We start from the raw sequence: 57,671 nt of genomic DNA on the forward strand, positions 1-57,671 counted from the left end.
ATACACGGCGGTTGATTCTGTCATATAGTGTAGGACGCGGCATATTAAGCCCTATAATATATGTATCGTATTTAGAACTTAATGTATGAAGCTTCTTCTGGTCAGTGATAGATTTATGGTGCATTTCATAATATGTCAGAGCACGTAACACTCGCTGTCTATTATTAATATGAATTTGAGACGCAGCCTTCATATCCTTCTCAGTTAACAGACGATAAAGCGTCTCCTTATCCAGACTTTCATAGTGATCCATCAGTTCTTTCTTCAGCGCTTGATCCTCTTCTACAAATTCATATTCATATAGTACGCTTTGTATATATAATCCCGTTCCGCCGACGATCATCGGTGTTTTTCCCCTGCTATATATGTCTTCAATCAGCTTTTCAGCATGGACTTTAAACTGTGCTGCTGAATATGCCTCATCTGGGTTTAAAATATCAATCAGATGATGCGGTATGCCTTCCATCTCTTCCTGTGTAATCTTTGCACTACCGATATCCATACCTCGGTAGACTTGAATCGCATCCCCACTAATAATTTCACCATTAACAGCTTTCGCTACTTCAATACTTAATGCTGTTTTACCTACAGCTGTAGGTCCCACAATAACGATTAACGGAATTTTATTCATTCTTCAACCACTTTCTAATATTTTGTAATACTTCATTTTGATTCTTTTCAAATAATACCTCATGTCTTGAATTTTCATAGAGCTGGATAAAGACATGTTTAATTCCACATTTTTTATATAATCGACCTGTCTTTTCCACCCCTTTCCCGAAATTAGAAAACGGATCGTCCTGACCAGCAATAAGCAGAATCTTTAACGATTTGTTCATGCGTTTAACATTCTTTTTACTGCTAGTAAACTTTAATGATTCATTAATTGAATTTAAAGCACCTATCGACATATTAAATCCTGCATCAGGATCTGAGACAAAAGCATCGACATTATCCTCATTCAAACTGATCCAGTCACTCTCTGTTCGTAAAGGTCTGAACTTACGATTAAAATCGTTCAGAGTCAATTTATTGACGAAATCTAGCTTTTTATAGGGTGGATGTATCTTTAATAGTGGTTTAAGCAATAGCGCAGCTGCCTCATATTTCTTACTATAGAAACTAGTACCTGACAATATGAGTCTATCGAATAAACCAGGGTAACGGATAACATATTTTCTAGCGACGATACTTCCCATAGAATGTCCGAACAAAATAAATTCTCCTTTAAAATCAAATGTTTCAAATATTTCATATGCATCCTCTACCAAAGTATCAATCGATGGGAAATGTCCTTGTTCTGAACTTCCAATATCCTTGCCATGCCCTCTGTGATCATGTATCAGCACATCATACCCCATATCACAGAAATATCTGCACACTGCATCATAACGTTCTTTGTGTTCGGCCATACCATGAAGCATCTGAATGACACCCTTGCTTTCCTCTTGTCTATAAAGTTTAAATGCAATACGTGTGTTATCCTTCAATGTAATAAACTTATTTGTAATTTCCATCATTCTTCACCTCATCTTTATTATAGCGAAACAATTTATTTTCGTCATAGCCTTATCATCATCTGAAAATATAGGAAAACCATCCAAATATTATTTGGATGGTTTGAATCACAATTGCTATTCTCCGTAATTTATTCTACCGAAACTTGAACAGATGGTGATTTTGCTTCATTAATCTTTTGTTCAAGCTCACGTGTATATTCTGTGCGTTGCGCATTATCATAGTTAAGCAAATTAGCCATCGTATCAATAACCGCTTCCTTATATTGTTCAACTTTTTTAATATCGAAATATAGATCACCTGTTCTACGTGTCAAGAAATCAGTAGGTTTAATCACCATTTCTTCCTGGATTGAATATACAAGTTGTGCGTAATAAGCTAAAGGCAGGCCATTGACTTCAGCAGTATGTTTCGTATGTGCAATGTTAAATAATTTCTCTACATTTGAACCATATTTTTTAATCAGAAATCTTTGTTCATCTTCCGGCAGATAACTATAGAGTTCAGGTTTCAATGACTTTTCAATAAAGTGCTCAAAATTAGTACTGCCTCCTACATCTCCACCAGAAATTGTTGCATGTTTCGTGTTGCTTTCTTTAAAGCTAAGCTTATATTCTTCTTTTAAACGTTTTGCAACTAAGTCAACGATCTCCTGTGCCATATGGCGATACCCTGTTAATTTACCACCAGCAATCGTCAGAAGACCTGATTTACCTTCCCAAATTTCATCCTTACGCGAAATTTCAGATGGGTCTTTCCCTTTTTCTAAGATTAGAGGACGAATACCAGCCCAAGTTGATTCAATATCTTCGTCTTTAACTTTTACAGTCGGGAACATATAGTTGATTGCATCAATGATATAATCACGATCTTCCTGTGTTACTTTAGGACTTGTCTTATCATTATTATAGAATGTATCTGTAGTACCGACATACGTTTTACCATCACGAGGAATGGCAAAAATCATACGTTTGTCACTTTCAGTATCAAAGTAAACTGCCTGTTTGAGCGGAAAAACACTTTCGTCAAAGACAAGGTGGATTCCTTTTGTCAGACGGAGTTGTTTATTATTTTTCGAATAATCTTTTCCACGCACTTCATCAACCCATGGTCCAGATGCATTGACAACTTTGCGCCCTTGAATTTTAAACTTCGTATTTGAGATTGTATCAATTGCTTCAATACCACTCACTTTGTTTTTCTTGTTATAAGTAAAACCGGTTGCTTTTGTGTAGTTTAAAATATCAGCACCAAATTCTGCCGCACGTTTCATCACTTCAATCGTCATACGCGCATCATCTGTTTTATATTCAACATAATAGCCCCCACCCTTAAGGCCATTTTCTTTTACGAGAGGCTCTTTCGCTAATGTTTCTTTTGCAGATAGCATTGTTCTTCTTTCCGATTTCTTTACACCTGCTAAGAAGTCATAAACTTTTAATGCAAGAGACGTTGTTGCTGGTCCAAACGTACCCCCTTTATGCATCGGTAAGAGCATCCATTCTGGTGTCGTTACATGAGGTCCATTTTCATAAACAATCGCTCTTTCTTTCCCAGTCTCACTTACAACGCCAATTTGCAGCTGTTTTAAGTAACGTAATCCACCATGAACAAGCTTTGTTGAACGTGAAGAAGTTCCGCTTGCAAAGTCCTGCATTTCAACGAGTGCGACTTTCATACCGCGCTGCGCTGCATCAAATGCGATACCTGCACCAGTGATACCACCACCAACCACTACGATATCATAATATTCTTCCTTCATTTTGTTCAATGTTTGATTTCTATTCAGACTTGAAAGTTGCATTATTATTCCTCCATTAAATCTTATTTTTTAAATACTTGTGTAGCTTTAACCGCTGTCTGCCAGCCTTTATATAAATCATCTCTCTTTGTTTCATCCATTTTAGGATCAAACTGCTTTTCAAGGTTCCAGCGATCACGAATTTCATCTTTTGATTTCCAGTAACCCACTGCAAGTCCAGCCAGGTATGCTGCACCTAAGGCAGTTGTCTCGTTAATTTCCGGTCGCTCTACTGGTACATCTAAAATATCAGACTGGAACTGCATCAAGAAATCATTCTTGACAGCACCACCATCAACTCTTAATGTTTTAACTTCAATCTTCGAATCTTTTTCCATCGCATCAAGAACATCACGGGTCTGATATGCAAGTGACTCAAGTGTTGCACGAATAAAATGTTCTTTTTGTGTACCACGCGTTAGACCGAAAACTGCACCGCGTGCTTCAGAATCCCAGTAAGGTGTACCTAGTCCGACAAATGCAGGCACGACATACACACCATCAGCATCTGTAACATTTGTAGCATACTCTTCACTTTGCGGAGCACTTTGAATCATACGCATACCATCACGTAACCATTGAATTGCACTTCCCGCAACAAAGATGGATCCTTCAAGCGCATAGTTGACTTTGCCATCAATACCATAAGCTAAAGTCGTTAATAAGCCATTTTCACTCTTAACTGCTTTTTCGCCTGTGTTCATTAACATAAAGCAACCTGTACCGTATGTGTTCTTAGCTTCTCCTGACTCAAAGCATGCTTGTCCAAATAGCGCTGCCTGCTGGTCTCCAGCAATACCTGCAATCGGAATCTGATGACCAAAGAAATGATGATTTGCTGTTTTACCGTATACTTCACTTGATGGGCGTACTTCAGGTAGCATTGAAGCAGGTACAGTTAAATATTCAAGGAGCTCTTCATCCCATTTCAATTCATGAATGTTATACATCAATGTACGACTTGCATTTGAGTAGTCAGTTACATGTACTTTACATCCAGAAAGTTTCCATACAAGCCACGAATCAATCGTACCGAATAATAGATCACCATTCTCAGCTTTTTCTCTAGCACCTTCTACATTATCAAGAATCCATTTGACTTTCGTACCAGAAAAATAAGGATCGAGTAGAAGGCCTGTCTTTTCTCTAAATTCATCTTCCAGTCCTTTATCTTTAAGTTCATTACAGATTTCCTGCGTCTGACGAGACTGCCATACGATTGCATTATAAATTGGACGCTCTGTATTTTTATCCCATACGACTGCTGTTTCACGTTGATTTGTGATACCAATACCCTCAATCTGTTCAGGTCTTATATTCGATTCTGTAAGGACGGATGCAAAACATGATAATACAGTTGACCAGATTTCATTGGCATCATGTTCAACCCAACCTGCTTTTGGGAAATGCTGCGTAAATTCTCTTTGAGATACCCCTTTAATCTCTCCATCTTTATTAAAAACAATTACACGTGTACTTGTTGTCCCTTGATCAATTGATAAAATGTATTTTTCCATAATCATCACCCTTTGTTTTATATTAAGTCTGTTTTTTCATTTTTTAATACTGCTTTATTCAAGAATACACCAAGCACTAATGTAGCGACAATTAATACGATTGATAGACCAAATAACATATATTGATCTTCTTTGAATAAAACATGGAATAATGTAGCGCCGAAGACACCACCTACCATCGGACCTACCATTGGAACCACTGCATATTTCCAGTTGGAAGACCCTTTACCTGGTATCGGCAGAATCGTATGAGCGATACGCGGACCCCAGTCACGTGCCGGATTGATTGCATACCCAGTTGTTCCACCTAAACTTACTCCGATGGCTATAATCAATAACCCTACTACAAGAGGGTTCAAACCTTCAGAAAATTTATTTCCGCCAATGAATAACAGTGCCATAACTAAGATTGATGTCCCTATGATTTCTGATACAAAATTAGAAACATAGTTAGGATAAGCTGGTCCTGTAGCAAATACGCCAAGTTTAGTACCTGCATCATCTTCTTCTTTAAAATGCGGCATAAACTGGAACCATACTAATGCTGCTCCCAGTACCCCTCCAATCATCTGCCCCGCAAAATACGGAAGGACTTGATTCCACGGAAGGCTGCCATCAACTGCCATTCCTATTGTAACTGCTGGATTTAAATGCGCACCAGTAATTGATCCGACTGCATACACACCCATAACCACAGCAAGACCCCAACCTACTGCGATAACAATCCAGTCACTGCCTTTTGCGTACGTCCCCTTTAAATTAACGTTCGCATTTACACCACAACCAAATAAGATTAAGATTGCAGTCCCGATTAATTCTCCCACAAAAGCATTCATAGACCCACTCCTCATTGTTTAGTTAAGTTAAAAAAAGACAAAGAGACCCCTAATACTTCAAATTAGAGGTCTCTTCTACTCGTCCCAAATATTAACTTAACACAATCATATCTAATAATGTAAACGTTGTCAATTATTTTATTTCACAATGTTTCCAAAGGTCCTTATTACTTGTCGTCACATACGTAGCACCTGCTGATAATGCCATCTCCACTTCCTCTGGATATTCAATAAGGCCCCCTGCAATAATTTTTTTGCCGGTTACTTTGTGAATATTTTCAATTGCCTTATAAAGCAGGCCAGGCAGTACTTCGACAAAATCAGGATCAGCACTTTGTATAAGCTCATAACTTTTTTTCAGTGCACTTGAGTCTATGATAAACGTTCTGAGAATCGTTTTAACACCGAGCTGGTTCGCCCTCTTTATAATCTTTGGTTTTGTGGATACGATACCATCAACTTTATACTTCTGTATAACATACTCTGTCGCATATTCATCAGATGACATCCCTTTAATTAAGTCGATATGTATAAATGCTGACTTCTGGTGCTGATTTAGAAATTGAATATAGTTACTGATATGGCCAATATGCATATCTAATATGACACAGGTGGAATACTGAGTCGTCACAAACTTCTCAAGATCTTTCATAGAACGGATTGCCGGTAAAATCATTACATCACCCTCTTAAATAGTTTCTCAAGTTCATAAGTTGTAAATTGAATGATGATAGGTCTGCCATGCGGACATGTGTATGGTTCTACAGTATGTGCAAGTTCTTCTAGTAAATAGTTCATATCTGTAATCCTTAAATAATGATTCGCTTTTATCGATTTTTTACAGCTCATCATAATCGCAGTCTCTTCACGGAATTTATTCAAATCTATCTGTCGATGTTGCAGAGCATAATCTATCAATTCCTGTACCGTTTCTTCATAGTTGTCCGGGAACCATACAGGGATATCATTTACTATATAATCATTGCCTCCAAAATGTTCAAGATGAATCCCAATACCTTTAAGCAGCATATTGATTTTATTTAAGTTTATTGCTTCATCTTTACTTAAAGTTACTGTAATCGGAATGAGTAACGACTGCATTTCCAATCCTACATTACCAATTTGTTTTTTGAAGTACTCATATTTAATTCTTTCTTGTGCTGCATGCTGATCAATCATAAACATACCATCCTCATTTTGAGCAATGATGTAAGTCCCATGAACTTGACCGACAATTTCCATGTAAGGGATCTTTCTTTTAGCATGGGATGTATTAGTACTTGTATTTTCAATTACGTCAGATGATTCATTTGTTTCTGGTAAGACTTCTGCAGTTGTATTTAATTCTGCTTCTGAATCACTAATAAATCCTGATGTTTCTTTAGTGCCTTCACCGTCCTGAATTCTTTGTTTATCCAGTCGTGCTGCTTTATGCTGTTCTTTAAAGTTTTCATCGATTTGATTCACTGGTGTATGTTCACTATGGTCGGATTGTTTTATCTTATCATGATGTTCTCTTAATAGATCATATTCAAACTTTTGCTGCTGAAATGTTTCAATCACCTTTTTCTTTTCTACTTTTGGAATTAAATTCTGTTTCCAGATCTTTTCCTTTATCAATCGCTCGATAAGCTCCATCAACTGAGATTCTTTAGATAATCTTACTTCTTGCTTTGTCGGGTGAACATTCACATCTACTAATGCAGGATCCATAACGATATTAATTGCAAGAATAGGATACCTTCCAACAGGTAATAACGTATGATAGCCTGATAATATTGCTTTTGTGAGCATAAAGTTCTTGATATAACGCCCGTTGATAAAAAGAGACATATAATGCCTGTTGCTTCTTGTATGTTCCGGCTTGGCAATAAAACCATGCACTTCATAATCACCTGTTCGGCCGTTGACCTCAACTAGGTCCTGTGCGATTTTCATCCCGTAGACCACAGCCATCGCTTCCTGCATCTTACCATTGCCATTTGAGGCTATAAGTACTCTGCCATCTGCTACTAAAGTAAATTTAATATGGGGGAAGCTGATAACAAATCGATTGATGATATCTGTAATTTTCCCGAGCTCTGTATGAAGACTTTTTACATATTTTAATCGAGCAGGCGTATTATAGAAAAGACCTTCGACAGTTGTTTCTGTTCCTTGACGTGCCTGTGCCAAAGTTCTATCTACTATTTCTCCGTCAATTACATCAATTTGACGGCCTATCGTCCCGTCATGACATGTAGTGACGCGCACTTTGCTAACAGAAGCAATAGATGCTAATGCTTCTCCTCTAAATCCTAGTGAACGAATATGAAATAGATCGTGCTCATTTTCTATTTTGCTTGTTGCATGTCTTCTGAACATTAATTCAAGATCTTCTTCTAAAATTCCAGATCCGTTATCCGTTACTTTGATTTTTGATAAACCCGCTTCTTCAACTTCAATCGTGATACTTGTACTCTTTGCATCAATGGCGTTTTCAACGAGTTCTTTAACGACAGATTGCGGGCGTTCTATCACTTCACCTGCTGCGATTTTATTGCTTATCGTACTATCTAAAGCTTTAATGATTCCCAAGTGATCCACCTACTTTATTCGGGATTTGATTTCCTGTAATTTCAATAACGCATCAATCGGCGTTAATTCGTCAATCGATATATCTTTAATTTGCTGAATAATTAATTCATGCTCATGATTCGAATTATTATTATTAATATCCTCGTTTTCTATTTCAAACAAATTAAATGATGGTTGAATTATCTTATTTGAATCTCCTTTTCTAACCTTTTCATTGTGTTCAAATTCATCTAATAATTCACTGGAACGTGCAATGATCTCAGCTGGTAACTGTGCAAGTTTAGCAACATGAATACCATAACTATGTGCGACAGCACCCGGCATCACTTTGTGCAGAAATATTAGTTCGCCATTATATTCTTTTGCTGCAACATGGATATTGTTCAGACCATCAAGTGTTTGTTCAAGGTCGACAAGTTCATGATAATGGGTTGAAAACAATGTTTTTGCACCAATCTTATTGTGAACGTATTCAATCATCGATTGCGCTAATGACAGACCATCATATGTACTTGTGCCTCTTCCAATTTCATCAAATATAATCAGACTATTTTCTGTCGCATTCTGTAATGCATTTTTTGCTTCTAACATTTCTACCATAAAGGTACTTTGTCCTGATACAAGATCATCTGCTGCGCCAATTCTCGTAAAAATCTGATCAAAAATCGGAACTTCAGCATAAGAAGCTGGTACAAATGCTCCCATCTGCGCCATGATACTAATTAATGCGACTTGTCGCATATATGTACTTTTTCCGCTCATGTTAGGGCCTGTAATTAAATAAATAAACGTATGGTCATCTAATTTGCAGTCATTTGCAACATACTGATCACGTTCCATCACTGTTTCAACAACTGGATGTCTTGCATTTTTTAAGTTCAATACCTTAGTGCTAGATATAATCGGTTTGGTATATTGATGTTTTGTAGCAATTTCACTGAAATTTTGAAGACAATCAAGCACTGCGATATTTTTTGCCTGCTGCTTTAAATTTAATATAAATGTTTTCACAAAATCACGTAGTTGAATAAACAGTTCATATTCAAGATTCATCAGCTTCTCTTCTGCACCGAGAATTAAAGATTCTTTTTCTTTAAGTTCCTCTGTTATAAAGCGTTCTGCATTACTTAACGTCTGCTTTCTCGTGTATCCGAACGCATCAACATCTAAATTAACAAGATTCGCTTTAGATATTTCAATATAATAACCAAAAACTTTGTTATAACCAATCTTTAGTGACTTCACACCTGTGCGTTCACGTTCTTTTGCCTGAAGTTCATTTAGCCACTGCTTACCATTTTTAGAGGCATATCTGAGTTCGTCAACATCATCATTAAATCCATCTTTGAAGATACTACCTTCTTTAATAGAAGTCGGTGCTTCGTCCAATAAACTTGCTTCTAACATATCGTATAATGGTTGTAATGCATCGATATTATCTAATGTACGAATCACTTCATCGTGTTCTTTTAGAAGTGATTGTATCATAGGCAATTGTTCTAATGAGTATTTTAACTGCACAAGATCTTTAGCCGAGACATTACCAAACTGTACACGTCCTGCTAAACGCTCAATATCATATACATGCGTTAGCGCCTCTCTCAGTTGATGTCTTAAAATGAAATGCTCATTAAATAATTCGACACCGTTATGTCTCTCTTCAATCTCCTGATGGTTCAGTAATGGTCGTTCGATCCATTCTTTAACAAGGCGATTCCCCATCGGTGTTTTACATTGATTAAATATAGACAGTAAGGTGCCCTTCTTATTTTTATGACGTATACTTTCAGTAAGTTCTAGATTACGTTTCGCATACATATCAAGACGCATATAATGCACTGGTTCATAGTATACAGCTTCGTCGATATGGGCAAGCGCACGCATTTGTGTATACTGGATATAAGATAATAATAAGTTAACTGCTGGTTGCAGCGATTGATCAACACTGTCAGCCTGTTTAAATGTATCATTTACTTCAAATCTTGAAATGACATCCGTAATCATTTTTATTTTATTGATTAGTACTTCGTTCAAATCGATATTTGTAATGATTTCTTTCGGATTTACGGATGATAACTCATTTAACATTTCATCCTCATTTAATCGGGTCACTTTTAGCTCACCTGTAGATACATCACTATAAGCAAGTGTAAACACCTCTTCATAATGAATACTTGCAATGTAGTTGCTTTCGTTTTCACTGATCATATCATCCATAACCGTTCCAGGCGTTATGATTTTAACAACTTCTCGTTTTACCATTCCTTTAACTTGTTTTGGATCTTCCATCTGTTCAGCAATGGCAACTTTATAACCTTTTTCAATTAAACGTTCGATATAAACTTTTGCTGAATGATGCGGTACCCCACACATTGGAATATTGTTTTTTTTATCACGGCGCGTCAATGTAATCTCTAGTTCTTTCGCTGTTAATTCGGCATCTTCATAGAACATTTCATAGAAATCACCCAGCCTGAAGAACAAGATACAATCTTTATATTGCGCTTTCATCTGTAAATATTGTGTCATCATCGGTGTAGGTTTAGACATATTCTCAATCCTTTATTCATAATTTCCATTTAGGGATTCGTTTAAAAAAGAGGTTCAGACAAGAATCGTCTCAACCCCTTTAATTGTTATTAATTTCCACATCCAGGTGCTGCATTTTTCTTTTCTGCACCCGTTTCACCTGTTAATAAGTCGCCACCTGTTGAAACGATAATCTCATCCGTTACGGTCTGGCTGATTGCATGAGAAACCATCTGTAATATGCTATTCACTTCAAATTGCGCTTCTTTGAACTGATCAACAATTGGCATTTCATCAAGTTCAGCTTCAACTTTTGCAATTTTTTCTTCGACCATCTGTAATGCTTTTTCTTTGCCGTATTGTTCGAAGTTGACGGCTTGCTTTTGTAATGATTTTAAAGACGCCATTTTCTCTCTGACAACCTGCGTTTCATGAATCTGTGCCTCTGCACGTTTAAAGAACTCAACTGCTTCTGTTTCTGCCATCATCTTACCTAATTCTTTTGCTTTTTCCAAAATTTCATCATTTGTATACATCTCTACACCTCAACTGGTTTAATAATTTCTATTAGTTCGCCGTTCATTGAATATTGTTTTGTTTCTGTAATTCTTACTTTAACAAGCTGTCCAATTGCTTCTTTCGGTCCTTTAAAGTTCACTAATTTATTCTTTTCAGTGTATCCTGCGAGAATTTCATCATTTTTCTTAGAAGGTCCTTCACATAGTACGATTACTTCCTGATCAAGATAATGGGACAATGCACGTTCAGTATAGTCACCAACAAGTTTATTTAATCGTTGCAGACGATCCTTTTTCTCACACATCGGTACATTATCTTTCATCTTTGCAGCCGGCGTGCCTTCACGCGGAGAATACAAGTAAGTATAAGCATGGTCAAAAGCAACTTCCTCATAGAGAGATAATGTTTCCTGGAACTGTTCTTCTGTTTCATTCGGATAACCTACGATAATATCTGTCGTCAGTGCAACTTCTGGCATCGCTGCTTTAATTTTACCAATCAGCTCCAAATAACTTTCACGTGAATACTTACGCCCCATAATCTTCAGCACTTCATTGTTACCGCTTTGAACAGGAAGATGGATATGCGGTACAATGTTACCTCCTGCAGCAATCACTTCAATAAGGCGGTCATCAAAGTCCCATGGATGACTTGTAGTGAAACGTACACGTGGAATATCAATCTTCTGAATATCTGCAAGTAAATCGCCTAATCCGTAGTTCAGTCCATCGATATCTTTACCATAAGCATTTACGTTTTGTCCAAGTAAACAAATTTCTTTGTACCCACGTCGCGCAAGATCACGTACTTCAGCAATAATCTCCTCTGGCATACGACTACGTTCTTTACCACGCGTGAATGGCACAATACAATATGTACAGAATTTATCACAGCCGTACATAATGTTGACCCATGCTTTCGTATCACCGAGTCGTGACTTTGGTAAGTTTTCAATAACATCGCCTTCTTTAGACCAGACTTCTACAACCATCGCTTTAGACATATAGGCTTCATCTAATATTGCTGGCAGTCGATGTATATTATGGGTACCGAAGATCATATCCACATTTTGATAAGATTTTAAGATCTTATTCACTACAGATTCTTCTTGTGACATACATCCACATACACCGATGAGTACATCTGGTTTCGCTTGTTTGATATGTTTTAGATTCCCAATTTCACCGAAAACTTTATTCTCTGCATTTTCACGAATGGCACACGTATTGAGTAAAATAACATCTGCATCATTGACATCACTTGTCGCTTCATATTCTAGAGCCTCAAAGATCCCTGCCATTACTTCTGTATCATGTTCATTCATCTGGCAACCATAAGTTCTAATATAAAATTTACGACCGCGACCTAACCCACGATACTGTTCATCAATTTTAAAATCGCTATGGTAATTCACATCTTCTTTGCCACGACGCTTCGCTTCTTTTAGATTTGGTCCTTGGTAAACATGCTCAAAATATTTGCTATAATCTTTCTCAGGTACTGCTTTGCCTTTTGCACCTGAAGATTGTATTCTACCTTCTTCGTTCATTTAAATAACCCCATTTTATTCATAATATCATTACTATAGTATAGCTTTTATATCAAATATTTTCAAAGTATTTTTACTGTAGATACATCTCACATAAAAACATAAATTTAATCCGTCATTTATATAATAATGACGGATTAAATTTATTCTAATAATGCTTCATCTCCACTTTTTAACATTTCCGCATAAATACCATCTCTTGTAATTAAATCTTTTTGATAGCCTTGTTCTAATATTTCACCTTTTTCAAGTACAACAATTTTATCAGCTTTTTTAACCGTATTTAAGCGATGCGCAATGATGATGCTCGTTCTATTTTTCATTAGACGTTCAATCGCCTGCTGAAGTTTCATTTCTGTAACGGTATCAATGTTACTCGTCGCTTCATCCAGCAACAAAATCTTTGGATCTAATATCAGCGCACGCGCGATATTGACTAACTGTTTTTCACCTTGGGAAAGATGTGTTGATTCAAAACTAATTTCTGTGTCGAAACCATTTTCTAATCTCATAATAAAATCATAAGCATTTGCATCTTTTGCTGCCTGAATCATGACTTCATCAGAGACGTGCTGATTTCTGTACTTTATATTTTCTCGAATCGTACCGTCAAAGATAAATGGATCCTGCAGCACATAAGCCATCTGATTGCGTAACGTTTGTTTTGGAATATCTTTTATATCGATACCATCAATCATTATTTTACCTGCGTTAATTTCATAAAACCTTGCCAATAGCTGTACAAGTGTCGTTTTACCTGCTCCTGTCGCACCAACTAAGGCGAGAGATTCCCCTTGATTTAAATGTATCGTCACATCATTAATGGTTGGTTTTAATTGTTCTTCGTTATATTTGAAAGTCACTTGTTCAAATGAAATTTCCCCACGTATCGTTAAATTTCTATTACTGTTATCGATATCTACTTCAGGTTCAGTATCGATGATTTCAAAGACACGCTCTGCACCACTTAATGCAGATAATACAGTGTTGAACTGATTGGCCAGATCATTCAAAGGACGTGTAAATTGTCTTGCATATTCTGCAAATATAACAATTGTTCCGACAGTAATACCATTTCCGTTTAGTGCTAATACCCCTCCGATACCTGCTACAATTGCAAATGATAAATTGTTAAAGAAGTTCATCACTTTCGGAATAAGACCAGAATAAGATACCGACCAGTAGCTGATATCTCTTACTTTTGCGTTCTTCTCAGTAAATCCTTCGGTCACACGGGCTTCTCTTGTAAATAACTTTACAACTTCCTGACCTGAAATAATCTCTTCAATATAACCATTCATTTCACCGATTGCTCTTTGTCTTCTTTTATACAGAATACTCGTACGATTTGTTATCCAGCGCATCGCAATTAACATTAAAGGGATGATCATCATCGTTAATAACGTTAACAGTGGACTAAGCAGCAACATCACAATAATTGTACCAATAATCGTTATAATACTTGATGTAAACTGTATAAATGACGAATTCAGCACTTGAGATATTGTATCGATATCATTTGTCATACGGCTCATCAGTTCACCATGCTGGCGTTTATCAAAAAATGGTATCGGTAACTTCTGAAGTCGACTAAATAGCAGCATTCGTAATTTATACACCGTTTCCTGAGCGATCGTTACCATAATTATTGCAGCAACATATGAAAATAATGATAAACCTATAAATATAAAGAACAGAATCAGAAGATCATTTTCAATGCCTTCAAAATTTTTCTTCAGTATTTTATTATCAATCATCTGTCCAATCATATATGGTCCTACGAGTCCTAATAAAGATGAAATAATCACCGACACTATAACAACTGTAAGCTTTAACCTATTGCCTTCCATCAAGGACCAGATGCCACCGATAGCGTATTTCCAATTGCGTGATTTCGGTATTGGATTGCCTCTTTGATCTGTTTTAATACTTTTGCTCTCTTTTATATCTTTACGCGTTAAAATTACTGGATGACCCAATATCGATTTAATCATGGAGATCACCTCTTTCCTGCGAGTGATAGATTGCTTGATACAGTTCTGATGTTTCTATCAATGACTGATGATCCCCGAAACCAACGATTTCTCCTTTATCTAATAACAGGATATGGTCAGCTGTCATTGCTGTCTGGATCTTCTGTGTCACAATAATACGCGTCATACTTAGCTTAGATAATTCTTCAAATAAATTATTCTCTGTATGGATATCAAGCGCAGATGTACTGTCATCTAAAATCAGGATGTTCGGCGACTTTATGACCGCCCTGGCAATCGCGAGTCGTTGTTTCTGTCCACCCGATAAATTCACACCTTGCTGTCCGACTTTGGTGTCGTACTGTGCATCGAAATCCAGAATATTCGTATGGACTTGTGCGATCTTCGTTGCTTCTGTTACATCCTCAGATTCAGCATGTGCATTTCCAAATAGGATATTATCAAACACGCTACCTGTAAACAGTATGTTTCTCTGAGGTACATATCCAATCATATCCCTAAGATCTGTAATCTCCATTTCTTTAATATCAATGCCATTGATCATAATCTTACCTTGTGTCACTTCATACATTCTAGGGAGCAGACTAAGTAAAGCGCTTTTACCAGATCCTGTCGCACCCATAATAACGAATTTCTCCCCCGCTTCAATATTGAAAGAAATGTCTTTAAGCACCATTTGATGGCTTAACGGATATTTAAACGATACATTATCAAATACAATTGATGCGCCACCACTCACTTCAATATCCGTGCCTCCGTGATATGTATCTACATCAGTAGTTAATATTTCAGACATACGTTCTGCACTTGCTTTTGCTCTTGAATACGCAATGATGATAAATGCAAACATTGAAAACCCACCTTGCATTCTGAGGGCATAGTTAATGACTGCTACGAGTGCACCTACATTCAGTGCGTTATTAGTGACATCTATCGCTCCAATATAAATTACGAACAATAATGCGATATTCATTACGATCAAAAGAAATGGAAGTATACGTTCCATCAACTTTAGTGCACGTGTTGTATCTTCTTTAAGATCTAAGGCGGTATGTTCGAATTTTTCAGATTCATAGTCTGCACTCATATTCGCACGTATCATACGCACAGAAGATAAATTCTGCTGGATATTACGATTCAGTCCATCAAGTTTTTTCTGAACACGTGTAAACAGATTCATACCTGCCTTAGAAGTATAATACAGAAACACAAATATTATCGGAGCACCAATTAAAAGATAGAGTGCTAAGTGCGGCGCAACAATAAAGCTCATGATGATACTACCCAACACTAGAAGTGGTGCACGCAACATAATACGTAAACTCATAAAAAGTACCATTTCACACGCAATCACATCATTTGTCAATCGTGTAATGATACTGGATGTCTTAAAGCTTTCTATGTGTTTAAGTGAAAACTGCTGCACCTTCTTGAACAAGGCGTTTCTCAAGTCAAAGGAGAAACCATGACAGACATGACTCGAAATAAATGAATTGATCACACCACAGATAAACGCAGCAACACTTATGATCAGCAGTATGATTAAATATTGAAGCGTAATATCCATATTCTGCTTGATTAATCCCTCATTAATAATGAGCGATAATATAATCGGTAAACTGAGTTCAACCGCTAGTTCTAATAGCATTAGTATGAGCGCTATAACAATCCATAAGCGATATGGTATTGTAAACTTTAATATCTCTTTCAATAGAACCCCTCCCATTTTGTTTATTTTATACTATTATACATATCGGTTTCCGAAATGTATAATTTATGCTCTATTCCATCGCAACTTTTTTTAAAATAAAGTATAATTAATAATTATTTGGAGAAACGAGGTTTAACCATGTCATTTATCAGTCAACTTATGGATTTTATTTTACATATTGACGAACATCTAGTGAATATCGTTAAAGAATATGGAACATTGACTTATGCAATCTTATTTTCAATCGTCTTCGTAGAAACAGGACTTGTGATCATGCCATTCTTACCTGGAGACTCAATGCTTTTTGCAGCTGGTGCACTCGCCCCTCAAGGCGCATTAAATATCTGGATATTATTTATCGTGTTGTTTGCTGCAGCTGTAATCGGTGACACGGTTAATTATCACATCGGTAAATTTCTTGGACTTGGTGTCTATAATCATCCTAAACTCGGTAAATTCATTAAGAAGGAACACCTTGATAAAGCAGAGGATTTCTTTAATACTCATGGCGGTAAAACAATTGCAATTGCCCGCTTTATGCCCTTTATCAGAACTTTTATACCGTTTGTAGCTGGTGCCAGTAAGATGAAGTATGGTTACTTTATTACGTATAATATTATCGGTGCAATTCTGTGGGTTGGTATATGCCTACTTGCAGGTTACTTCTTCGGGAATATAAAGATCGTTAAAGACAACTTTGAAATCGTATTAATATTAATTATATTAGTATCAGTGCTTCCTGCCGTCTTTAGCTTCTTACAATCCTATTCCGTCAGAAGAAAGATGAAAAGAAATGAAGACAGAAAAAAATATTAATGCATCACCATTAATATTAATAACCGAATGTGAGTCAATCTCACATTCGGTTATTTTAATAATTGAATAATTTGTGCTTTTAATTCTGCGATTTGCGAAACAGATAAATCCTGGTTCACATCTATCGATCTGACTATCGTAGCAGGTTTCTGATTTAAAACGAGTATACGGTTACTCATCTTAATTGCTTCATCAATACTATGTGTAATCATCAGCACCGTTTTATCACTCTCCAATAATAAAGACCTCAACCAGATCTGCATATCATTACGTGTTATTTCATCCAATGCTGAAAATGGTTCATCCAGTAACAGTAATTGATGTTCTGTATTTAATGCACGTAGGAATGAAACACGCTGCTTCATTCCCCCAGAAAGCTCATTGGGGTATCTATCTTTAATGGAAGTGAAGCCTGCTCTTTCTAACAATTGTTCTGATTTATTCACGCTATCATTCGCACTGATCTCTGTTGCGAGGTTAATGTTTTGTATCACTGTACGCCATGGCATCAGTGAGTGTGTCTGAGGCATAAAGGACACATGTCCTGTTTTCCCATTGATACGTTCCCCTTGCAATAAGCACTCGCCACTTGAAGGGATGAGTAATCCACCGATAATATTTAATATCGTACTCTTACCGCTGCCACTCGGGCCGATCAATGCAACAATCTCACCTTTATTCAGTTCTAGGTTAATATTATTAATTACAATATCTTTATCGTAACGATGCATAATATCGTTAAGTTGAATAATAGGAATCATCGTTGCCACCTCAATACAATACGCTGAATAATATATATAACAAGATAAATGACCATAGCAAAGATAATGATCCAGACAATTGCTACAAACACCTGATCTACTTGAAATGCACGCTGAGCTATAAGCATAAATTTACCTAAACCTTTATCACTGCCAAGCCATTCAGAAATGATTGCACCCATTACTGAGTATGTGCCAGCAATCTTTAATCCATTAAAGAAATAAGGCATACTATTTGGCCATTCAAGCTTTTTGAAACGTTCAAGACGCGTTGCCCCCATCATCTTCATATATTTCTCTAATTCTTTATCTGTCTCATTAAATCCTTCAAGTAAGCTCACAGTTATCGGAAAGAAACACACAAGTGTTATCACGATAAGTTTCGGCAATATTCCAAATCCGAACCAAATGACTAGTAGTGGTGCAATGACGATAACGGGTACATTCTGACTCATTATGAGCAATGGATAGACATACTCATGCAGCCCAGGGATTAAACGTAATAGTACGGCTACAGTAATACCGCATAATACCGAGCAAATAATGCCTAATATAACGAGTAATAGAGTCGGATATAAATGCACATGATATGTGTTAAAGTCATTAAAGAAGCTGATAAATATTACGCTTGGCGCAGGTAACGTATATGCATCAACTTGTAGTAACCGAACGAGCAGTTCCCAAAAATAAAGTAGTACTATAAAAAATAGAAAAAACTTAACATATTTCATCATCTATACTTCTGTACAAGCACATCCATCGATACTTCTTCGGCATGATAAAACTTTACTTGTGAAATAATAGATGGACACCCCATTTCACGCATCTCTTTATTCATTAATTCGATTAACTTAAGCAACTCATTCATGTTCCCCTCAATTGATGTTTCAAGCGGATTCACGATGTACTTTAAGTTTGATGCTTCAATCACTTCAATTGCGCGATCAACATATGGAATTACATCTTCACCATTTGGCGTCTTCGGAATAATTTGTATGCTCATTATTGTATCTGCCATTATTTACCCTCCACATATTCATTTGTAAATGCATCTTTAGCAATGAAGTCTTTAGTAATCACTTTGTTATCTTTCATAAACTGTCCAAAATTCTTCCAGATACGTTCTTCCTGATAGCCCCAGTATTTCGCATCATCCTGATATTTAGGTGACAAATATTTTTGTGATGCATATACGAGCTTTTCTTGTTTTTTAAGTTCTGGAACAGACTTCATCAAAATATCTGCACTCTCTTTGTCATGTTTAATTGAATACTCATAACCTTCTTTAAGTGCGGTCATAAATTTCTTAGCTGTCTCACCATTTGATTTTAAATACTTTTCATTTGCAATAACGACAGGTGTGTAATAATCCAGATTTTTATCGTAATCAATTAAATACTGCATATTTACATCGATATTACGTGTTTCTGCTTCGATTCCAGTCCATCCATAATAAACCCATGCGAAATCGATATTCTTCTTAGATGCAGTAAAGAAATCAGTATTTCCCATATTGATAATTTTAGTGTCTTTCACTGATGCTCCGTCTTTTTTCATAACTGCATCAATCATTGGCTGTTCAATCGGTGCACCCCATCCACCGTATGTTTTCCCTGCATAATCTTTCGGTGATTTAATATTCTTATCTTTCAAGCTCATAAATCCACTCGTATTATGCTGGATAATTGCTCCAATCGATTTCACTGGAATGCCTTCAGAACGTGATTGCGTCACTGTTTCCTGTGCACTAATTCCGAACTGAACATCTTTTTTGTTTGCTGCGATAAGCTGATCGGCATTCACTTCACCAGGTGTCTTAATTTCAACATCTAAACCCTGTTTGTCAAAGTAACCTTTCTCTTGTGCTACATATAGTCCTGTATGATTTGTATTCGGCGTCCAGTCCAGCATAATCGTCACTTTTTCTTTCTTATCTTCCTTACCTTTATCGGCTGACTGATCTCCACAGCCTGCTAGTAAAATGACACAACTCGCACTTAACAATAACTTTTTATTCATATTAGCCTCCAAAAAAACACAACCTGATTGCAGGTTGTGTCAGTTGACACTTCCCTACGCTGGTATAATCCAGATCAGGTATATAAGGGTTTAGGACGAATCCAATCTCAGAATAACTCCCCTAGTGTTTAAAAATTTATATTATTTTGTACTGTTTTAGTATAACAGCTTTATTATAAATAAGGTACAGATACTTAGTTTTTATTTGAACTGAGCCATTAAAGCATCAAATTCCTCTTGTTTAATATTTAGATCTGCTTTTGTTAAGTTCTCACTGTAGCCATCAATTTGTGATTCGTACGTCGGTGCATCGGTATCCTGATACACGATACCTGTAACAAGCCCATCTTGTTCGTGTACTGTATTGATCGCCAGCTGTTTATTGGTATGATCATAATCTTCAATATTAGCAAGTTTCGTCAAATTTTCTTTAAACCAGTCATACGTATTTACTTTGTTGTATGTGACACACGGAGAAAATACATTGACGAATGAGAATCCTTTATGATTAACTGCCGCTTCAATAATTGATGTTAAATCTTTTATATCACTAGAAAAGCTTTGTGCGACAAAAGTTGCGCCACTTGCAAGTGCAAGTTCAAGCGGAGAAACATGCTTCTCAATCGAGCCTTTTGGCGTTGTCTTAGTGACAAATCCATGTGCTGAACTTGGTGATGTCTGTCCTTTAGTCAGTCCATAAATTTGATTATCCATTACAATATACGTGATATCAATATTTCTACGTAGCGCATGAATCGTATGCCCCATACCAATCGCAAAACCATCACCATCTCCACCGGAAGCGATAACTGTAAGCTCCTGGTTTGCCATCTTCACACCTTGTGCCATCGGTAATGCTCGACCATGGATCGAATGCACACCATATGAATTTACGTATCCAGACAGACGTCCAGAACAGCCGATACCTGTTATTAACGCGAGCTGTTCTGGTTCTAAGCCGATGTTCGCACATGCTTTTTGTATCGCCGCTTGTACTGAGAAGTCCCCACAGCCAGGACACCAGTTCGGTTTCACATTATTTCTGAAATCTTTAAATGTTGCCATCTATATTAACTCCTTTAATGTTGCGTTGATTTTCTCTTCAATTTCGTGAGGTAAGTAAGGTGTACCATCATACTTACTCATCTGAATCATCTTACCTTGATGATTCGTATTCATCTTGATAATCTGTCCAAGTTGTCCGTTAAAGTTATGTTCAACAACAATCACTTTCTTCACTTTATCTATCGCTTGCTGAACCTCTTCTGTCGGAAACGGATGAAGTTGTTTCATATGCAGATGGTTTACCTTTCCTTCTACACGATGGATTGCTTCATCAATCGCTCCATACGTTGAAATATAACCAATCACTAACACATCTGCATCTTCATGATACGTATTGTATACAACAGGTTCAGTAATCTTCAGCTGTTCTAATTTACGCATACGTTTTTCCATCTGCTTTGCACGGTTTACGGGAGATTCGCTCGGCTTTCCTTCTTCGTTATGTTCAACACCTGTAACGTGATGGATACCGTTTTTCACACCAGGAATCGTACGTGGTGAAATGCCATTATCTGTTACCGCATAGCGTTTGAAGTATGCTTTATCCTCCGTTGGTTCAACTTCAGTAACAAGTGAACCACGATCAATATTAATCTTATTATAATCAAGTACAGGAACAGTCTGTTTCCCTAAAGAAAGCTGTAAATCACTTAAAATAATAACCGGACATTGATATACTTCCGCTAGATTAAATGCCTCGTTCGTTAAGTAGAAGGCATCTTCAGCAGTTGTTGGTGCAAGGACAATCTTTGGAATCTCGCCATGCGTTCCGTAGATCATCTGCATTAAGTCTGACTGCTCCTGTTTCGTTGGCAATCCTGTAGATGGACCTCCGCGCATCGTATTTACGATGACTAACGGCTGTTCAGTCATACCACTCAGTCCAATCGCTTCCATCATTAACGATAGTCCTGGACCACTTGATGCAGTAAATGCACGTACGCCCGCATAGTTTACGCCTATTGCCATAACTGCTGCAGCTATCTCATCTTCTGTCTGAATTACAGTCCCACCAAAGCGTGGTAATTTATCAATCATATATTCCATAATTTCACTCGCTGGTGTAATTGGGTATGCAGCCATAAAACGTGCTCCACCTGCTAATGCGCCAAGTGAAATTGCTTCATTACCAATCATAAATAAATGTCCTTCTTCGGTTGAAGGTTCTAATTTATAATCCACAGTAAGTTCTGAATGACTTTCAATTTCTGCATAACCTTTGTGTAGCGCTTCTTTATTTAATGTACAGATCTTTTCACCTTTTTTAGCAAACAGGTCATCCACTAAAACTTCGAAGTGCTTTAGGTCAGCGCCTATAAGATTCGCTGTAGCACCGACCGCCACCATATTCTTCATCAATGCCGTACCAAGTTCTTTTGCAATTTCAGTGAATCCCATACTAATAAATGCGCCATTGTAATCCTCTGGTGCAACAGGATCAAACTTACTATCTGCTAGTATTATACCTTCAGCCGTCAGTTCATGATAGTTTAAATCAATCGTCTCCTGATCAAATGCCACAAGTATATCCAGATCATCACTGATAGCATAGACAGGTGTTGTTGATACACGAATCTTATTGTTCGTATGTCCACCTTTAATACGTGATGAGAAATGACGATAACCATATAAATAATAGCCCAGACGATTCAGCGCAGTTGAGAATATCTCTCCAGTACTTTCAATTCCTTCACCTTGCTGACCGCCGACTTTCCAAGAAATTTGTGTCTTCAAAACAATTCCTCCCTAAATTAACTATCTCTAATATAACAGAAAAACCTATGTCTATATAACAGACATAGGTAAATTATATAAAAATCAGTCGAATGGCCGATACGTTATCGACTGAGCGGTTGATCCTCATTGATAAGTATTCTTTCAATTTTCTTTGCTTGACCATTGGATTTAAGTTCTACAAATACACCGCTTAACACACCACGTCCTGTATCGGGAACAACATGTTTAACTGGCATTCCTGTTAAGAAGCGGTGAATGACCTCATCCTTATTAATACCAAGTATCCCATCATAGTAACCTGTCATACCGACATCTGTAATAAAAGCCGTGCCCCTAGGTAAAATACGGTTGTCACTCGTCTGAATATGTGTATGTGTCCCAACAACGACGCTCGCTCGGCCATCTGCATAATATGCAAATGCACCTTTTTCACTTGTTGTTTCAGCATGAAAGTCTACAAAGATATAATCCGTCTCCTGTTTAGCGATTTCATATAGCGCATCGAACTTCTTAAACGGACAGTCACTCTGCATCATAAATGCTCGCCCTTGTAGATTGATCACAGCAATCTTCTTATCATTAAATTTAATGATTTCCATTCCTTTACCTGGCGCTTCATCAGGAAAGTTTGCTGGACGAATAATCTTATGATCGCTATTTAGCAACTCATAACTATCACGCACGCCATATGTATGGTTACCCATCGTGACACAATCAACTCCGAGCGTCATCATTTCTTTAAATATCTTTTCTGTAATCCCTCTTCCATGCGCAGCATTCTCACCATTGACTATCGTAATATTCGGTCCATACTTCTTTTTAAGCTGTGGTAAGTACTCATCTAACATATTACGCCCAACCGCACCTACAACATCACCGATAAATAATATTCTCATAATTCACTACCTCTACTCTATTTGTCTTTATTATATAGAAAATCATAAATGAATTAAATGATTTTTATTGATACAATCAAAAATGAGGTGATAAAATGCATTTTATCGGAACAGCAGTCACATTGTTCATCGTATTTTTTATTACATATATGATATGTGATCGCATAACGAATTATTTTAGAACAGTAAAACAGCCCCCTAAGTATAAATCAGCACTAGTTGGGGGCATCATTTTCTCGATTGGATTATCTATCATGCAATACTGGTCCACAATGTAAAAAAGATGACTAGAAATATAACATTTCTAGTCATCTTTTTTGATTCTACTCATGTCTGACCGCTCGTGTCACGACCTATTTTGCATATTCAACTGCGCGCATTTCTCGCACAACAGTTACTTTTATATGTCCAGGATATTGAAGCTCTTCTTCAATCTGGTTTTTAATATCTCTTGCGATACGATGTGCTTTTAAATCATCGACTTCTTCAGGCGTCACAATGATTCTAATTTCTCTACCTGCCTGAATCGCAAATGATTTCTCTACACCATCATAGCTTTCAGAAATTTCTTCCAGACGTTCTAAGCGGCGTACATAATTCTCAAGTGTTTCACGTCTGGCACCTGGGCGTGCTGCACTTAATGCATCTGCTGCTGCCACAAGAATAGAAATAATATTGTCTGGTTCCACATCTCCATGATGTGAATGAATTGCGTTAATTACGGTTGGATGTTCACGATATTTCTTCGCAAGATCTACTCCGATTTCAACGTGCGATCCCTCAACTTCATGATCAATCGCTTTTCCAATATCATGTAAAAGTCCCGCACGCTTAGCGAGCGCAACGTCTTGTCCTAGTTCTGCAGCTAACATACCAGAAAGGTGTGCAACTTCTACGGAATGTTTCAGTACATTCTGTCCATAACTCGTACGATATTTCATTCGTCCAAGTATCTTCACGATATCAGGATGCAGATTATGTATACCAAGTTCAAACGTTGCAGCTTCTCCTGCTTCTCGTATGATTTCATCCACAGATTTTCTTGCCTTTTCAACCATTTCTTCAATACGACCTGGATGAATTCTTCCATCAGACACTAAAGATTCAAGCGCTGTTTTCGCAATTTCTCTTCTAATTGGATCAAATCCGGATAAGATGACCGCTTCTGGTGTGTCATCGATGATAAGATCTACACCTGTTAGCGTTTCCAATGTACGAATATTACGACCTTCTCGGCCAATTATTCTACCTTTCATCTCATCATTTGGAAGGTTAATTACAGAAACTGTAGATTCAGAAGTATGTTCAGCAGCCAATCGCTGTACAGTCGTAGCTAGAAGCATTTTCGCTTTTTTATCAATATTCTGCTTTGCTTCCTGCTCTTTCTCTTTTACCATGACTGCAATATCATGCGTCAATTCTTCTTCAACCTGATCAATAATTTCTTGCTTCGCTTCTTCTTGTGTCAGTCCGGAGATGCGTGTTAATTCTTGTTCATGTTGTGCTATGATTCCTTGAACACTTTGCTCTAACGCATCTACATGCTGTTGCTTTTCTTCAATTTTAGATTCTTTTTGTTCTAAAAGATCATCCTTTTTATCTAAAAGGTCACTTTTACGATCTAAGTTTTCTTCTTTTTGAAGGAGTCTTGCTTCTTGTCTCGCTAAGTCTGAACGTCTTTCCTTATAATCTTCTTCCAGACGATCATTACGTCTTTGATATTCTTCCTTCGCTTCAAGAAGCTTCTCTTTCTTAAGACTTTCGGCTTCTTTGTTAGCCTCAGTAACGATAAAATCTGCAGTTGTTCTTGCCTGAATCTGCTGATTTGTTAATACGTTCTTCGCAACAAAATAACCGATTGCAACACCGATTATGATACTAAGCAAAATGAATAAGAGGATAGTTAAGCTCACATAAACACCTCCTTATTTGCTTTTATATATCAATAAAACATTATATGAAGTATATCCATATAAATTAATTGTACGTTTATGAGTTATACTCGTCAAGCTGTCATCCTCATTAAATATATAAATTTACATCATTTTACTCAAATTGTTGTATGAAATTTTAATTTGTTACAAATTTACCATAATATAAATCTGATATTCACTCTCGCATGTAAACTAAGTTCATAATGACGAAAATTTATCTATAAAAAACGAACGATGTTAAAAATAAATAACATCATCCGCTATAAAATCGGGAGAGGCACTACGCTCCTCCCTTAGGCTGTTAACTATTCTAACTCATCGTCGAATAACTTATCTTCTACTGGCACTTCTTCTTTCTGTGCTGACGCCTCTTCTAACGAAGCACCGACACCCATCGCCTTACGAATCTTCTGATCGATTTCGTCACGTACTTCTGGGTTTTCTTTCAGATAAGTCTTAATATTTTCTCGCCCTTGACCAATACGTTCTCCATCATAAGAGTACCATGCCCCTGACTTTTGCAGCACTTCATATTCTGCACCTAAATCAACGATTTCTCCTTCACGAGAAATACCTTTACCGTACATAATATCAACTTCTGCTACTTTAAAAGGAGGTGCAACTTTGTTTTTAACGACCTTAATCTTTGTTCTATTCCCTACAATTTCCTGACCTTGTTTCAATTGTTCTGCACGTCGTACTTCGAGACGCACTGAAGAATAGAATTTAAGCGCACGACCACCTGGAGTCGTTTCTGGATTACCGAACATTACACCAATCTTCTCACGTACTTGGTTGATGAATATTGCAATCGTATTAGACTTAGATATAGAACCTGATAACTTACGTAACGCTTGAGACATAAGACGCGCTTGAAGTCCCATATGCGAGTCTCCCATCTCTCCTTCAATTTCCGCTTTAGGTGTTAAGGCTGCAACTGAATCGACCACAATAATATCTACCGCACCACTTCTGACAAATGCTTCTGCAATTTCCAGTCCTTGTTCACCATGATCGGGTTGAGATAAGTAAAGATTTTCGATATCTACTCCAAGATTCTTAGCATATACCGGATCAAGTGCATGCTCAGCATCAATAAATGCGGCAACTCCACCTTGGCGCTGTACCTCTGCGATAGCATGTAGTGCCACCGTTGTCTTACCTGAACTTTCAGGACCATAAATTTCTATAATACGACCTTTCGGGTAACCACCGACACCAAGTGCACTATCTAATGTAATAGAGCCGCTTGATACTGTAGAGACATTACGGTCAGTACGGTCTCCTAACTTCATTACTGCACCTTTCCCAAATGATTTTTCCATATTTTTAATAACTGTGTCTAATGCTTTTTGTCTTTCACTCATATATATCCTCCTGAAGATCAATTAATGATTGTATATTGAACTATTAAATATTCTTTAGCTGTTATTTACTACATTTAATACTATACGCATTAATGTTAAAAATAGCAAGTAAAATGCGAACGTCTGTTTGTATTTTTTGTGTAATAATTAAAAAATAAGAACGTGTAAGCGTTTTTATTCCAGTGATACTTGAGAAAATTGAAAAATGACACGTTTAAAATTTAATTATTGTAATAAAAAACATTTAGTATTTTTAGTATACTAAATGTCTTTTATGCTACTTTGAATTTTTAAATACATCGCGTCCGTGATAAAAATATTCAATTCCAGATAATACAGTGAAGAATACTGCGACATACATGAGAAGATAGCCACTGTTAAAACCTGTCCACTCTGAAAATGGTTCATTAAGTAACAGTAGTGTCATCGCAAGCATGGTTACTGCGGTTTTAATCTTTCCTAATTGTCCTGCAGCAGAAACGAACCCTTGCTCAATCTGTAAAAGACGCAGTCCAGTAACTGCAAATTCACGTGCAATAATAACGATTGCCACCCATGAAGGTATCGCATCAAGCTCGACTAATGCTATTAGACCGCTTGAAACAAGTAATTTATCTGCTAATGGATCTAGAAATTTTCCCATATTCGTTACGAGCTGCCATTTACGCGCCAAATAGCCATCTATCCAGTCCGTCAGCGAAGCAAAAATAAAAATTAATGCTGCAATAAACTGTTCGATGCGCATTACTTCAGACCCAAGCACAGAAATATCACCCATATTGAAATCTACGAGTAAGAATACTAGGAATATCGGTATTAAAAGTACTCTAGCCACTGTAATTTGATTTGGTATATTCATTTTATTCATCCTAACTCTATTTTTTTGAAACTTTAAAGAAATAAGTTCGCGTGATAAGATTCTCTGTTTCCTTTGGAACCGAAACTTTCTGGTTATTTATATAGATATCTGCTGAAGTAGAATTACCTGAAATAATTGTTACTTCCTTGGCATCCTTATCAATGTTGAAACTCTGTTCTTTAATTTCATTGTATACATAGTTCTTGTTCTTATCATCAAATACCTGTACCCATGTCGGCACTTTAGAAACGATCTTCACGGTCAGGGGTTGCTGTGACTTAACTTCATAGGTTAAATTACTACCATCAAAGTTTTTATATGTCAGACTTGTTTCAGGTTTCACCTGCGTTTTAACAGCTGGTTCGTCAGCCTTTGATATAGTTTCTTGTTTCTTCTCAACAGGGATGTTACGTGAAGGATTGAGAGATGCGGGTTTAAACGTCTCATCTTTATTTGTAAAGAGCAGTTGACTGAGTATCCATATGATGAAAAGAATACCTAAGCTCGCTATAATGATATAAAACAATTTACGCGTTGAATGATCATTCTCTGTAATATGCGTCGCCTTTAAAGTGCCTATTGCTTCTCTAGCCGATTTTTTTTCGACTGGAAGTTCTGATTCATGCTGTTTAATCAATTCTTTCCCATTAAGATTTACACAACGTGCATATTTTTCAATGAAACCTCGTGTATAATCTGGATTTGGCAGGTGTTCGAAATTATTCTTCTCAATCATTTCAATATATTTTTTTTGGATTTTAATTTTCTTTTCAAGGTCGATTAATGTCATACCAAGAGATTCACGTTTAGATCTTAAAATTTGTCCAATTTGTTTCATTAAAGTGCTCCTTTATTAAAAAAATCCAAATTCATCGTTATCAAACAAATTATTTTTAGATAATTGTTCATAAGTAATTTCTTGAGTTTCAGTTTCACGAATCTCAATAATATAATCAAAATCTTCTAATGTATAATCGGTTTTCTGTACAAATAAATCAGGATGTTCAATCACTTTCGTTGCAGGCAGTGCCATCACTTCACGAATTAGATCCAGATGCTCTGGCTTTTGTCTGATTGATAGCGCGCCATCTATAATGTAAATATGACTGTCATCATATTCTCCTTTAAATAAAGAATTACGCACTGTCTGCTTAATCATTGTCGAAGAAATAAATAACCATTTCTTATGTGCACATACACTTGCTGCGACAATAGATTCCGTCTTCCCTACACGCGGCATTCCTCTAATTCCAATCAATCGATGCCCATCCTCTTTAAAGAGCTCTGCCATTAAATCGACCAGTATTCCCAGTTCTTTACGAACAAAGCGAAAAGTATTTTTCTCATGGGTATCTTTCTGTATATACTGCCCATGGCGCACTGCGAGACGATCTGTCAATCTCGGTTCGCGCAGCTTAACGATTTCAATATCATCAAGTTGACTGATAATATGCTCGAATCGTTTTACCTTCTCAACATCATCTGTCTTAATGAGCAGTCCACGCTTTCCCTGGTCAACACCATTAATCGTAATAATGCTGATTCCAAGTGCACCTAGTAAACTTGATACATCTCCTAGAAGACCCGCACGATTAATCACTATCTCATATTCAAGGTACCATTCCTTTTTTAAAGTTTGTTCCATTCGCTTCCTCCTATATATACCAGCCACCATTGATCCGTATTACAGTGCCTGTTGTCGTATGGGCATACTGGTGTAGCAGAGTGCGTACACAATGGCTGATTTCTACCGGCTGTACACATTTTCTTTGAGGAATCTGTTCAATGATGTCCTGCACATCATCTCCAAGTGCATCCGTCATCTTTCCGGCAACGAGGCCCGGTGCAATAATGTTTGCGGTAATGTTTGTTTGTGCATATTCTTTAGCGATAGATTTTATAAAGCCGATTTGTGCCGCTTTGAAACCACTATAGATACTTTCCATGCTACTACCTGTTTCACCCCATATAGAACTAATTACAATAATTCTACCATTATTTCCTTGTAATAAGCCACTAGAAGTATATTGAACGCACTTCACAAGGTTAAAGAAATGAATCGCGTACTGTTCATGAATTTTATCATCTGTGACATCACGAAGTTCTGAAAAATAGGACTTACCAGCAACATAGATTAAACCATCAAGATGTGCTGTCATCCATGTTTCAAAAGGATTCTTTTGTAAAGGAACCGATAAGTCAAGCTGTAAAAAAGAAATTGCCTGTCCAATAAACTGTTCTTTCAACTGCGTAATATCTGCACTAAAGTACTGAGCGATGACTTCATGTCCATCCAATAGCAAATCTCGTGTAATCTGACTGCCGATATCTCCGCTCGCTCCAATAACCATATATTTACCCATTCGGTAGCATCCTGCTATCTGTAATTGAGGCAGATGCTATCGCTGTTTTATACGTTGATATACAGTCCTCGAGTTGTAACTGATTGAGTATCGGTAATAAATCAAAGAGAATGTCTCCATTGAAGAAATAGCGTGTAAACTGATTAGCAATATATTCAGGACTATTCATACTGGAAACATATTCACCTATTGTCTGTTTTATCAGACGTCTAAAGGACGCCTCATCATTCAGCATTTCAAAATGATTCAGCTGTAATAAAATACGTTTCTTCAGTTCTTCAATATTATCAGTTGAACCGGCGATCAATATATGAGAAAAAGTAGGTTCAATAATAAAACTATACCCAAACGTGTCATCGATGAGGTGTTCATCTAGTAGCGATTGATAAAAATCAGTCTGCTCTCCAAATAAAAGATCTAATGCAAAAAGCATTTCCATTTCAATTTTCATATGAGATTCATGTCGATGATGAACATTCGTCTTAATACCAAGCATCAACTTATCCTTTTGTATACTTCCCTTTGATTGGATCATCGGTACATACACATCCGTCGGTTCATCAATCTTCATAAGTTCGGCTGGAACGTATTTATCTCTTTTTGTACCTAAACCATTAACATATTGGTACATTTCCTCGGGTGCTACATCTCCTACGATAAACATAACCATGTTCTCCGGATGATAAAAGGTCTCATAGCATTGATATAAAGTAGTGTCAGTAATTTCAGAGATACTTTCTATCGTACCCGCGATATCATATTTTACGGGATGATGATGATACATCGCATTTAAAGTCTGATAATAGAGCTTATAGTTGGGCTGGTCTTGATACATCTTAATTTCTTCAGCAATGATACCCACTTCTTTGTGCACACTTTCTGGCGTAAAATATGGGGTATCAAGCATATGCATTAGTAGCTTGATATTTTCTTTGAGACTTTCGACAGTCGTAAACAAATAGCTCGTTCGGTCATACGATGTAAATGCATTAGCAGAACTGCCATGCTCAGAAAATTCATTGAACATGTCTCCGTCCTCTTTTTCAAACATCTTATGTTCAAGAAAATGTGCAATCCCTTTTGGCATATGTATCAACTGGTCATCGAGATAAAAATCATTATGTATAGAACCATATTTAGCGGTTAAAGTAACATAGGACTTTTTAAACCCTTTTTTAGGTATGATAAATAAATCAAGACCATTATCAAGCTGATATTCATAAAGTGATTCATCTATAGAACGATAGTATGTTTTCTTCATTATTGCACCTCACTCACTAGACAATATATTGTGTGAAAATATCCAGTTTTCGCTAAATCTATGATGTCAGCCTTTGTCACAGCTTGAATACCTTCAATCCATTCTTCCTGTGATATTTCAGACCCAAATGTATTAGAAAAACTTGTTTCCACAAATCCTTTCGGACGATCCGTTGACTCAAGTCGGCTGTTGATAATCAGTCTTTTTGACAAATCTACCATCTTTTCTTCAATCTCACCACTTTTTATCATTTCAAATTGGTTTTGAATCGTTTCGATTGCACGTGCTTTATTTTGTTGATTTACACCTGCAAGTACATACAGCAATCCACTGCGCGCATCAATCTGGCTATGTATTTGATAAGCTAGACTCAATTTTTCTCTAACGTTCATAAAGAGCATACTGGACGCATCTCCACCAAAGAGATGATTCAATACGATAAAGCTGAAGTACGATCTGTCTGGATGATGCACTTCAAACTTCATACCTATATTAAGCCGCGCTTGTGTGGTATCGATTGTTTCCTCAACATAATTTGTCTCTTTATTCGATGTAGGTCTGCTGTCATTTAAAGTTACCGTTGAAGAATTGAGCTGTATATATTTTTCATAAAGTGATTCAATTTCTTCTGAGTCGATTTCACCTACTGCATAGAAATAAATTTCATCTTCTTGTTTCATCTTCTGAAAGGTTTGATACAACGCTCTGCCATCAATATTGTCCAGTTGATGCTCATCGCCAAAGCTTGGTAGTCGGTTCGGGTCCTCCGGAAACATTGTGTGCAGCAACTGATAAAATCCATATTGCCCAATATTTTCTTTTATCGCCAAAAATTTATTCTTTAATAAGCGTTTTTCTTGATTCACAAGCCGTGTATTAAAAGCCTGATTCTGCACATTCGGGAAGTATAGTACTTCGTGTAATAATTTAAAAGCTTCTTCAAGTAAGTTTGTATCTGTTAAATATTTATCGTTAACAATATCTACACCTAAAGTGATGACATGTGCATTGTTCTGTTTTAAAACAGAGCTGTATAAATTTGCCCCATACAGTTCTGATAGATGATTCATCATCTCTATTTCTGTAGGATACTTCTGTGAAGTTTTCTGCATTAACTTTGATAACACACTTCTTGCTGTCATTGTAGATTCATCAAGCGGTGCTTTAAATTTAATTACGAGCGATATCGTCTTAAATTGAGAAGTATTTAAATAATTAATGTGATGTGACATGTGATTCACCTAATCTTTCTTTGTACGTCTTATTTTAAACTTGACTTGACTCGATTTAAAATAATTCATCGAATAAAGTACAGGATCATGATTATCGTTATAATGAATCTGTTTGAAAAGGAGTAAACTATCATCAGGCACACAATCCAGCGCATTAGAAATATACGGCTCATAGCCGATTGATTCTATCTCAGTCGTAGCATAGCTGATGGCTAACCCTGCATCCATAAGTGCATCAAATAATGACCGTGAATTGATGCCGCTATCCATTTCAAAGTTCATCATATCAATTTTATCCAGACAATAAACAACCGGGGTTTCATCGGCAGTACGAATACGCTCGATAACCGTCACTTTTCGATCATCATCTATACGCAGCACACTTTTATCATCTAGCGACGGTTGTTCAATGTCTTGGCTGATAATGAGGGTGCCGGCTACGTAACCTGCTTCTTCAATCATAGAAGTAATACTCTTTAGTTCATCAACCGGATAGTTGAATGGGGGCTTCTCTTTGACAAAATAACCTTCCTGAAAGTGTTCAGTTATAATTTGCTCAGTTATAAGTTCATGAAATGCGAGTTCAATAGCATCACGTGATATATTTAACTGTCTTGAAATCTCATATTGAGAGGGTATCGGTTTATGACTATTGAAATCTCCAGAATATATCTTTGATAGAATCCAGTCCTTCGTATAGACAACTTCATGATTTACAGACAATATTACCGCTCCTATTCTTCATTTTGTTCTATTAAAACATTTCTTGGTTTACTTCCCGTAGCGGGACCAATTACTCCGTTTGCTTCCAGTTCATCAATTAAACGTGCCGCTCTATTGTATCCAATTCTAAACTGTCTCTGCAGTAAACTGGCTGAAGCTTTCTGTTTTTCGATTACAAATGCATATACTTCCTGATAAAGTTCATCTTCTGAATTAGCTTCGCTTTCTTTTACGTCTGTAGGCGTCATCTCTTCAACGTAATTTGCAGACTGCTGTCTTGTAACAAACTGAACGATAGCTTCTACTTCAGCATCAGATAAGAAAGCCCCTTGTATACGCGTCGGTTTAGATTGCCCATAAGGTAAATATAACATATCTCCTTTACCGAGCAGTTTCTCTGCACCTTGACTGTCCAGAATCGTCCTTGAATCAACAGCACTACTTACACTAAACGCAATTCGCGAAGGAATATTTGCTTTAATTAAACCTGTGATTACATCTACAGATGGGCGCTGAGTAGCGATGATCAGATGAATCCCCGCCGCACGCGCCATCTGTGCTAGTCGCATAATGGCTGCTTCTACATCTTTACTTGCCACCATCATCAAATCAGCTAGTTCGTCAACAATGACTACTATATATGGAAGCTTCGCATTCTTTTCGTTCATCTCCTGATTCTGTCTTTCAAGATACGCATTATATCCTTTTATATTTCGTGTACCAGTATGGCTGAATAAATCGTAACGACGTTCCATCTCACCAACAATCTTCTGCAGCGCCTGAGCAGCTTTCTGAGGATTCGTGACCACTGGCGTCAGTAGATGCGGTATACCATTATAGACGTTTAATTCGACCATCTTAGGATCGATCATCATCAGCTTCACTTCGTGAGGCTTCGCATTCATAAGTATACTTGTAATTATACCATTAATACACACCGACTTACCGCTTCCGGTTGCACCAGCCACAAGTAAGTGTGGCATCTTGTCAAGTTCTGCAGTGATCGCTTCTCCTGAGATATCTCTTCCAAGCACAACCTTCAGCTTATTATCGTTTACAGGAGATGCTTCCAGCACTTCTCGTAAGGTGACCATAGAGACCGACTGATTCGGGACTTCTATACCAACTGCCGATTTGCCAGGTATCGGCGCTTCTATACGGATATCTTTTGCAGCAAGTGCGAGCGCGATATCGTTATGTAAATTGACGATTCGACTGACTTTAACTCCCATAGCAGGCTGTACTTCATATTGGGTAACAGCTGGTCCAATCCTAATTTGACTCACCTTTGCATTGACCCCAAAATTCTTTAAAGTCGTTTCTAAAAGTTGTCCACGTTTTTTTACGTTCTGCATATTGTTCTTTGCTTTTTCAGCAGCAGGATGTAATAAAGTAATCGGTGGGAGCTTATAATTCGGATTCTCATCTTCTGTTGTTGCACTTGTATGTTCCACTGTTTCAAGATCCATATTACCCATCTTAGATGGTACATCTTTACTTGTACTTATAAACGCTTCAGCTTCCACAAGATCTTCATTGTTATCAAATTGCTCTACACTGTCATAAATTGGGATATCCTCAGCATCTTGAGTAAGCACAGGGAGGTCAGACACATCGATGACCTCATTTTGTTGTGTGTTCCTGTCCTTTTTTGCATAGTCTGTAACTTTAGCCATTAACAGGCGTAGATATTTCATGAGCCACAGGAATGTTTTTTCGGCAGCAAGACGAATAGATCTTCCAAGAATCAGCAATGTACTGATGGTTATCATCAGTAGCGATAATAAAAGTGAGCCAAATGTACTGATTAATGTACTGAACACCATATCATACAGATAACCTATGATACCGCCACCAAAAAAATGAATACCTGAATGAGATTGAAGCTCATAAATTGAATTAAATAACGGCACGATGGGCTTACCATTTAACATATGCTCTATAACCTGTAAAAATGAAGGTAGCGCTACAAGCATCAATAACCAGCCATTAACGCGACGATTCAGTGGTATCATCTTTTGATTGACGGTGTAGTATATCGTCACTAAAAGAATCAGTATGTACGCATAAAACCGTGCACTACCCGTAAAGTATGTAAATAGACTGTCAATGCCTACGCCAATGATTCCAAATTGAAATATGGCGGCAAAGATAAGTCCAATAATCAAAAGAGCAATCAAATAACGATAGGGTATATTATCCTTCTTCTTTGTATTACGTTTTTTCTTACGTGTTTTCTTCTTAATAGCCATACTGACACCTACCTTACTAAATAAATAAACAAGCTATTAATAGCTTGTTTATTTATAATTTAAATTTCTGAAATTACAGGAATGATCATCGGACGGCGTTTCGTATGTTCATAGAGCAGCTTGCTCAGCTTATCACGCATTTCCTGCTTAATTTCAGCCCATTCAATTTTATTTTTAGTCAAACCATCCTCTACAATAGCTCTAACCTTTTCTTCAGCTTCTTTGAGAAGATCCTCACTCTCACGTACATAAACAAATCCTCTTGACTGAATTTGAGGTCCTGCAGCGATGGTACGATTTTTTGGATCGATCGTTACGACAGCAATAAATATACCATCTTCACTCAGAAGGCGTCGGTCTCTTAATACGATATTGCCGACATCTCCAACACCAATACCATCAATCAAGACATTACCTGCTGTTACCTTTTCGTTCGCAAGCATATACTCACCGTCAAAGTTCAGACAGTCCCCCTTTTCTAATAAGAAGATATGTTCAGGCAGTACACCTGCTTCAGCAGCAAGCTTCGCATGAGCAATCTGCATCTTAAATTCACCTTGAACTGGAACAAAGTAAGTAGGTTTCATTAAGTTGAGCATCAGTTTAAGCTCTTCCATACATCCATGTCCAGAAGCATGAATCTTCTTATTAGTAGGTATGACTTTCGCACCTGCTTTAACAAGATGATTAATTGTAGAGCCTAATATGACTTCCATATTAGATGAAGGTGTCGTCGTAATAAATACTGTATCCCCTTCTTCTATATTCAGTATATTATGTCTATTGAGCGCCATCTGTGCAAGTGCCTCTATCGGTTCACCTTGAGTACCAGTCGAAATAATGATGACTTCATTCTTAGGATACTTCTCCACATCTTTGATTGGTATCAGCAATTGTTCTTTTATATCAAAGTATCCCAGCTTACGTGCCGTATTAAACGAACTTTCTAATGATTTACCTAGAAATGATACTTTTCGGTTATTTCTAGCTGCACTGTTTAATACTTGCTGTATTCTAATGAAGTTCGATGCGTAGCAGGAAACAATGATACGTCCATTTGCTTTTGCAAATTCATCATTGATATGACTTTCAATGACATTTTCAGGTGTATTGTAACCCGGTTTCTCAGCTTCTGTGGAATCACTGATCAGCATAAGTACACCGTTATCACCAATTTGACCCATCTTTGTAATATCTGGTCTATAACTTCCGGATAAACTTTGATCAAACTTAAATTCACCAGTATAAACAATTGCACCATGTGATGTATGAATCACGATACCAAGGCTATCTGGAATACTGTGTGACGTACTGAAAAATGATACGTTCACATTTTTAAAACGCATAATCGAGTCATTATTTACAGTATAGTACTTAATCTTCTTATTTATATTTGCTTCTTTCATTCGGTCTTTAACAAGTGCAATCGTCAGACGTGATCCATAGATAGGTGCATCAATCTGATTCATAATGTACTTTAAAGCTCCAATTGCATCAACATGTCCATGCGAAAGGAATATTCCTTTTAATTTCGCCTTATTTTCAATGACATAGTTGATATCTGGTATAACTACGTCTATTCCAAGCATCTCATCTTCAGGAAACATAAGTCCTGCATCAAGCATAAACATTTCATCGTCTACTTCAACGATGTACATGTTCTTTGCTATTTCACCTACACCACCAAGGGGTGTCATCTTTATATGTTCATTATCTTTTTTTACTAGATTCAAAATAGTTCCTCCTAAATTCTACCCGTTCAATTCATACTTCTTATATTATAAGCTAAATATAGACAATTTAACAATAAAAAATGCGTAAGCCTCTATAATAAGGCTTACGCACATCTGCTATTATTTTTCTAATTCCATCTTAAATTCGCCACCAGCTACTGTATAGTGCTTTAATGTTAGCCCTTCAGATGCATAGCGATCTGTATCCCCTTTATAAAGTACAAGCTGCACAGGTGCATTTGTTGTCTCAACTTGTTTGAACGCTAATCCCACATCTTCGCTTGTCGTTGACACATGTACAGTTTCATCTTCAATTCTAAAACGTCCTTCTGCTTCAATTTCTGAACCATTCACCTGAATTTTATCAAATACCATAGTTACATCTCCTTGTTATATAGTCATTCATATTATACATTTTTAGCAAGGATTAATCTATAGAAACCTAGTATATTCGGTAACTTGCATACGCTTTCTTAAAAACCTGCAGCGCTTCATTTACCTCTTCTAATGTAACAGCCATTATTTTTTCTTCCAGTTCATGTATATCATATATCTTATTGTAAAGCAGTATGCTCTTACCCATATGCTCCATAATGGACCCATCATAATCTAGATTCATATATAAATTTGTTACAAGATAATGTTTCGTTTTTAAAAGCAACGATTCTTCAATACCTGCTGCAAGCTGCTTGTGTATAAGATGAATCTCTGCCATACATCGTTCTATGTTTTTTGCGTCAGTAGCGAAGTATGTATAAAGAATCCCACCTTCTTCATAAGCATCGACCGATGAATATAATGCATAGCATAACCCTAGTGCTTCCCTTAACCTTCTGAATAGCAAACTCGTCATACTGCCACCATAGATATTATTTATAATCTCATAGCATGTACTTTTTTCATCCAGATAGCTGATCCCTCTATGCGCCAGTATAACATGTGCTTGTTCCATACTTTCTTTATGATGCGTAAGATGAATCGTGTTCATTTTAAATCTTTTCAGTGGGCGTATCACTTTGTGAACAGAGTTAAATTGCTCAAAGTAATCCTTAATAAAATGATAATCAGTTCCAACGTACGACAAGATCATATTATCTGGCTGATAAAATTTATGATAAAACGCTTGAAGCATTGTCTGAGTAATATTATTAACACTGTCAGCCGTACCAAGAATCGGTGTGTTAAATGCAGTGCCTTCAAGTAACGCGCTTTCGAACTGCTCAAATGCACGTTCTTCATCATCATCTTCGATCATCTTTATCTCTTCTAGAATGACCTGACGTTCTTTTTCAAGTTCATCATTCGGGAATGTAGCACAGAACACCATTTCTTTCAGCAATTCAATGGCAACACGTTCAAATCGCTTTAACGTCTTAATCGAATAACATGTATATGTCTTAGTCGTATAGGCATTGACTTCTCCACCAATTGCATCAATTTTATCTGATAATGCTTGAAATGGAAACTGCTCCGTTCCTTTAAACACCATATGTTCAATAAAATGTGCGATACCTGCTGGATACCCTGCCTCATCCGATGTGCCCACTTTAATGTAAAGTCCAATATGAACGACCTCTAATTTTGTTTCGTGATATGCAAATGTCATATCATTCTTAAGTTTAATATGCTCCAAATAATCTCCTCACTGACAAATCAAATAAAAAGGTGAGACATATCGCCTCACCTTAATAATCTACTTTTCTTCTGATGCTTTCTTCTCTTCTTCTAACAGCACTTTACGTGATGCATTTACGCGACCTTGTTTATCAATCTCAGTGACTTTCACCAAGAACTGATCACCAAGCTTCACAACATCTTCTACTTTGTTTATACGTTCTAAAGCAATTTGCGAGATATGTACGAGCGCATCTTTACCTGGGAAGATTTCAACAAATGCACCGAACTTCTCGATACGTTTTACTGTTGCCATATAAATTTGGCCAACCTCAGCTTCACGTACAATATTTTCGATCAACTTCTTCGCCTCTTCTATCATTGATGCATCACTTGAACCGATGAAGACTGTACCATCTTGTTCAATATCAAGTTTAACTCCTGTTGCATCGATAATTTCGTTAATTTTCTTACCACCTGGTCCGATAACATCACGAATCTTATCAGGATTAATATGAATAATTTCAATTTTAGGTGCGTATTGGCTAAGTTCTGCTCTTGGTTCAGAAATTGTAGATAACATATGTTCCATAATATGCAGACGACCTACTCGCGCCTGCTCTAATGCTTCACGTAAGATATCTTCTGTTAACCCGTTAATCTTAATGTCCATCTGTATTGCTGTGATACCTTCTTTTGTCCCTGCAACTTTAAAGTCCATATCACCAAGTGCGTCTTCCATACCTTGAATATCAGATAGAATCGTATAATTATCATCTTTTGTTACAAGACCCATTGCAATACCCGCAACTGGTGCTTTAATTGGTACACCAGCATCCATCAAGGCGAGCGTAGAACCACAGATTGATGCTTGTGAACTCGAACCATTTGATTCTAAAACTTCAGATACAACACGAATTGTATATGGGAATTCTTTTTCATCTGGAATGACTTGCAATAGCGCACGTTCACCTAGTGCACCATGACCAATTTCACGACGACCTGGTGCACGAATTGGCCCTGTCTCACCTACAGAGAAATTCGGGAAGTTATAGTGATGCATGTAACGTTTCTCTTCTTCTACGCCAAGACCATCGATAATCTGATGTTCACCTAATGCACCTAATGTTGCTACAGATAGGGCTTGAGTCTGTCCACGTGTAAATAGACCAGATCCATGTACACGAGGTAAAATGCCGACTTCTGAATCAAGCGGGCGAATTTCGTCTGGGCGACGTCCATCCGGACGCACTTTTTCTTCTGTGATAAGACGACGCACTTCTTCTTTGATCAGTGCATCGAACTTCTTGTTCACTGCAGTGATAACAGCTTCACCTTCACCTTCAAAAGCTTCGATGACCTTTAATTTGATTGCTGTAATATTTTCTTCACGTGCAAGCTTCTCCTGAGTTTGAATCGCCTGAGATAGTCCAAAGCTTTCTGATAATTGCTCTACCTTCGATTCTAAGGCTGTATCCGTTTCAACAGGTACAAACCTAGACTTTACAGGTTGTATCTCATCAATGATCGATTGCTGGAATTCAACAAGTTTCTTAATTTCAGCATGACCGAACATGATTGCTTCAAGCATCTTATCTTCCGCTACTTCTTTCGCACCCGCTTCAACCATGTTGACCGCATCAAAGTGACCTGCAACTTGTAAGTCCAGAACAGAAACTTCACGCTGCTGAACATTAGGATTTATGATGAGTTCTCCATCAACTAAACCTACGTTCACACCTGCGATTGGTCCTTCAAATGGAATATCTGAAACCGAAAGTGCCATAGATGAACCGATCATCGCTGCCATTTCAGGTGAATTATCTGGGTCTACACTCATAACCATAGAAATGACCTGAATATCATGACGGTAACCTTTTGGGAATAATGGACGAATCGGGCGGTCAATCAATCGTGAGGTCAAAGTAGCATCCTCACCTGGACGGCCTTCACGTTTGTTGAATCCTCCAGGTATCTTACCTGCCGCATATAATTTCTCTTCATAATTGACCATTAATGGGAAGAAGTCCACATCTCTAGGTTCTTTACTTGCTGTCGCCGTTGATAATACTACCGTATCCCCGTAGCGTACGAGTACTGCACCATTTGCTTGCTTTGCTAACTGGCCAGTTTCAATAATTAATGGACGACCTGCCCATTCTGTTTTAAAAACTTTCTTTTCTTGAGACATGTATGTATCTCCTCTCTCACATATATCCTTAATCATAACATGACAATTCATATTATGTCATAAATCGCATAAAAAAAACGAAAGAAACATAGGTTTCTTTCGATAAAATTAGAATTAACGACGTAATCCTAATGATTTAATTAATTCACGGTAACGTTGAACATCGTTCTCACGTAAGTAAGTTAATAAGTTTTTACGACGACCTACCATTTTTAATAAACCACGACGTGAATGGTGGTCTTTTTTGTGTGTACGTAAATGCTCGTTTAACGCATTGATTTCTGCTGTTAAAACTGCGATTTGTACTTCTGGTGATCCTGTGTCAGTTTCATGTACACGGTATTGTGCAATGATTTCATTTTTGCGTTCTTGTGAAATTGCCATTGTTAATAGCCTCCTATAAATTTAATTGACACCGTAACCTGAGCATAAAGTCGGAGTGATCTATAAGCCAAGGAAAGGTTCCTCGTTATTATATCATGAATCAATAATTAATCAAGATGAATGTCATTCAATATTTCAATTGCCTGTGCTTTATCTGCATTTATTTGTGTAATCAGACTATCAATACCATCAAACTTCTTTTCAGCACGTAAAAATTCATACCATTCAATTTCAACACGTTCTCCATATATTGAGTCTTTGAAATCAAAGATATTCACTTCTATCGAAACTTGCTGTTTTTCAGGGTCATGGAAGGTTGGTTTTACCCCCACATTACAGACGCCTTTATATATTTTACCAGTCTGATCGAGCTTCAGCGTAACGGCATACACACCTAAACGTGGCAATACAAAGTTTTCATTCGGCTCAACATTTGCCGTCGGAAATCCAATTGTACGTCCACGCTTTTCACCTTGAACAACAAGACCAGTAATTTTATAAGGTCTTCCAAGTTGTGCATTCACTGATTCAATATCGCCATGAATCAGATCTTTACGAATTAAAGTAGTAGAAACTTTCTCGTCAGCTAGCGCATGTCTTTCTACAGTCGTTACATTGAAACCATCTTTATCCGCTTCAAGTTTAAGCATATTTCCTTTTCCATATTTACCATAAGTAAAATCAAAACCAGCTACAACTTCTTTTACATGATTTTTAGTGAAATAATTCGAGATAAAGTCATGCTCCTCCATTTGAGCGAGCGAAGAAGTAAACGGCACGATAAATAAATAATCAATACCCATCGCTTCTAATATATGCTTCTTCTCCTGCATCGGCGTCAAATAATCTGTGCGTTGTTTTTCAGGATTTAAGACGACAGAAGGGTGAGGGTCAAACGTCATCACCGCTTTTTTCAGTCCTTTATTCTCAGCAATACATATCATGGTTTCAATGACCTTCTGATGTCCAGTATGAATCCCATCAAAGAAACCAATTGCAAGGGCACATGGTTCGTGATCATAACATTGCTCTATTGGATGTATCATTTCAATTGTTTTCATAGCTATCCCCTAATTAAATACTTTTTTAGCTTTGATCAAACCTGGATGCTTCTCATCCGGTATGAAAATTGCTATTACCTTATCATTGTACGTCATCACCGTCTCATCTTCAATCGGCGGGCTCATCTGACGTAACTTTTGGCCATACATAATCTTGACGGATGTCGGCTCATCGACAGCGACATGCCGCATATGGGCAAGACCCGCCTCTATCGGTTTGAGAAGCTCAGCTATCGCATCATAGGGTACTTCACGTAATTCATCTATTGTAATACAGTCTTCAAGCTTAAATCCACCACTCTCCGTTCGTGTCAAATCTGACATATGACCAATAGTACCTAGACTATCTGCTACTTGAGTGGCAAGCGTTCTAATATATGTCCCTTTACCACATGCGACTTCAATATTGAATATACATTTACCATCAATAAAACGAACAGCACTTGTACGTATTAATTCATAAATCTCCACTGTACGTTCTGGACGCTCAACCTCAATTCCTTCACGTGCATATTCATACAATTTACGTCCTTTTACCTTAACCGCGGAATACATCGGAGGAACTTGTCTAATTGAACCCGTTAGTTGAAGTAACACCTCATCGACCTGCGCCTCTGTATACATTCCCTCTTCAATCGATGCCGTATTCACAACCTCACCATGAGCATCTTCAGTCGCCGTCTGAACGCCGAGGGTCACCTCTGCAATATAACGTTTACCACTCTGCATCACATAATCACTGATACGCGTCGCCTTACCGACACAAATCGGCAATACGCCATCCACTTCAGGATCAAGTGTCCCCGTGTGACCGACTTTCTTCGTCCTTAAAATTTTACGTAGCTTAAACACCACATCATGACTCGTCATCCCCCGCGCCTTATTAATACCGATAATGCCATCCATAAAAAAACACTCCTTCAGTAAACTCTAAAATAGTTTACATGAAAAAGTGTGATTGGTCTATTTATCTCTATTTAATTCCGCAATCATACGCTCGATTTTATTACCATAGTCAATGGACTCATCATATTTAAATTTTAAGTCAGGTACAATACGTAAATCCATACGATGTGCGATTTCTGATTTAATGAATCCTTTAGATTTCTCCAGACCTTCTAAAGATTTCTTACGCTCCTTCTCTTCTCCAAGCACCGTTACATAAACCGATGCTAGACTTAAATCACCCGTAACCTCAACTTCTGTCACTGTTACAAAGCCGACATTCGGATTCTTTAGCTTCTGATTGATAATTTCACTGATTTCTTTCTTCAGCTGTTCACCAACTCGTTCACTTCTTAAACTCATATACTTCACCTCTATACTTTCGATTACTTTTATTATAAGGATTCAAACTGCTGATTGTCAATTTTTGCGTTTTTGTATTTTGCTTAATTTTTAGAAAATTTTAAATATTGTGTTGACATCTATGTCATTTTACTTTAAATTTGTAACATACAAAAAAACAGGAAGGACAGATGATGATGAATAACAGACATTTACAACTTAACAACATTATTATTATTATCGGTCCGGACTGGAACTGTAGGTAGATTACACTACTTATAAGTTTAAGTCCTATTTCACATGAATAGGACTGGGAACGATGTCCTATTCAGGGCATCGTTTTTTTTGTTTGTAAAATTAAGGGAGGATTTATATGAGAAGTAATATGATCAAAAAAGGACCTGAACAAGCACCGGCCCGCAGCCTACTGCACGCAACGGGACAAATTAAGTCACCAGAAGATATGAATAAACCATTTATTGCAATCTGCAACTCATATATCGATATCGTCCCTGGACATGTTCATCTAAGAGAACTTGCAGACATCGCAAAAGAAGCGATTAGAGAAGCAGGTGGCATACCGTTTGAATTTAATACGATCGGTGTTGATGACGGAATCGCTATGGGTCATATCGGCATGAGGTATTCTCTGCCGAGCCGTGAAATCATAGCTGACGCAGCAGAGACAGTTATCAATGCCCACTGGTTTGATGGTGTCTTCTATATTCCGAACTGCGATAAGATAACACCTGGCATGCTGCTCGCTGCTGTAAGAACGAACGTTCCTGCTATCTTCTGCTCAGGAGGTCCGATGAAGGCAGGATTATCCGCTACCGGCAAGGCACTGACATTATCTAGCATGTTTGAAGCGGTCGGTGCGTTCAAGGAAGGTACACTCACAAAAGAGGACTTTCTTGATATGGAACAAAATGCATGTCCGACATGTGGTTCTTGTGCTGGTATGTTTACTGCAAACTCCATGAACTGTCTGATGGAAGTGCTCGGACTTGCACTCCCCTTCAATGGTACTGCACTTGCCGTCAGTAAAGAACGTAGAGCACTGATCAGAGAGAGTGCGTTTAAGCTGATGGATCTTGTCAAACGTGATATCAAACCGAAGGATATCGTAACAAAAGAGGCAATCGACGATGCATTTGCGCTGGATATGGCGATGGGTGGTTCCACAAATACTGTTCTTCACACACTCGCACTTGCAAACGAAGCGGGTATCGACTATGACTTAGAGCGTATCAACGAAATAGCTGAAAAAACACCCTACTTATCGAAGATTGCACCAAGTTCTTCTTACTCCATGCATGATGTACATAACGCAGGGGGTGTACCTGCAATCATCAATGAACTGATGAAGCGTGAAGGAATTCTTCATCCTGACCGCATGACAGTTACTGGTGCTACTCTACGCGACAATAATGCTGCTCACACAATACAAAATGAGGAAGTCATCCATACACTGGATAGCCCTTACAGTGAACACGGCGGTCTTTCGATGCTTCATGGTAATATCGCTCCACTTGGAGGGGTTATCAAAGTAGGCGGTGTCGATCCTTCTATACAGACGTTCACCGGTGCAGCCATTTGTTTTGATAGCCATGACGAAGCGGTCGCGGCAATCGATAACCATACAGTACGTCCGGGCCATGTCGTCGTTATAAGATACGAAGGTCCAAAAGGTGGTCCAGGGATGCCTGAGATGCTTGCCCCTACTTCATCCATCGTCGGACGTGGCCTCGGTAAGGAGGTCGCCTTGATCACTGATGGAAGGTTCTCAGGTGCAACCCGTGGTATTGCAGTCGGACATATCTCACCTGAAGCAGCGGCTTTGGGACCTATCGCACTCATTGAAGATGGAGATATGGTCACCATCGACCTTGTGCATCGTACGCTGAACGTCGATGTAACAGATGATGAACTAAAGCAACGTAAGGCACACCTACAACCTTTTAAGGCAAAAGTTAGATCTGGATACCTCGCACGTTATACAGCACTTGTCACAAGTGCTAATACAGGCGGTGTCATGCAGATACCAGAACATCTATTATAAGGAGGAATACCATGAACCATGAACAAACAGGCGCACAACTGCTTGTGCAATCTTTCGTTGACAACGATGTAGAATACGTCTTTGGATATCCAGGAGGTGCGGTACTTCCACTTTATGATGCATTCTACGATGCACCTTTCAAACATATCCTGACACGTCATGAACAAGGTGCGATACACGCCGCAGAAGGCTACGCACGTTCAAGTGGCAAAGCTGGGGTTGTCGTGCTGACAAGTGGTCCTGGAGCGACGAATGCAGTAACCGGTATAACAGATGCTTACTGTGACTCATTGCCCCTTGTCGTCATCACAGGACAAGTGCATCAGCAAGGTATCGGACTAGATGCATTCCAGGAAGCAGATCTGATTTCGCTGACAGCACCAATCACGAAACATAACTATCAGATTCGCTCAGTCGAAGAGATACCTCGAGTTATCAACGAAGCCTTTCACGTAGCCAGTACAGGACGTAAAGGACCAGTAGTTATAGATTTTCCTAAAGATATCGGTATCAGTAAGGCTAGAGGCCCGCTACAGACTGAGATGAACCTGCCGGGTTACACACTTGCACCAAATGTTGACATTGAAACAGTCCACGAGCTGGCAAATTTACTTGCTCAAGCACAGCGTCCGCTTCTATTGGCAGGGGCAGGTATCAATCATTCTCAGTCAAACGATATGCTGACACGTTTTGCAGAAAAATACCATCTCCCAGTAGTGACAACATTGCTCGGACTTGGCGCAGTTCCATACGATAATCCCCTCTTTTTAGGTATGGGGGGCATGCATGGGAGCTATGCTGCGAACATGGCACTTTCTGAAAGTGACTGCGTGATCAACTTCGGGAGTCGGTTCGATGACAGGCTCATCGGAGATGTTGCAGCCTTTCAGCAGAACAAACAGATCGTTCATATCGATATAGATCAAAGTGAACTTAATAAGGTTATACAAGCTGACCTCGCAATCCACGGAGATGTCAGGTCGGTTCTTACACAGCTGCTGGATCTACCTTGCTCTGTCGACAGCAGCTGGACAGAGATATGTATCGAAAGACATCAGCAGTACCCCTTCAAGTATAGACAGGCCGAAACTTTCATCAGACCACAACATGTGGTTGAACTTATCGGTAGGTTTACAGATGAAGCCGTTGTTGCAACGGATGTAGGTCAGCATCAGATGTGGACCGCCCAATACTATCCATTCAAGAAGGCACAGCTGATCACAAGTGGTGGTCTCGGCACGATGGGCTACGGTATTCCTGCTGCAATCGGTGCACAGCTTGGCGCACCTAATCAGATGGTAGTTGCTATTGTCGGTGATGGCGGCTTTCAGATGACCAACCAGGAAATGGCGATATTAAACGAATATCAGCTCCCGGTCAAAATCATCATGCTGAACAATGGTACGCTCGGCATGGTGAAACAATGGCAGCATAAATTACATGGTCAGCGTTATAGCGAGTCAGTCTTCAGTGGACAGCCTGACTTTCAGATGCTGAGCAACGCATATGGCGTCAAACCCTACCTTATCACGCAGCAACAGGCTCTGGAAGCGACACTTTATGAAGCACTTGCTTATCAAGGTCCTGCGTTCATCGAGATCAGAATCTCCCCTGATGAGATGGTGGTTCCAATGGTTCCATCTGGGAAACCTAATCATGAAGTGGAGGGATACGAATGAACTACTCGCTTAGCATCTGCATGACAGACCGTCCCGAAGTGCTGAATCGTATTACAAGCATCTGTTTCCGACGAGACATTAGAGTTATAGCACTGCATGGACAATCAGAAGGCGGACAATTTAATCTGACATTGGAAGTAGCATTAAGAAACGGCCAGAACATTCATACTGTCATCAAACAACTAGAAAAACCAATAACTGTATTATCAGTAGTAAACAACACAACTCAGGAGGTTTTATAATGGCTAAAGTATATTATGATAACGATGTAAATAAGGAATACTTAAAAAATAAGAAAATCGCAGTACTAGGTTACGGCTCTCAAGGACACGCACATGCATTGAACCTTAAGGACAGTGGCTATGACGTGGTCATCGGAGTACGTGAAGGACAGTCCAGAACACAGGCTGAAGAAGATGGATTTCAAGCATATGACGTCAGTAAAGCTGTAGAACATGCAGATGTTACCGTCGTCCTTATGCCGGATGAAGTACAGCAGCGTGTATTCAACGAGGAAATCGCACCTCATCTCAAACCACAATCGGCTTTAGTTTTCGCTCATGGATTTAATGTACATTTTGGTGCAATCAAAGCACCTGACGATGTTGATGTCTTCTTAGTCGCACCAAAAGGACCAGGACATCTTGTTCGACGTGAATATGTTAAAGGCAGTGCTGTTCCTGCGTTATTTGCAGTCGATCAAGATGTAACTGGTGACGCAAAGGCCCTTGCACTGAACTATGCACACGGCATCGGTGCTACACGCGCGGGCGTCATCGAAACGACCTTCAAAGAAGAAACAGAGACAGACCTCTTTGGTGAGCAAGCGGTACTCTGCGGCGGTATCACAAAGCTCATCCACTATGGTTTTGAAACACTGACGGAAGCAGGTTATCAGCCAGAACTCGCCTATTTTGAAGTACTGCATGAAATGAAACTGATTGTAGACCTTATGTACGAAGGCGGTATGGAGAAGATGAGACATTCCATCTCTAATACCGCTGAGTTTGGAGATTATGTCTCTGGTGCACGCGTTATTACACCTGAAGTTAAGGAGAATATGAAACAGGTATTAGCTGATATCCAGTCTGGCGCATTCAGCAGGCAGTTTATCGAAGACAATAATAATGGATTTGAGTCTTTTAAATCTATGAGAAGTACCCAGGCGGGACATCCTATAGAGAAAGTCGGTGCAGACCTTAGAACGATGATGCCGTTTATCAATAACAACTAGAGGAGGAATAGTATGAACCATACGCATACAAAGATGCCTGTTACAAAAGATGATATAGAAGCGGCATATGAAGTACTGAAACATGTAGTCAAGCATACACCACTTGAAAAGGATCTATATCTATCTCAAAAATATCAGTGCAATGTTTACCTGAAACGCGAAGATCTGCAATGGGTACGCTCGTTCAAGCTAAGAGGGGCCTATTATGCCGTCAGCCAGCTGACGCCCGCGGTTCGACAGCAAGGTATCAGCTGTGCCAGTGCCGGCAACCATGCACAAGGTGTCGCCTACACTGCAAATAAACTCGACCTGCACGCAGTCATCTTTATGCCGGTAACTACACCGAACCAGAAGATAGAACAGGTCAAGTTCTTTGGGCAAGATAACGTGGAGATTAAACTGTATGGAGATACATTTGATGAGTGTCTTGCTGCCGCGCTACAATATACAGAAGATCATAACCTTAGTTTTATCGATCCTTTCGATAACAATCATACAGTGGCTGGCCAAGGAACTGTCGCAAAGGAAATCTTTATGGATCAACCTGTAATCGACTACTGTTTTCAGGCGGTCGGTGGTGGTGGATTAATATCAGGTGTTGGTACATATCTTAAGGATGTCAGCAAAGAAACGCAGATCATTGCAGTAGAACCTCGTGGTGCAAGCAGCATGAAACAATCTCTTGAAAAAGGGACGAGACTCACATTAGATGCTATCGATAAGTTCGTAGACGGTGCTGCTGTAGCAACTGTGGGCGCACTGACATTTGATATCGCACGACAGGTGATCGATGATTGTATCGCTATCGATGAAGGACAGGTCTGCAGCACAATCATCGACATGTATACAAAACAAGCGATTGTCGCTGAACCTGCAGGTGCACTGAGTGTAAGTGCTCTGGAACATTTTAAGGATCATATCATCGGCAAGAATGTTGTATGTATCATCAGCGGTAGCAATAATGATATCAATCGTATGAATGAAATTGAAGAACGTGCACTCCTGTATGAATCTTTAAAACATTACTTTATCGTTAACTTTCCACAGCGACCAGGTGCACTGAAAACATTTGTTAACGATGTACTGGGTCCTGAAGATGATATCACAAAGTTTGAATACCTCAAGAAAACTGCAAGAAGTAAAGGTGCTGTCATCATTGGCGTACAACTGAAAGATAAGAGCGATAAAAATAGTCTCTACCAACGTGTGCAGCAGTTCGATCCTAAGTATATCGCCGTTAACAATAATGAAATGCTCTATTCCCTATTAATCTAAAAAAACACTTCACGAATTTTCGTGAAGTGTTTTAATATTGTAGTTTAGTCTTCTCTTCTTTCAACTCTCAGAAATAGCTTTATTAGACGCGTTTAATCTCTTCCATGACAAAGGCCTCAAAGATGTCGCCTTCTTTGATGTCATTGAAGTTTTCAATCGTGATACCGCACTCATATCCTTGTGCCACTTCACGTACATCGTCTTTAAAACGTTTTAATGCATCAACCTGACCTTCGTAAACGACGATACCATCACGAATGATACGTACTTGTGAATCACGCGTAATCTTACCGTCAGTCACATAACTTCCGGCTACTGTACCGACTTTAGAAATACTGATTGTTTGACGAACTTCCGCCTGACCGATCACTTTTTCTTCAAACTCAGGGTCTAACATCCCTTTCATCGCGCTTTCGATTTCTTCGATTACTTTATAGATGATGCGGTGTAAACGCATGTCTACACCTTCAGCTTCTGCCGCACGTTTCGCATTAACATCAGGGCGGACGTTGAAACCAATGATAATACCGTTAGATGCAGACGCTAAAGTAACATCAGATTCATTAATTGCACCCACTGCTGTATGGATAATACGTACGTTAACACCTTCAACATCAATTTTCATAAGTGATGCTGCCAGCGCTTCAACTGAACCTTGTACATCACCTTTGATGATAACGTTTAAGTCTTTCATCTCACCTTGTTTCATCTGTTCAAATAAGTTATCAAGAGAAACTTTTTGAGATTCCTGACGCTGCGCTAAAATATTCTGCTGCTGACGTGCTTCACCAATACGACGCGCTTTCTTCTCATCTTTAAATACAACAAAACGATCTCCAGCTAAAGGTACATCTTGAAGTCCAGTAATTTCTACTGGTAAAGATGGTCCAGCTGTCTTGATACGTTTGCCAAGATCGTTGACCATTGCACGGACACGACCGAACGTATTACCAACAACAATAGAGTCTCCGATTTCAAGCGTACCATCTTGAACAAGTAAAGATGCAGCTGGTCCACGAGATTTGTCTAATTCCGCTTCAATTACAGTTCCGATCGCTGTACGTTTCGGATTTGCCTTTAATTCTTCAACTTCAGTTACAAGCTGAATCATTTCTAGTAAATCATCGATTCCGTCACCTTTAATTGCGGAGATTTGAACGAAGATAGTATCGCCGCCCCAATCTTCAGGATATAATCCGTGCTCACCAAGTTCCTGCATTACACGGTCTGGATTAGCAGTTGGCTTATCAATTTTGTTTACAGCAATGATGATTGGTACTTCTGCTGCTTTCGCATGGTTAATGGCTTCAACCGTTTGTGGCATTACGCCATCATCAGCTGCTACTACTAATATTGTGATATCTGTTACTTGCGCCCCACGTGCACGCATAGTCGTAAACGCAGCATGTCCTGGTGTATCAAGGAATGTAATAGGCTTATCATTATATTCAATTTGATATGCACCGATATGCTGTGTGATTCCTCCTGCTTCTCCTGCAGTAACACGTGTATTACGGATGGAATCAAGTAATGTTGTTTTACCATGGTCAACGTGTCCCATAATTGTAACAACAGGCGGACGTTCCATAATATCCTCTTCATTAGCATCTACATCTTCAAAATATGTTTCTAGGTCTGTTGCATCCACAACAACTTCTAGTTCAGCTTCTACGCCATACTCATCACAAATAAGCTCGATTGCTTCTTGATTTAAAGATTGGTTGATATTAGCCATAATACCAACCATAAATAAATTTTTAACGATTTCAGAAGCATCTTTACCTAGTTTTTCAGCCAGCTCTCCTACTGTAATGCCTTCTTCATACGTAATTTTAGATGGTGTTTCTTTTACAACAGGTACTTCTTGTTTTGGTTCAGGTTTTTGTTTACCTTTGCCTTTACCTTTTTTGTTTTTAGATGGACCGCCCGTACCTGGTTTATTATGACTTCCAGGACGATGGTTTGGATTACGTTTTTGATTATTATTTTGAGGCTTCTTCTGATCGCTTTGCTTTTTCTGTTCTTCTTTTTTAGGCTGTTCTTTTTTAGGTTCTTCTTTTTTTGATTCAGCTTTTTGCTCAGGTTTCACTTCTGCTTTAGCATCAGATTTCTTGAAGATTTTATCTAATGCACTGATTTCTTTTGCTTCGATTACCTGCATATGACTCGATGCTTCAATATTCATTTTCTTTAATGCATCGATAATATCTTTACTTTTTAAGCTGACTTCTTTTGCGTATTCATATATTCTCTTTTTACTCATAGCTTCTCTCCTCATTGATGTCTCGAATCAAAGCTTTCATTGACTTCGCAAATCCAGCATCCAGAACGCCAATTGTTACACGTTCATCTTTACCAAGTGCATAGCCTAGTTCATACCTTGTACATACTTGTTCTAGAGCGACTTGATAGGACTGGCATTTGTTCGAAACATTTTTCATAGTATTGTTTGATGCGTCTGTAGAAATGATGACGAGCTTAGCACGTTTACTTCGTACATCATTTAATACAAGCTCTTCTCCAGTAGATAATTTTCTTGCACGCATCGCAAGACCTAGCAGGTTTAATAACTTATCTTTAGATGTCATCGTTTTGGAATCATCTCTCTATAGATGAGTCGAATAATTTCATCATATACTGGATTCATCACCGTTTCATCGGTCTCGAAATAATGTTCTAATTTCTTTTTTTCACGTGCTTTATTTACGATATCTAAATCCATCGAAACATATGCACCACGCCCATTTTGCTTACCGGTCGCATCTGCAAATATTTCGCCTTCTTTATTTTTAACGACACGAATCAGTTCTTTCTTAGGTTTCATTTCATTAGAAAGAATACATTTTCTCATGGGTATTTTACGCTGCTTCATTAAACCCCCCCTATTCTGCCGGGTAAATGCCCGCTTCTTTAGCATCTGTCTCAGATTTAATATCAATCTTCCAACCCGTTAGCTTGGCAGCAAGACGTGCATTCTGACCTTTCTTACCAATAGCGAGCGACAACTGATAATCCGGAACAATTACTGTTGTTGACTGATTCGCTTCATCTACCAATACATCGACAACTTGAGATGGACTTAATGCGTTCTTAACGAAAGTCTTTGTATCTGCACTCCATTCAACAATGTCAATTTTTTCTCCACCGAGTTCTTCCACAACCGCTTCAACACGAGCACCTTTCGCACCGACACATGCTCCCACAGCATCGATATCAGGATTATCGGAATAGACGCTGATCTTTGAGCGATCTCCTGCTTCACGGGCTACAGATTTCACCACTACCGTGCCATCAAAAATTTCAGGAACTTCTTGTTCGAATAAACGTTTTAATAATCCTGGATGACTACGTGACACAAAGATTTGAGGTCCTTTAGTCGTCTGCTCAACTTTGTTGACATAGACTTTAATACGTTCTGTCGGACGATAAACTTCATTCGGACTTCTTTCTGCTTCAGATAAAACAGCCTCTGTCTTACCTAAAGTCACATAGACATAACGGTGATCCACACGGTCGATGATACCAGTCATAATATCATCTTCCTTATCGATAAACTCATTATATAATATACCACGTTCTGCATCTCTTAATCTTTGTAGTACAGCTTGCTTTGCAGCTTGTGCTGAAACACGTCCAAAATCTTTTGGTGTAACATCTTCTTCATATATATCGCCGATTTCATATGCGGGGTTCGACAATAATGCTGTTTCAAGACTTACTTCATCTCTTGGATTCATTACTTCTTCAACTACGTCTTTACGTGAATATACTCGGTATGCTCCATTGTCCATATTCAGTTCAACGCGTACATTGTTGGCCGAATTATAGTTTTTCTTATAAGCAGTGATCAAAGCTGCTTCAATCGTTTCTATTAATACGTCTCTTGGAATCGATTTTTCTTTCTCAAGAAAATCAATCGCATTTAATAATTCATTGTTTTTCATAACTGCCTCCTATAGAATGACTGCAAGACGAATCTTAGCAATACGCTTACGGTCAATTTCAATCACTTTTGTTCTCGTTTTAATCTTTGCTGACAATGTTATCGTATCTTTTGAGACTTCTTTTAATTCACCGATCCATTCTTTATCCCCTTCAACAGGTTCATAAAGTTTTACATAGACATGCTTACCAATTGCGTTCTCGTAATCCTTTTCCTTTTTGAGCGGACGTTCTGCACCTGGAGATGAAACATCTAGGAAATAAGCTTCTGTAATCGGGTCTTCTTTATCCATCACTTCACTGATTTTTTCACTTGCCAGTGCACAGTCACTAATATCGATACCACCTAGTTTGTCTATGGCGATACGTAGATAGTAATCCGGACCTTCTTTCACATATTCCACATCTACAAGTTCAAACCCTAAAGATTCAACTACCGGCTGACATATCGCTTCAACGCGTTCTGTAACTTTACTCATATAATCCTCCTAACATAAACGTAAGAAAAGAGCGGGGATTCCCACTCTTTTCGCTAGTAGAGTATTTTCTTTAACAATTAAATCATAACATAAAGTTGTGCATTCATCAAACAATTACAAGTCAAAAATTGAGAGCTGTGCCTTATCAGGCATACCAGAAAGACTTCCGAGTTCATCTAGATAATCAATGATCTTTTGAGAAACGCCTGCTTTTTTATTCAGCTCTTCTTTTGACAAGAATGGTCCTTCGTCTCTCGCTACTACAATGCGTTTCGCAACGTTCTCACCTAGACCCGGAACAGAGATAAAGGGCGGAATTAATGTGTCATCTTCAATGATGAATTCAAAGGCTGTACTTTTTTCCAGTGAAATCGGCTGAACCTTAAAGCCACGCTGCGCCATTTCATTAGTAATTTCAAGCACTGTGAGTACATCTTTCTCTTTCTTACCGAGGTCATGAAAACGACTATAGTAATCTTTCACTGTTGCTTTAATCGTATGCTTGTCTTTCGTCATCGTCAATAAATCAAAGTCACTCGCACGAACAGTAAAGTAACTTGCATAATAATATAACGGATGATGCACTTTAAAGTATGCGATACGTACTGCCATGAGTACATATGCCGCTGCATGGGCTTTCGGGAACATATATTTAATCTTTTTGCATGAATCTAAATACCATTCAGGCACCTTATTCTCGCGCATTGCAGCTTCAAATTCTTCAGATAGTCCCTTACCCTTACGCACAGATTCCATAATCTTAAATGCAAGTGATGGTTCTAAGCCGGCATACATTAAATACACCATAATATCATCACGACATCCGATAACAGAACTTAAATCACATGTCCCGCTCTTTATAAGTTCTTGAGCATTGCCAAGCCATACATCTGTCCCATGAGATAATCCAGAAATCTGCACGAGCTCACTGAATGATGAAGGCTTTGTATCTTCAAGCATTTGACGCACGAAGCCAGTACCAAACTCTGGCACACCTAGGGTTCCAGTCTTACATAATATATCCTCTTCAGTGACACCTAAGGATTCAGGGCTCGAGAATATTTTCATCGTTTCTTTATCATCGACAGGAATTGTCTTAGGATCCATACCTGATAAATCCTGTAGCATACGAATCATCGTAGGATCATCGTGTCCGAGTATATCTAACTTCAATAAATTATCATGTATAGAATGGAAATCAAAATGAGTCGTTTTCCATGCACTGGACTGATCATCTGCAGGATATTGAATCGGTGTAAAATCATAGATGTCCATATAGTCTGGCACAACGATAATACCGCCAGGATGCTGTCCTGTCGTACGTTTGACACCCGTACATGACTTTACAAGCCTATCAATTTCAGCACCACGTTTATGCGCACCTGAATCATTCATATAGCCTTTCACATAACCAAATGCCGTCTTCTCTGCAACCGTACCAATCGTACCTGCCCGGAACACTTTATCTTCTCCAAATAGTACTTTTGTATAGTTATGCGCAATTGGCTGATATTCTCCGCTAAAGTTTAAGTCAATATCTGGAACTTTATCGCCTTTAAATCCTAAGAACGTTTCAAATGGAATATCCTGCCCTTCTTTAATGTATGGCACATTACATGATGGACATGATTTATCGGGTAAGTCAAAACCACTCGCAACGCTTCCATCTTCAAAGAAGTGACTTGATTTACATTTCGGACAAATATAATGCGGAGGTAATGGATTGACTTCAGTGATTTCAGTCATTGTCGCTACAAAACTTGATCCAACCGAACCACGACTCCCTACCAGGTAGCCATCGTCCAGACTTTTCTTCACGAGCTTCTGAGAAATTAAATATATAACGGCAAATCCATTACCTATTATACTATCCAGTTCCTTCTCTAATCTGGCAACAACAATTTCAGGAAGTTCTTCCCCGTATATACTACGTGCACGTGCATAGCTCATCTCTCGAATTTCTTCATTTGCACCGTCGATATTCGGTGTAAACAGTTTATCCTGAATAGGAATAACCGTCTCTATACGATCAGCAAGTTCATTTGTGTTTTTAATGACGATTTCATAAGCTTTCTCTTCTCCTAGGAAATGGAAGGCATCTAACATTTCATCGGTCGTTCTAAAATGTGCATCTGGTAATGTCTGCCTATTCAACGGATTACCCGGATTTGATGCAATCAAGATTTCACGTGCAATCTTATCGTGTTCATTTAAGTAGTGGACATTACCTGTGGCTAGAACTGGAATATCTAGTTTTTCACCAACATCGAGGATACGCTTATAGATTTCTTCCATCGTTTCATTATCACGGATTAAGTCTTTATCTAAAAGATGCTGATATAGTGCTTTTGGCTGTACTTCAAGATAATCATAGTAGCGCGCAATTTTCTCAACTTCTTCTTGATCCTTCTGCATCACCGCCGTAAACACTTCACCGTTATCACACGCACTTCCGACCAGTATACCTTCACGATATTTATTTAAAAGTGAGCGCGGGATTCTTGGTGTTCTATAGAAGTATTCCACCATAGAATCACTTACGATTTTGAAAAGATTCTTTAATCCTTTTTGATTCTGGACGATTAATGTTACGTGCATCGGTCGCGCACGTTTATAAGCATCCTTATTTGAGAGCTTCAGGTCAATCTCCTTGTGATTCGTAACACCAAGCGCTTCCATCTGTTTTAACATCTTCACAAAGATATGCGCAGTCGTTTCAGCATCATAGATGGCTCTATGGTGCTGTGTTAATTCTACACCATACTTCTTGGCAAGAAAGTTAAGGCCATGTTTGCCCATTTCAGTATTGATCGTTCTTGAAAGTTCTAACGTATCGATGACACCATTTTCCGTTGTTCCATATCCTAAACGGTCGAAACCAGTATCGATAAATC

The 57,671-nt window shown here is 38.2% G+C and carries 49 protein-coding genes, 2 pseudogenes and 1 riboswitch (2 of these 52 only partly in view); of the genes and pseudogenes, 7 read left to right on the forward strand and 44 right to left on the reverse strand.

What is annotated here, in order from left to right; genetic code table 11:
• The 12 genes from miaA to QNJ52_RS00435 all read right to left on the reverse strand — a co-directional run.
• Positions 1-631: the 5' portion of a tRNA (adenosine(37)-N6)-dimethylallyltransferase MiaA gene (gene miaA / locus QNJ52_RS00380; RefSeq protein WP_219494711.1), read on the reverse strand. Its footprint begins 308 nt before the window's first position; 631 of the gene's 939 nt are visible here — the first part of the coding sequence; it begins with the start codon at positions 629-631; the stop codon falls past the left edge of the window.
• Positions 624-1,520, reverse strand: a complete 897-nt coding sequence (locus tag QNJ52_RS00385; RefSeq protein ID WP_219494710.1) for an alpha/beta fold hydrolase — start codon at positions 1,518-1,520, stop codon at positions 624-626. Before QNJ52_RS00385 ends, miaA begins: the two co-directional genes overlap by 8 nt.
• Positions 1,521-1,648: 128 nt before the next feature.
• Positions 1,649-3,322 (reverse strand): glycerol-3-phosphate dehydrogenase/oxidase, encoded by a 1,674-nt coding sequence (locus QNJ52_RS00390; RefSeq protein ID WP_219494709.1) that lies wholly within the window; start codon positions 3,320-3,322, stop codon positions 1,649-1,651.
• A 20-nt stretch (positions 3,323-3,342) separates the two neighbouring features.
• Entirely contained in the window at positions 3,343-4,836 is a 1,494-nt protein-coding gene (glpK, locus tag QNJ52_RS00395; protein ID WP_219494708.1) for a glycerol kinase GlpK, read from the reverse strand.
• 17 nt (positions 4,837-4,853) lie between these two features.
• Positions 4,854-5,672 carry an MIP/aquaporin family protein gene (locus QNJ52_RS00400; RefSeq protein WP_099483127.1) on the reverse strand — a complete coding sequence of 273 codons (819 nt, stop codon included), beginning with the start codon at positions 5,670-5,672 and terminating at the stop codon, positions 4,854-4,856.
• 133 nt (positions 5,673-5,805) lie between these two features.
• Positions 5,806-6,348: a glycerol-3-phosphate responsive antiterminator gene (locus QNJ52_RS00405; protein ID WP_219494707.1), complete on the reverse strand. Its 543-nt coding sequence runs from the start codon at positions 6,346-6,348 to the stop codon at positions 5,806-5,808.
• Entirely contained in the window at positions 6,348-8,249 is a 1,902-nt protein-coding gene (gene mutL / locus QNJ52_RS00410; protein WP_219494706.1) for a DNA mismatch repair endonuclease MutL, read from the reverse strand. The genes QNJ52_RS00405 and mutL overlap by 1 nt, the downstream gene beginning before the upstream one ends.
• Before the next feature lie 9 nt (positions 8,250-8,258).
• Positions 8,259-10,799, reverse strand: coding sequence for a DNA mismatch repair protein MutS (mutS, locus tag QNJ52_RS00415; RefSeq protein ID WP_219494705.1), 2,541 nt, complete (start codon positions 10,797-10,799; stop codon positions 8,259-8,261).
• Positions 10,800-10,888: 89 nt separating this feature from the next.
• Positions 10,889-11,314 (reverse strand): YlbF/YmcA family competence regulator, encoded by a 426-nt coding sequence (locus QNJ52_RS00420; protein WP_219494704.1) that lies wholly within the window; start codon positions 11,312-11,314, stop codon positions 10,889-10,891.
• 2 nt (positions 11,315-11,316) lie between these two features.
• Positions 11,317-12,846 (reverse strand): tRNA (N6-isopentenyl adenosine(37)-C2)-methylthiotransferase MiaB, encoded by a 1,530-nt coding sequence (gene miaB / locus QNJ52_RS00425; protein WP_283721618.1) that lies wholly within the window; start codon positions 12,844-12,846, stop codon positions 11,317-11,319.
• Between the two features lie 143 nt (positions 12,847-12,989).
• Entirely contained in the window at positions 12,990-14,840 is a 1,851-nt protein-coding gene (locus tag QNJ52_RS00430) for an ABC transporter ATP-binding protein (RefSeq protein WP_219494702.1), read from the reverse strand.
• The gene (locus QNJ52_RS00435; RefSeq protein ID WP_219494701.1) at positions 14,833-16,551 is read right to left on the reverse strand and encodes an ABC transporter ATP-binding protein; all 1,719 of its coding nucleotides are present in this window, start codon (positions 16,549-16,551) and stop codon (positions 14,833-14,835) included. Before QNJ52_RS00435 ends, QNJ52_RS00430 begins: the two co-directional genes overlap by 8 nt.
• Before the next feature lie 138 nt (positions 16,552-16,689).
• Between QNJ52_RS00435 and QNJ52_RS00440 the strand changes: the two genes are divergently transcribed.
• Positions 16,690-17,367, forward strand: coding sequence for a DedA family protein (locus QNJ52_RS00440; protein WP_219494700.1), 678 nt, complete (start codon positions 16,690-16,692; stop codon positions 17,365-17,367).
• 50 nt (positions 17,368-17,417) lie between these two features.
• Here the strand turns inward: QNJ52_RS00440 and QNJ52_RS00445 are convergent, their stop codons facing one another.
• The 7 genes from QNJ52_RS00445 to QNJ52_RS00475 form a co-directional block, all read right to left on the reverse strand.
• Positions 17,418-18,128 (reverse strand): ABC transporter ATP-binding protein, encoded by a 711-nt coding sequence (locus tag QNJ52_RS00445; RefSeq protein ID WP_241427501.1) that lies wholly within the window; start codon positions 18,126-18,128, stop codon positions 17,418-17,420.
• Positions 18,125-18,862 (reverse strand): ABC transporter permease, encoded by a 738-nt coding sequence (locus QNJ52_RS00450; RefSeq protein ID WP_219494699.1) that lies wholly within the window; start codon positions 18,860-18,862, stop codon positions 18,125-18,127. The genes QNJ52_RS00445 and QNJ52_RS00450 overlap by 4 nt, the downstream gene beginning before the upstream one ends.
• Positions 18,859-19,146 (reverse strand): thiamine-binding protein, encoded by a 288-nt coding sequence (locus QNJ52_RS00455; protein WP_099483136.1) that lies wholly within the window; start codon positions 19,144-19,146, stop codon positions 18,859-18,861. Before QNJ52_RS00455 ends, QNJ52_RS00450 begins: the two co-directional genes overlap by 4 nt.
• On the reverse strand, positions 19,146-20,147 hold the full coding sequence (locus tag QNJ52_RS00460; RefSeq protein WP_219494698.1) for an ABC transporter substrate-binding protein: 1,002 nt from the start codon (positions 20,145-20,147) through the stop codon (positions 19,146-19,148). The genes QNJ52_RS00455 and QNJ52_RS00460 overlap by 1 nt, the downstream gene beginning before the upstream one ends.
• Positions 20,148-20,181: 34 nt before the next feature.
• Positions 20,182-20,280: riboswitch (TPP riboswitch) on the reverse strand.
• Positions 20,281-20,348: 68 nt separating this feature from the next.
• On the reverse strand, positions 20,349-21,212 hold the full coding sequence (locus tag QNJ52_RS00465) for a 2-oxoacid:ferredoxin oxidoreductase subunit beta (RefSeq protein WP_219494697.1): 864 nt from the start codon (positions 21,210-21,212) through the stop codon (positions 20,349-20,351).
• Positions 21,213-22,946: a 2-oxoacid:acceptor oxidoreductase subunit alpha gene (locus QNJ52_RS00470; RefSeq protein WP_219494696.1), complete on the reverse strand. Its 1,734-nt coding sequence runs from the start codon at positions 22,944-22,946 to the stop codon at positions 21,213-21,215.
• A 104-nt stretch (positions 22,947-23,050) separates the two neighbouring features.
• Positions 23,051-23,845 carry a TIGR00282 family metallophosphoesterase gene (locus QNJ52_RS00475; RefSeq protein ID WP_099483140.1) on the reverse strand — a complete coding sequence of 265 codons (795 nt, stop codon included), beginning with the start codon at positions 23,843-23,845 and terminating at the stop codon, positions 23,051-23,053.
• Between the two features lie 95 nt (positions 23,846-23,940).
• Between QNJ52_RS00475 and QNJ52_RS00480 the strand changes: the two genes are divergently transcribed.
• Complete coding sequence (locus QNJ52_RS00480) at positions 23,941-24,123, forward strand: hypothetical protein (protein WP_041635906.1); 183 nt, start codon at positions 23,941-23,943, stop codon at positions 24,121-24,123.
• A gap of 75 nt (positions 24,124-24,198) precedes the next feature.
• Here QNJ52_RS00480 and rny read toward each other — a convergent pair whose 3' ends face one another.
• The 18 genes from rny to rbfA form a co-directional block, all read right to left on the reverse strand.
• Entirely contained in the window at positions 24,199-25,758 is a 1,560-nt protein-coding gene (gene rny, locus QNJ52_RS00485; RefSeq protein WP_219494695.1) for a ribonuclease Y, read from the reverse strand.
• Between the two features lie 326 nt (positions 25,759-26,084).
• Entirely contained in the window at positions 26,085-27,146 is a 1,062-nt protein-coding gene (recA, locus tag QNJ52_RS00490) for a recombinase RecA (protein WP_219494694.1), read from the reverse strand.
• Between the two features lie 277 nt (positions 27,147-27,423).
• A complete protein-coding gene (pgsA, locus tag QNJ52_RS00495; RefSeq protein ID WP_219494693.1) occupies positions 27,424-28,005 on the reverse strand; it encodes a CDP-diacylglycerol--glycerol-3-phosphate 3-phosphatidyltransferase in 582 nt (193 codons plus the stop codon).
• Between the two features lie 16 nt (positions 28,006-28,021).
• Positions 28,022-28,843 (reverse strand): helix-turn-helix domain-containing protein, encoded by an 822-nt coding sequence (locus QNJ52_RS00500; RefSeq protein ID WP_283721619.1) that lies wholly within the window; start codon positions 28,841-28,843, stop codon positions 28,022-28,024.
• A gap of 15 nt (positions 28,844-28,858) precedes the next feature.
• A complete protein-coding gene (locus QNJ52_RS00505; RefSeq protein ID WP_219494691.1) occupies positions 28,859-29,650 on the reverse strand; it encodes a YmfK family protein in 792 nt (263 codons plus the stop codon).
• Between the two features lie 10 nt (positions 29,651-29,660).
• Positions 29,661-30,368, reverse strand: coding sequence for an SDR family NAD(P)-dependent oxidoreductase (locus tag QNJ52_RS00510; protein ID WP_219494690.1), 708 nt, complete (start codon positions 30,366-30,368; stop codon positions 29,661-29,663).
• Positions 30,361-31,629 (reverse strand): EF-P 5-aminopentanol modification-associated protein YfmH, encoded by a 1,269-nt coding sequence (yfmH, locus tag QNJ52_RS00515; RefSeq protein WP_219494689.1) that lies wholly within the window; start codon positions 31,627-31,629, stop codon positions 30,361-30,363. Before yfmH ends, QNJ52_RS00510 begins: the two co-directional genes overlap by 8 nt.
• Complete coding sequence (gene yfmF / locus QNJ52_RS00520; protein ID WP_283721620.1) at positions 31,629-32,861, reverse strand: EF-P 5-aminopentanol modification-associated protein YfmF; 1,233 nt, start codon at positions 32,859-32,861, stop codon at positions 31,629-31,631. The genes yfmH and yfmF overlap by 1 nt, the downstream gene beginning before the upstream one ends.
• A 9-nt stretch (positions 32,862-32,870) precedes the next feature.
• Positions 32,871-33,584 carry a GntR family transcriptional regulator gene (locus QNJ52_RS00525; RefSeq protein ID WP_219494687.1) on the reverse strand — a complete coding sequence of 238 codons (714 nt, stop codon included), beginning with the start codon at positions 33,582-33,584 and terminating at the stop codon, positions 32,871-32,873.
• Between the two features lie 11 nt (positions 33,585-33,595).
• Entirely contained in the window at positions 33,596-35,836 is a 2,241-nt protein-coding gene (locus tag QNJ52_RS00530) for an FtsK/SpoIIIE family DNA translocase (RefSeq protein WP_241427499.1), read from the reverse strand.
• A gap of 59 nt (positions 35,837-35,895) precedes the next feature.
• Positions 35,896-37,569: a ribonuclease J2 gene (gene rnjB / locus QNJ52_RS00535; RefSeq protein WP_219494686.1), complete on the reverse strand. Its 1,674-nt coding sequence runs from the start codon at positions 37,567-37,569 to the stop codon at positions 35,896-35,898.
• A gap of 120 nt (positions 37,570-37,689) precedes the next feature.
• On the reverse strand, positions 37,690-37,944 hold the full coding sequence (locus QNJ52_RS00540) for a hypothetical protein (protein WP_219494685.1): 255 nt from the start codon (positions 37,942-37,944) through the stop codon (positions 37,690-37,692).
• 67 nt (positions 37,945-38,011) lie between these two features.
• Positions 38,012-39,202: a M16 family metallopeptidase gene (locus QNJ52_RS00545; protein ID WP_219494684.1), complete on the reverse strand. Its 1,191-nt coding sequence runs from the start codon at positions 39,200-39,202 to the stop codon at positions 38,012-38,014.
• A 60-nt stretch (positions 39,203-39,262) separates the two neighbouring features.
• Positions 39,263-41,374 carry a polyribonucleotide nucleotidyltransferase gene (pnp, locus tag QNJ52_RS00550; protein ID WP_219494683.1) on the reverse strand — a complete coding sequence of 704 codons (2,112 nt, stop codon included), beginning with the start codon at positions 41,372-41,374 and terminating at the stop codon, positions 39,263-39,265.
• A gap of 114 nt (positions 41,375-41,488) precedes the next feature.
• A complete protein-coding gene (gene rpsO / locus QNJ52_RS00555; protein WP_015912457.1) occupies positions 41,489-41,758 on the reverse strand; it encodes a 30S ribosomal protein S15 in 270 nt (89 codons plus the stop codon).
• A gap of 107 nt (positions 41,759-41,865) precedes the next feature.
• Positions 41,866-42,819, reverse strand: a complete 954-nt coding sequence (locus QNJ52_RS00560) for a bifunctional riboflavin kinase/FAD synthetase (protein WP_219494682.1) — start codon at positions 42,817-42,819, stop codon at positions 41,866-41,868.
• 9 nt (positions 42,820-42,828) lie between these two features.
• Positions 42,829-43,725, reverse strand: coding sequence for a tRNA pseudouridine(55) synthase TruB (gene truB, locus QNJ52_RS00565; RefSeq protein WP_219494681.1), 897 nt, complete (start codon positions 43,723-43,725; stop codon positions 42,829-42,831).
• Positions 43,726-43,782: 57 nt separating this feature from the next.
• Positions 43,783-44,127, reverse strand: coding sequence for a 30S ribosome-binding factor RbfA (rbfA, locus tag QNJ52_RS00570; RefSeq protein WP_012656768.1), 345 nt, complete (start codon positions 44,125-44,127; stop codon positions 43,783-43,785).
• A 352-nt stretch (positions 44,128-44,479) separates the two neighbouring features.
• Between rbfA and ilvD the strand changes: the two genes are divergently transcribed.
• The 5 genes from ilvD to ilvA are packed head-to-tail and all read left to right on the forward strand — an operon-like array spanning position 44,480 to position 50,356.
• Positions 44,480-46,168: a dihydroxy-acid dehydratase gene (ilvD, locus tag QNJ52_RS00575; protein WP_219494680.1), complete on the forward strand. Its 1,689-nt coding sequence runs from the start codon at positions 44,480-44,482 to the stop codon at positions 46,166-46,168.
• Positions 46,169-46,179: 11 nt separating this feature from the next.
• The gene (gene ilvB, locus QNJ52_RS00580; RefSeq protein ID WP_283721621.1) at positions 46,180-47,847 is read left to right on the forward strand and encodes a biosynthetic-type acetolactate synthase large subunit; all 1,668 of its coding nucleotides are present in this window, start codon (positions 46,180-46,182) and stop codon (positions 47,845-47,847) included.
• A complete protein-coding gene (locus QNJ52_RS00585) occupies positions 47,844-48,089 on the forward strand; it encodes an ACT domain-containing protein (RefSeq protein WP_219494677.1) in 246 nt (81 codons plus the stop codon). The genes ilvB and QNJ52_RS00585 overlap by 4 nt, the downstream gene beginning before the upstream one ends.
• Positions 48,089-49,081 carry a ketol-acid reductoisomerase gene (gene ilvC, locus QNJ52_RS00590; RefSeq protein WP_101144158.1) on the forward strand — a complete coding sequence of 331 codons (993 nt, stop codon included), beginning with the start codon at positions 48,089-48,091 and terminating at the stop codon, positions 49,079-49,081. The genes QNJ52_RS00585 and ilvC overlap by 1 nt, the downstream gene beginning before the upstream one ends.
• Before the next feature lie 12 nt (positions 49,082-49,093).
• Positions 49,094-50,356: a threonine ammonia-lyase IlvA gene (gene ilvA / locus QNJ52_RS00595; RefSeq protein WP_219494675.1), complete on the forward strand. Its 1,263-nt coding sequence runs from the start codon at positions 49,094-49,096 to the stop codon at positions 50,354-50,356.
• 82 nt (positions 50,357-50,438) lie between these two features.
• Here the strand turns inward: ilvA and infB are convergent.
• From infB to QNJ52_RS00625, 7 genes and pseudogenes are all read right to left on the reverse strand, one after another.
• Positions 50,439-52,271: pseudogene (gene infB, locus QNJ52_RS00600) on the reverse strand (translation initiation factor IF-2); the annotation flags it as partial.
• Between the two features lie 185 nt (positions 52,272-52,456).
• Positions 52,457-52,619 (reverse strand): annotated as a pseudogene (locus QNJ52_RS11540) (translation initiation factor IF-2 N-terminal domain-containing protein); the annotation flags it as partial.
• A complete protein-coding gene (locus QNJ52_RS00605; RefSeq protein WP_219494672.1) occupies positions 52,612-52,944 on the reverse strand; it encodes a YlxQ family RNA-binding protein in 333 nt (110 codons plus the stop codon). The gene QNJ52_RS00605 and the pseudogene QNJ52_RS11540, both read right to left, overlap by 8 nt.
• The gene (gene rnpM, locus QNJ52_RS00610) at positions 52,941-53,228 is read right to left on the reverse strand and encodes an RNase P modulator RnpM (RefSeq protein ID WP_219494671.1); all 288 of its coding nucleotides are present in this window, start codon (positions 53,226-53,228) and stop codon (positions 52,941-52,943) included. The genes QNJ52_RS00605 and rnpM overlap by 4 nt, the downstream gene beginning before the upstream one ends.
• Positions 53,229-53,238: 10 nt before the next feature.
• On the reverse strand, positions 53,239-54,300 hold the full coding sequence (nusA, locus tag QNJ52_RS00615) for a transcription termination factor NusA (RefSeq protein WP_219494669.1): 1,062 nt from the start codon (positions 54,298-54,300) through the stop codon (positions 53,239-53,241).
• Between the two features lie 9 nt (positions 54,301-54,309).
• Positions 54,310-54,777, reverse strand: coding sequence for a ribosome maturation factor RimP (gene rimP, locus QNJ52_RS00620; protein ID WP_219494667.1), 468 nt, complete (start codon positions 54,775-54,777; stop codon positions 54,310-54,312).
• A 114-nt stretch (positions 54,778-54,891) separates the two neighbouring features.
• On the reverse strand, positions 54,892-57,671 hold the 3' portion of the coding sequence (locus tag QNJ52_RS00625) for a PolC-type DNA polymerase III (RefSeq protein WP_419956634.1). It continues 1,525 nt past the right edge of the window; the window shows 2,780 of its 4,305 coding nt (coding positions 1,526-4,305); its start codon lies off the right edge, out of view — the gene reads right to left on this strand; it ends in the stop codon at positions 54,892-54,894.

The organism is Macrococcus sp. S115 (assembly GCF_030067655.1).
Classification (GTDB): Bacteria; Bacillota; Bacilli; order Staphylococcales; family Staphylococcaceae; genus Macrococcoides; species Macrococcoides psychrotolerans.

Excerpts from the sequence above, each read along its gene's own strand:
- QNJ52_RS00385 (WP_219494710.1), bottom strand. The coding sequence starts at position 1,520 with ATGATGGAAATTACAAATAAGTTTATTACATTGAAGGATAACACACGT.
- QNJ52_RS00390 (WP_219494709.1), bottom strand. The coding sequence starts at position 3,322 with ATGCAACTTTCAAGTCTGAATAGAAATCAAACATTGAACAAAATGAAG.
- glpK (WP_219494708.1), bottom strand. The coding sequence starts at position 4,836 with ATGGAAAAATACATTTTATCAATTGATCAAGGGACAACAAGTACACGT.
- QNJ52_RS00400 (WP_099483127.1), bottom strand. The coding sequence starts at position 5,672 with ATGAATGCTTTTGTGGGAGAATTAATCGGGACTGCAATCTTAATCTTA.
- QNJ52_RS00405 (WP_219494707.1), bottom strand. The coding sequence starts at position 6,348 with ATGATTTTACCGGCAATCCGTTCTATGAAAGATCTTGAGAAGTTTGTG.
- mutS (WP_219494705.1), bottom strand. The coding sequence starts at position 10,799 with ATGTCTAAACCTACACCGATGATGACACAATATTTACAGATGAAAGCG.
- QNJ52_RS00420 (WP_219494704.1), bottom strand. The coding sequence starts at position 11,314 with ATGTATACAAATGATGAAATTTTGGAAAAAGCAAAAGAATTAGGTAAG.
- miaB (WP_283721618.1), bottom strand. The coding sequence starts at position 12,846 with ATGAACGAAGAAGGTAGAATACAATCTTCAGGTGCAAAAGGCAAAGCA.
- QNJ52_RS00430 (WP_219494702.1), bottom strand. The coding sequence starts at position 14,840 with ATGATTAAATCGATATTGGGTCATCCAGTAATTTTAACGCGTAAAGAT.
- QNJ52_RS00440 (WP_219494700.1), top strand. The coding sequence starts at position 16,690 with ATGTCATTTATCAGTCAACTTATGGATTTTATTTTACATATTGACGAA.
- QNJ52_RS00445 (WP_241427501.1), bottom strand. The coding sequence starts at position 18,128 with ATGATTCCTATTATTCAACTTAACGATATTATGCATCGTTACGATAAA.
- QNJ52_RS00450 (WP_219494699.1), bottom strand. The coding sequence starts at position 18,862 with ATGATGAAATATGTTAAGTTTTTTCTATTTTTTATAGTACTACTTTAT.
- QNJ52_RS00455 (WP_099483136.1), bottom strand. The coding sequence starts at position 19,146 with ATGGCAGATACAATAATGAGCATACAAATTATTCCGAAGACGCCAAAT.
- QNJ52_RS00460 (WP_219494698.1), bottom strand. The coding sequence starts at position 20,147 with ATGAATAAAAAGTTATTGTTAAGTGCGAGTTGTGTCATTTTACTAGCA.
- QNJ52_RS00465 (WP_219494697.1), bottom strand. The coding sequence starts at position 21,212 with ATGGCAACATTTAAAGATTTCAGAAATAATGTGAAACCGAACTGGTGT.
- QNJ52_RS00475 (WP_099483140.1), bottom strand. The coding sequence starts at position 23,845 with ATGAGAATATTATTTATCGGTGATGTTGTAGGTGCGGTTGGGCGTAAT.
- QNJ52_RS00480 (WP_041635906.1), top strand. The coding sequence starts at position 23,941 with ATGCATTTTATCGGAACAGCAGTCACATTGTTCATCGTATTTTTTATT.
- recA (WP_219494694.1), bottom strand. The coding sequence starts at position 27,146 with ATGAGTGAAAGACAAAAAGCATTAGACACAGTTATTAAAAATATGGAA.
- pgsA (WP_219494693.1), bottom strand. The coding sequence starts at position 28,005 with ATGAATATACCAAATCAAATTACAGTGGCTAGAGTACTTTTAATACCG.
- QNJ52_RS00500 (WP_283721619.1), bottom strand. The coding sequence starts at position 28,843 with ATGAAACAAATTGGACAAATTTTAAGATCTAAACGTGAATCTCTTGGT.
- QNJ52_RS00505 (WP_219494691.1), bottom strand. The coding sequence starts at position 29,650 with ATGGAACAAACTTTAAAAAAGGAATGGTACCTTGAATATGAGATAGTG.
- QNJ52_RS00510 (WP_219494690.1), bottom strand. The coding sequence starts at position 30,368 with ATGGGTAAATATATGGTTATTGGAGCGAGCGGAGATATCGGCAGTCAG.
- yfmH (WP_219494689.1), bottom strand. The coding sequence starts at position 31,629 with ATGAAGAAAACATACTATCGTTCTATAGATGAATCACTTTATGAATAT.
- yfmF (WP_283721620.1), bottom strand. The coding sequence starts at position 32,861 with ATGTCACATCACATTAATTATTTAAATACTTCTCAATTTAAGACGATA.
- QNJ52_RS00530 (WP_241427499.1), bottom strand. The coding sequence starts at position 35,836 with ATGGCTATTAAGAAGAAAACACGTAAGAAAAAACGTAATACAAAGAAG.
- QNJ52_RS00540 (WP_219494685.1), bottom strand. The coding sequence starts at position 37,944 with ATGGTATTTGATAAAATTCAGGTGAATGGTTCAGAAATTGAAGCAGAA.
- pnp (WP_219494683.1), bottom strand. The coding sequence starts at position 41,374 with ATGTCTCAAGAAAAGAAAGTTTTTAAAACAGAATGGGCAGGTCGTCCA.
- rpsO (WP_015912457.1), bottom strand. The coding sequence starts at position 41,758 with ATGGCAATTTCACAAGAACGCAAAAATGAAATCATTGCACAATACCGT.
- QNJ52_RS00560 (WP_219494682.1), bottom strand. The coding sequence starts at position 42,819 with ATGAAAACAATTGAAATGATACATCCAATAGAGCAATGTTATGATCAC.
- truB (WP_219494681.1), bottom strand. The coding sequence starts at position 43,725 with ATGGATGGCATTATCGGTATTAATAAGGCGCGGGGGATGACGAGTCAT.
- rbfA (WP_012656768.1), bottom strand. The coding sequence starts at position 44,127 with ATGAGTTTAAGAAGTGAACGAGTTGGTGAACAGCTGAAGAAAGAAATC.
- ilvD (WP_219494680.1), top strand. The coding sequence starts at position 44,480 with ATGAGAAGTAATATGATCAAAAAAGGACCTGAACAAGCACCGGCCCGC.
- ilvB (WP_283721621.1), top strand. The coding sequence starts at position 46,180 with ATGAACCATGAACAAACAGGCGCACAACTGCTTGTGCAATCTTTCGTT.
- QNJ52_RS00585 (WP_219494677.1), top strand. The coding sequence starts at position 47,844 with ATGAACTACTCGCTTAGCATCTGCATGACAGACCGTCCCGAAGTGCTG.
- ilvC (WP_101144158.1), top strand. The coding sequence starts at position 48,089 with ATGGCTAAAGTATATTATGATAACGATGTAAATAAGGAATACTTAAAA.
- ilvA (WP_219494675.1), top strand. The coding sequence starts at position 49,094 with ATGAACCATACGCATACAAAGATGCCTGTTACAAAAGATGATATAGAA.
- QNJ52_RS00605 (WP_219494672.1), bottom strand. The coding sequence starts at position 52,944 with ATGACATCTAAAGATAAGTTATTAAACCTGCTAGGTCTTGCGATGCGT.
- rnpM (WP_219494671.1), bottom strand. The coding sequence starts at position 53,228 with ATGAAGCAGCGTAAAATACCCATGAGAAAATGTATTCTTTCTAATGAA.
- nusA (WP_219494669.1), bottom strand. The coding sequence starts at position 54,300 with ATGAAAAACAATGAATTATTAAATGCGATTGATTTTCTTGAGAAAGAA.
- rimP (WP_219494667.1), bottom strand. The coding sequence starts at position 54,777 with ATGAGTAAAGTTACAGAACGCGTTGAAGCGATATGTCAGCCGGTAGTT.